Source organism: Paenibacillus taichungensis (genome assembly GCF_013359905.1).
Classification (GTDB): domain Bacteria; phylum Bacillota; class Bacilli; order Paenibacillales; family Paenibacillaceae; genus Paenibacillus; species Paenibacillus taichungensis.
The window spans coordinates 57,672-115,342 of record NZ_JABMCC010000098.1 but is presented as its reverse complement, the minus strand read 5'-3'; the positions used below and the strand labels follow the sequence as shown (position 1 = coordinate 115,342).

General features: G+C 44.7%; 42 protein-coding genes (2 of these 42 cut by a window edge). 8 read left to right on the top strand and 34 right to left on the bottom strand.

Features of this window, described 5'->3' with window-relative positions; genetic code table 11:
• The 11 genes from HP548_RS04825 to HP548_RS04775 all read right to left on the bottom strand — a co-directional run.
• Positions 1-1,162 carry the 5' portion of a response regulator gene (locus HP548_RS04825; RefSeq protein ID WP_175381066.1) on the bottom strand. It extends 500 nt beyond the left edge of the window, so only the first 1,162 of its 1,662 coding nucleotides appear in the window; its start codon is at positions 1,160-1,162; the stop codon falls past the left edge of the window.
• The gene (locus tag HP548_RS04820; RefSeq protein ID WP_246317936.1) at positions 1,159-2,838 is read right to left on the bottom strand and encodes a sensor histidine kinase; all 1,680 of its coding nucleotides are present in this window, start codon (positions 2,836-2,838) and stop codon (positions 1,159-1,161) included. Before HP548_RS04820 ends, HP548_RS04825 begins: the two co-directional genes overlap by 4 nt.
• A gap of 375 nt (positions 2,839-3,213) precedes the next feature.
• A complete protein-coding gene (locus HP548_RS04815; RefSeq protein WP_175381065.1) occupies positions 3,214-4,086 on the bottom strand; it encodes an AraC family transcriptional regulator in 873 nt (290 codons plus the stop codon).
• 492 nt (positions 4,087-4,578) lie between these two features.
• Entirely contained in the window at positions 4,579-9,609 is a 5,031-nt protein-coding gene (locus HP548_RS04810; protein WP_175381064.1) for a golvesin C-terminal-like domain-containing protein, read from the bottom strand.
• A 296-nt stretch (positions 9,610-9,905) separates the two neighbouring features.
• A complete protein-coding gene (locus HP548_RS04805; protein ID WP_175381063.1) occupies positions 9,906-11,114 on the bottom strand; it encodes an SGNH/GDSL hydrolase family protein in 1,209 nt (402 codons plus the stop codon).
• A 17-nt stretch (positions 11,115-11,131) separates the two neighbouring features.
• On the bottom strand, positions 11,132-13,363 hold the full coding sequence (locus tag HP548_RS04800; protein ID WP_175381062.1) for an FAD-dependent oxidoreductase: 2,232 nt from the start codon (positions 13,361-13,363) through the stop codon (positions 11,132-11,134).
• Positions 13,364-13,447: 84 nt separating this feature from the next.
• On the bottom strand, positions 13,448-15,070 hold the full coding sequence (locus HP548_RS04795; protein WP_175381061.1) for a response regulator: 1,623 nt from the start codon (positions 15,068-15,070) through the stop codon (positions 13,448-13,450).
• Entirely contained in the window at positions 15,070-16,737 is a 1,668-nt protein-coding gene (locus HP548_RS04790; RefSeq protein WP_246317935.1) for a sensor histidine kinase, read from the bottom strand. The genes HP548_RS04795 and HP548_RS04790 overlap by 1 nt, the downstream gene beginning before the upstream one ends.
• Before the next feature lie 166 nt (positions 16,738-16,903).
• Positions 16,904-18,490, bottom strand: a complete 1,587-nt coding sequence (locus HP548_RS04785; RefSeq protein ID WP_099858860.1) for an extracellular solute-binding protein — start codon at positions 18,488-18,490, stop codon at positions 16,904-16,906.
• 65 nt (positions 18,491-18,555) lie between these two features.
• Complete coding sequence (locus tag HP548_RS04780; RefSeq protein ID WP_076291360.1) at positions 18,556-19,425, bottom strand: carbohydrate ABC transporter permease; 870 nt, start codon at positions 19,423-19,425, stop codon at positions 18,556-18,558.
• Between the two features lie 13 nt (positions 19,426-19,438).
• Positions 19,439-20,386: an ABC transporter permease gene (locus tag HP548_RS04775; protein ID WP_053781115.1), complete on the bottom strand. Its 948-nt coding sequence runs from the start codon at positions 20,384-20,386 to the stop codon at positions 19,439-19,441.
• 352 nt (positions 20,387-20,738) lie between these two features.
• On the opposite strand from HP548_RS04775, the gene HP548_RS04770 reads away from it, so the two are divergent.
• Complete coding sequence (locus HP548_RS04770; RefSeq protein WP_175381059.1) at positions 20,739-21,215, top strand: MarR family winged helix-turn-helix transcriptional regulator; 477 nt, start codon at positions 20,739-20,741, stop codon at positions 21,213-21,215.
• A 100-nt stretch (positions 21,216-21,315) separates the two neighbouring features.
• Complete coding sequence (locus HP548_RS04765) at positions 21,316-22,587, top strand: alpha/beta hydrolase (protein ID WP_175381058.1); 1,272 nt, start codon at positions 21,316-21,318, stop codon at positions 22,585-22,587.
• Between the two features lie 107 nt (positions 22,588-22,694).
• On the opposite strand, the gene HP548_RS04760 is transcribed toward HP548_RS04765, so the two are convergent.
• Positions 22,695-23,525 (bottom strand): SDR family oxidoreductase, encoded by an 831-nt coding sequence (locus HP548_RS04760; RefSeq protein WP_175381057.1) that lies wholly within the window; start codon positions 23,523-23,525, stop codon positions 22,695-22,697.
• Positions 23,526-23,622: 97 nt separating this feature from the next.
• Here HP548_RS04760 and HP548_RS04755 point away from each other — a divergent pair, with 97 nt between their 5' ends.
• The gene (locus HP548_RS04755; RefSeq protein ID WP_175381056.1) at positions 23,623-24,036 is read left to right on the top strand and encodes a MerR family transcriptional regulator; all 414 of its coding nucleotides are present in this window, start codon (positions 23,623-23,625) and stop codon (positions 24,034-24,036) included.
• A gap of 98 nt (positions 24,037-24,134) precedes the next feature.
• Here HP548_RS04755 and HP548_RS04750 read toward each other — a convergent pair whose 3' ends face one another.
• From HP548_RS04750 to HP548_RS04715, 8 genes are all read right to left on the bottom strand, one after another.
• Complete coding sequence (locus HP548_RS04750; protein ID WP_175381055.1) at positions 24,135-24,890, bottom strand: class I SAM-dependent methyltransferase; 756 nt, start codon at positions 24,888-24,890, stop codon at positions 24,135-24,137.
• Between the two features lie 20 nt (positions 24,891-24,910).
• Positions 24,911-27,196: a preprotein translocase subunit SecA gene (locus HP548_RS04745; RefSeq protein ID WP_175381054.1), complete on the bottom strand. Its 2,286-nt coding sequence runs from the start codon at positions 27,194-27,196 to the stop codon at positions 24,911-24,913.
• Positions 27,197-27,382: 186 nt separating this feature from the next.
• Positions 27,383-29,686 (bottom strand): copper amine oxidase N-terminal domain-containing protein, encoded by a 2,304-nt coding sequence (locus HP548_RS04740; protein WP_175381053.1) that lies wholly within the window; start codon positions 29,684-29,686, stop codon positions 27,383-27,385.
• Positions 29,687-30,117: 431 nt separating this feature from the next.
• A complete protein-coding gene (locus HP548_RS04735) occupies positions 30,118-30,864 on the bottom strand; it encodes a GntR family transcriptional regulator (RefSeq protein WP_175381052.1) in 747 nt (248 codons plus the stop codon).
• Complete coding sequence (locus tag HP548_RS04730; RefSeq protein WP_076291367.1) at positions 30,851-31,864, bottom strand: sugar kinase; 1,014 nt, start codon at positions 31,862-31,864, stop codon at positions 30,851-30,853. The genes HP548_RS04735 and HP548_RS04730 overlap by 14 nt, the downstream gene beginning before the upstream one ends.
• Positions 31,857-32,612 carry a 2-dehydro-3-deoxy-phosphogluconate aldolase gene (gene dagF / locus HP548_RS04725; RefSeq protein ID WP_099858873.1) on the bottom strand — a complete coding sequence of 252 codons (756 nt, stop codon included), beginning with the start codon at positions 32,610-32,612 and terminating at the stop codon, positions 31,857-31,859. The genes HP548_RS04730 and dagF overlap by 8 nt, the downstream gene beginning before the upstream one ends.
• On the bottom strand, positions 32,605-33,717 hold the full coding sequence (locus HP548_RS04720; protein ID WP_076291369.1) for a DgaE family pyridoxal phosphate-dependent ammonia lyase: 1,113 nt from the start codon (positions 33,715-33,717) through the stop codon (positions 32,605-32,607). The genes dagF and HP548_RS04720 overlap by 8 nt, the downstream gene beginning before the upstream one ends.
• A complete protein-coding gene (locus HP548_RS04715) occupies positions 33,695-34,804 on the bottom strand; it encodes an amidohydrolase/deacetylase family metallohydrolase (protein WP_099858942.1) in 1,110 nt (369 codons plus the stop codon). The genes HP548_RS04720 and HP548_RS04715 overlap by 23 nt, the downstream gene beginning before the upstream one ends.
• A 218-nt stretch (positions 34,805-35,022) precedes the next feature.
• On the opposite strand from HP548_RS04715, the gene HP548_RS04710 reads away from it, so the two are divergent.
• Positions 35,023-37,392: a helix-turn-helix domain-containing protein gene (locus tag HP548_RS04710; RefSeq protein WP_099858875.1), complete on the top strand. Its 2,370-nt coding sequence runs from the start codon at positions 35,023-35,025 to the stop codon at positions 37,390-37,392.
• A gap of 24 nt (positions 37,393-37,416) precedes the next feature.
• On the opposite strand, the gene HP548_RS04705 is transcribed toward HP548_RS04710, so the two are convergent.
• The 4 genes from HP548_RS04705 to HP548_RS04690 all read right to left on the bottom strand — a co-directional run bounded on the left by HP548_RS04705 (position 37,417) and on the right by HP548_RS04690 (position 42,076).
• Entirely contained in the window at positions 37,417-38,433 is a 1,017-nt protein-coding gene (locus tag HP548_RS04705) for a glycoside hydrolase family 130 protein (protein ID WP_076291371.1), read from the bottom strand.
• Positions 38,434-38,549: 116 nt separating this feature from the next.
• Positions 38,550-40,160 (bottom strand): extracellular solute-binding protein, encoded by a 1,611-nt coding sequence (locus tag HP548_RS04700; RefSeq protein ID WP_175381051.1) that lies wholly within the window; start codon positions 40,158-40,160, stop codon positions 38,550-38,552.
• 37 nt (positions 40,161-40,197) lie between these two features.
• Positions 40,198-41,109 (bottom strand): carbohydrate ABC transporter permease, encoded by a 912-nt coding sequence (locus tag HP548_RS04695; RefSeq protein ID WP_099858877.1) that lies wholly within the window; start codon positions 41,107-41,109, stop codon positions 40,198-40,200.
• 16 nt (positions 41,110-41,125) lie between these two features.
• Positions 41,126-42,076, bottom strand: coding sequence for an ABC transporter permease (locus HP548_RS04690; protein ID WP_175381050.1), 951 nt, complete (start codon positions 42,074-42,076; stop codon positions 41,126-41,128).
• Between the two features lie 392 nt (positions 42,077-42,468).
• Here HP548_RS04690 and HP548_RS04685 point away from each other — a divergent pair, with 392 nt between their 5' ends.
• Positions 42,469-43,749 (top strand): glycoside hydrolase family 125 protein, encoded by a 1,281-nt coding sequence (locus HP548_RS04685; RefSeq protein ID WP_175381049.1) that lies wholly within the window; start codon positions 42,469-42,471, stop codon positions 43,747-43,749.
• Positions 43,750-43,909: 160 nt separating this feature from the next.
• Here HP548_RS04685 and HP548_RS04680 read toward each other — a convergent pair whose 3' ends face one another.
• The 6 genes from HP548_RS04680 to HP548_RS04655 form a co-directional block, all read right to left on the bottom strand.
• Positions 43,910-45,424, bottom strand: a complete 1,515-nt coding sequence (locus HP548_RS04680; RefSeq protein WP_175381048.1) for an ABC transporter substrate-binding protein — start codon at positions 45,422-45,424, stop codon at positions 43,910-43,912.
• Between the two features lie 7 nt (positions 45,425-45,431).
• Entirely contained in the window at positions 45,432-46,193 is a 762-nt protein-coding gene (locus HP548_RS04675) for a response regulator transcription factor (protein WP_076291376.1), read from the bottom strand.
• Positions 46,194-46,196: 3 nt separating this feature from the next.
• The gene (locus HP548_RS04670; RefSeq protein ID WP_175381047.1) at positions 46,197-47,924 is read right to left on the bottom strand and encodes a sensor histidine kinase; all 1,728 of its coding nucleotides are present in this window, start codon (positions 47,922-47,924) and stop codon (positions 46,197-46,199) included.
• 174 nt (positions 47,925-48,098) lie between these two features.
• A complete protein-coding gene (locus HP548_RS04665) occupies positions 48,099-49,604 on the bottom strand; it encodes an ABC transporter substrate-binding protein (protein WP_246317933.1) in 1,506 nt (501 codons plus the stop codon).
• Between the two features lie 83 nt (positions 49,605-49,687).
• On the bottom strand, positions 49,688-50,617 hold the full coding sequence (locus HP548_RS04660) for a carbohydrate ABC transporter permease (protein ID WP_175381046.1): 930 nt from the start codon (positions 50,615-50,617) through the stop codon (positions 49,688-49,690).
• Positions 50,618-50,632: 15 nt separating this feature from the next.
• Positions 50,633-51,577 (bottom strand): ABC transporter permease, encoded by a 945-nt coding sequence (locus HP548_RS04655; RefSeq protein ID WP_076291380.1) that lies wholly within the window; start codon positions 51,575-51,577, stop codon positions 50,633-50,635.
• Between the two features lie 356 nt (positions 51,578-51,933).
• Between HP548_RS04655 and HP548_RS04650 the strand changes: the two genes are divergently transcribed.
• Both HP548_RS04650 and HP548_RS04645 read left to right on the top strand, forming a co-directional pair.
• Positions 51,934-52,545 carry a CPBP family intramembrane glutamic endopeptidase gene (locus HP548_RS04650; RefSeq protein WP_175381045.1) on the top strand — a complete coding sequence of 204 codons (612 nt, stop codon included), beginning with the start codon at positions 51,934-51,936 and terminating at the stop codon, positions 52,543-52,545.
• 34 nt (positions 52,546-52,579) lie between these two features.
• Positions 52,580-53,320: a MerR family transcriptional regulator gene (locus tag HP548_RS04645; RefSeq protein ID WP_175381044.1), complete on the top strand. Its 741-nt coding sequence runs from the start codon at positions 52,580-52,582 to the stop codon at positions 53,318-53,320.
• Positions 53,321-53,391: 71 nt separating this feature from the next.
• Here the strand turns inward: HP548_RS04645 and HP548_RS04640 are convergent, their stop codons facing one another.
• Together HP548_RS04640 and HP548_RS04635 are read right to left on the bottom strand one after the other, a co-directional pair.
• Positions 53,392-54,690 carry an NCS2 family permease gene (locus tag HP548_RS04640; protein ID WP_063563691.1) on the bottom strand — a complete coding sequence of 433 codons (1,299 nt, stop codon included), beginning with the start codon at positions 54,688-54,690 and terminating at the stop codon, positions 53,392-53,394.
• Between the two features lie 352 nt (positions 54,691-55,042).
• Positions 55,043-55,843 carry a GNAT family N-acetyltransferase gene (locus HP548_RS04635; RefSeq protein WP_175381043.1) on the bottom strand — a complete coding sequence of 267 codons (801 nt, stop codon included), beginning with the start codon at positions 55,841-55,843 and terminating at the stop codon, positions 55,043-55,045.
• A 330-nt stretch (positions 55,844-56,173) separates the two neighbouring features.
• On the opposite strand from HP548_RS04635, the gene HP548_RS04630 reads away from it, so the two are divergent.
• Positions 56,174-56,575, top strand: coding sequence for a VOC family protein (locus tag HP548_RS04630; RefSeq protein WP_175381042.1), 402 nt, complete (start codon positions 56,174-56,176; stop codon positions 56,573-56,575).
• Positions 56,576-56,657: 82 nt separating this feature from the next.
• Here the strand turns inward: HP548_RS04630 and HP548_RS04625 are convergent, their stop codons facing one another.
• Together HP548_RS04625 and HP548_RS04620 are read right to left on the bottom strand one after the other, a co-directional pair.
• Entirely contained in the window at positions 56,658-57,086 is a 429-nt protein-coding gene (locus tag HP548_RS04625) for a nucleoside 2-deoxyribosyltransferase (protein ID WP_076291386.1), read from the bottom strand.
• A gap of 67 nt (positions 57,087-57,153) precedes the next feature.
• A protein-coding gene (locus HP548_RS04620) for a Cof-type HAD-IIB family hydrolase (RefSeq protein ID WP_175381041.1) crosses the window boundary here: on the bottom strand, positions 57,154-57,671 show its 3' portion. 283 nt of this gene lie beyond the right edge of the window; only the last 518 of its 801 coding nucleotides appear in the window; its start codon lies beyond the right edge, outside the window — the gene reads right to left on this strand; its stop codon occupies positions 57,154-57,156.

Sequence of the window (57,671 nt, the reverse complement as noted above, 5' to 3'; positions counted from 1 at the left end):
GCGGGAATTGTTCTAACATGACTCGACATATCTTGGATGACAATTCATAGCAAAGGTTTTCGACTTGTTGCGGTTTGGGAAGAGGATCACGCTGCAACAGATCATTGAAGATTTGCTCTAGGATAAGCCGACATTTTTCCCGATTGCCTGAGCGCAAAGCCATGAGAAACTCCTGCTCAGTTGACGCAGTATAATTAAGTAGTGTTTTCTCTTCATTGGCTATACCTGAATAACTGTTAACTCCATTTCCGTCTGAATAGAAATGGTAGGCCAGAGCACTTAAAGCTTGCTCATAGGAATCCGGTAATTCATCGATAGAAGTGACACAACTGCCAATACCGATAGAGATGGTAGAGTTCGTGAACTGATAAATATTCAACCTGCATGCCTCAGAAATTTGCTCTGCTATTCTCATATCTTCACAATTAATCAAGCAGATAAATCGATTTAATGCTTCGCTAAAAACAACACCACCACTTATGAAAGATGCAATGGTTTCCTCCAAAATATTTCGAAGGCTGAACCTGATCAATTCGACTTCCCGTGCGGGTTGTGCTTTATATTTGTCCATGAAACGGTCCAGCTCTACTATAAAGAGGTTGAAATTTTGAGGGGCAAGTTGAATACGGAGTGTTTGCCATTTCTGAAAAGCAGTGATAGCATTCGTCTTGTGATGAACTAGCAATGACAAATACTCCTGCTGCAATACCGGCAAACTTTTCCTTACCTGTTGCTCCATCTCAATCGCCTTACTCTGGCCCTGCCGTTCTTCTTCGAATGAAGCCTTTGCTTTCAACACAACCTGAACGATCTCATCTATAGAGAAAGGTTTCTTTACAAAATCAAATGCACCTAATCGAATCGCTTGTCTCGTAAATGAGAAATCGGTATACGCGCTGAGAATGACAATTTTCGTAGAGGGGGCGCTTACGAGAATTTCCTGCGTCATGGCTAGCCCATCCTTTTTAGGCATCCGAATGTCTGTAAGAACAATATCAGGTTTGGTTTCTTTCACCAATCGAATACCGTCCTCACCATCTAGGGCCGTACCAACCACTTCAATATGATGTTCTTCCCAAGGCGGCTTCTGAGAAATCATATCGACTACACTTCGAATATCATCAATAATACATAATTTAATCCGTTGGGGTTCATTTATCATGATTCAACTTCTCCTTCTCTAATCGGAATCCAAATGTCTGTTCTAGATCCTTTGCCAGGAATGCTGCAGAGCTCAATTCGCGCCTCTTCTCCATAAAACAGGTTGAGCCGATTCACGATATTGTTCAGAGCATAACCCTTCTTGGAGACGGGAGGCTGCAACATCGCTTGACTTACCATAGCCGCATCCATGCCCGAACCATTATCCTCAATAATCAGATGAACCAAATTGTTTTGCCTGTCCACCTGTATATGAATCTGACCTCCGAAAGTAATGTCCTTAAAGCCGTGTTGAATGCTATTTTCCACAATTGGCTGCAAGAGAATCTTTGGCAAAAGGCAGTTCAGCACAGATTCATCCAGTACAGTAACTTCAAAATCAAACAGCCCTTCATAGCATTTTTGTTGGATTAAACAATACTGCTCTGCGTGCAGCAGCTCATCCTCCAGAGTATTCCAATCTTTCCCTCCGCTCAGGCCAAGTTGGAACATCTGGGACAAGGATAGAATCATCTCATTGACTTCCTCATTTTCCCCCAGAACGGATTTGCAATAGATCGTATTAAGAGTGTTATACAAAAAGTGTGGCTCCATTTGCGCGGTTAAAGCTCGCATTTCTGCCTTACGTTTTCCGGATTCGCTCAACCTTACATCATCGATGAGTCGGTTGATTTCATCCAACATGCGGTTGAATTGAAACCCAACCTGAGCAACTTCGTCGGAGGAACGGCTCGCAAAGCGAACATTCAAGTGGTTATTTTCTACCTCATGCATTAGTCGTTGAAGTTTGTATAGAGGATTTAGCAACAGCGCCGTCAGTTTATTGGATAAAAGGCTAGTGAACAACAAGAAAAAAATCATAAAATAAAGGGTGGTACGCTTAACTCCGTTCATTTGTTCAAGTAGTACATCCTTCTGTTGAATACCAAACAGGCTCCAGTCTTTGACTACTGTTGATCTTGTGTAATTAACCAAGTAATCGGTTTCATCGAACTCATGAAAGAAAGAACCCTGATTACTCTCAGATACATTGTATAAGAACGGTTTATCTTTCATTAGATTATGGTTAGATGACCATGAAGTCCGGATGACTTCCTCACCTTTGGAATCGATTACAAAATAATCGCTATCATCATTTGAAGAATGTTTGTTAACCAGCCCAATTAATCCACTCTCATTTACATTCACGACAATAAATACATTTGTATTAGGGACATTTTCTTGAGTTCCCTTGGTAACAAATGAAATTGAACGCTTGTTCCCAGTAAAAAACTTATCCGTATGCCCTTTTATCCACTTTCCACCATAATTTTCAATCATATCGAAATACATACTGGATTCATAAAAGGACTGTATCTGAGAGCGTCTTTGTGAAATGGGATAAAAATCTCCAATAGGTGTAGCAATTAGTATACTTTCGATTAGAGGTTCGTTGAAATAGACCTGTGAAAACACATATTGGAGTTCGGACAAATGCACATAGTAATTAGAGATATCGTTACTCTGTACATCCAGCATCATATCCTTGAAGGCATAGCTGAAGGTCAATGAACGTATGGAGTTGGAGATCCCCGTTAGTTTATCGTCCAAGATCTGGGCCGTTTTATTTATGGTTTCTTGACTAGTCTCAAATGCGTTCTTTTGGAGCTCCTTGGATGCAATCCAATAAGTTGTCATGCCCACTGCTCCGATTGCAAGCGTTATCATGGTAATGATGGATAAGCGAATTCTCTGTTTGAAAGAGCTGTTGTAAATCAAATGATTAAATTTGTCAGTAAAAAGATATGTCCACAGTCGTCTCATAAATTCCATATCAACCTCTCTTGAAAATAAAAGAAGTCTTACCGAGATTAAACGAATCTATTTCCGAATCATTTTAGTCATTTTACATTAAAATATCAATTTAGCAATAGATTGTTCATATATTTGTACAACGGAAAAGGGACAATACCAAGTATTGTCCCTTTTCCAATCATATTTCAGGGTGGTGACTTTTCTTTGTCTGCGAAATAAATCTATTGCTCCCACCCTCACATATAAAGTCGTGCGGCTTTATCGCTTCTGTATTGGTATCCATATCTCGCTTCTGTACTGCAAAGAAGTGGTATCCTTGTGCTCATTCCACAGGATTTCCGGTCCCTCGCTCAGCTCATAATCCGAAGAAGGAAACCATTCGGAATAGATTCTTCCCCATACATCCTGAAGCGTACCCGGAAAAGGACCAATGGAAGTGAACACTGCCCACATCGAGGCAGGCACTTCCAGCTTTGACAAACCCTCAGGAGCCTCTTGGGTCGTGGCTGCACCAATATAATGGTCTAGATCCCCCTTTTCCTCCATCCGTTCCTCACTAAAATGAGCCGAAGCACTGATTATCCCAAGTGGCTGAACATTGGATAAGCCCTTAATCGTCTCAATTAATTCCGGCGTAAGACGTTGATACATCGCAGCAATGTCCGGGTTCACCCCGTTGAACACGATGGACACCCTTTTACTGATGCCCACAATCCGAAAGGCTTCTTTGTCTTCAATACGGTAGTTCATTTCGCTTCCTCCTTGAATGGTCAATTGAAATGTCATTCGAGGGAAGGCTTTGAGTGATGGACCATGATTTTTCGCTTCGGAGGGTGTAACCCCATGCATGCTTTGAAAAGCCCTAGCAAAAGAATCCGGAGAAGTATACCCAAATTTGAGCGCAACATCAATGACTTTAGTGTCATTCCGGCTTAGTTCCAAAGCTGCCAGCGTCAAGCGCCGACGTCGGATATACTCTGACAAGGTAATGCCGCTAAGAAAGGAAAACATACGTGTAAAATGGTATTCCGAGCAGCAGGCGATTCGTGCTACCTCTTTCATATCCACGGAATCCATTAGATTCTCCTCAATGTAGCTCAAGCCCTCATTCAGTCGTGCTAGTGTATTCATGATCTTTCCCTCCCTCGTTGATCCAAGCATATCAAATCCTTTCTTCTCACATCCGACATTCCCTGCACCATTCTGTAGGCATCGCTATTTCATAGGGGTTCGAGTCCTACCGCTTTTTTTAAAAAAAATAGTAATATAGCAAGAAGTAAACCTATGCATACAGCGGCAAAACCCAGCCAATGCCTCACAAGTTAAGAAATTACCGATTTCAAACTCAAACTCCTCCTCTTTTCCATCAATTTCTTTCCACAAAACAACCTGCGGACCTTGGGACGATTGGCGAATTTTTTTGTTACTAACTGATTAAATTGATGAAAGAGAATCCTCAATCTGTACTTTAATGCCAGAGAGGATGCCACTTATCGTGGCACCCTCTCGGTATTCATTAATATGTCCCACCCGTAAGGTTAACGAAATAGCGGGCGAAATCCATTAGATACATGACTGATCGATAAACGGAAACTGGCATCATGTAAGCCTGTCACAACACCACTATTCTTCAGAAGTTGTCGGTTCACCTGGCGCCTCATTTGCAAGCAACTCCGCACCATCGGAGTGCCGTTCGAACATAACTGCGTCAACTCTCGTATAGATCATATCCGCAGGAAGCGTTGGCGGGTCTACCGTTGTAGGCGTAACCCTGGTTAACCGAACATACTCGCTACCGTCACCCGTAAAGTCGAACGTTCCGAGATTAACCCAACCCGATGAGCCGACCGTTGCATCGATATAGGTGATCTCGGTGCCCGTCTTATGCTTCACTTCCACTTTGACATTATTATCATTTCCCGTCGTATGGACGAGCTTGTAGATCGAGACCGTATATTTCCCCTCTGGAAACTGGCCTTTCCACGTTGCGGATGATCCTTGAACTGTTGAGTAACGGGATTTAACCCCAATTTTGTATCCGGCTAAATTACTTTGGCTCCAAGACCCTTCTGTCGTGTATAACCCAGTTGTATTTGTACTGTCGACGATAACCGTTAGGTCCTTGATCGTGATGTTCAAAGGCGGTGTGGTTAAGGTCACTCCGTCAATCGTGACAGTAGCCCATACCTCTATGTGATCCGTGTTCCCATCGAGATTAAGAAGGGTCAACAAGCCACTGCTATCCACTTCGGCCAGATCCGTACGATCAACGAAATACTGCACATTGGCCTGTGTTAGATCACCGATCAAACCGTTATCCAAATAGCCGGTTACGCTCAGCTGTGCGGTTTGAGTCATCTGCAACTCGTTCCGATCAGACAGGATTACAGCAGACTCCAATTGCGGTATCTGGTTCGCGTCCACCCACATGATCGCATCGGCAACGACCCTGGACTTGTTGGCCTTATTGGTTAGTTCCACGTACCCGCTATCGCCTGCAGCAAAAGGATAATCCCCTAGGTGCACCCAAGTACCATTCGCTGCTGTCTCATCAACAGTAACGGTCTCGGAGCCTCCGCTGTAATACACGGTAAATGAGGCATTCGTTGTCCAATTTTCACTTGCAGCGGTGATTTGCGGAATCTTGTAATATACACTGTAAGTGACACTTTCCGGCAGTTCAGGCCGCCATCTCATTTTGCTTGTCGCTGTGCCAGCCGTAGATTTGGCATACACATAGTTATCATAGTAATAGTTGTCAGCCGTCGTATCCCTTATCCAGACACCCTCTGTCTCCGCCTCCGTATTATCCACAATGATGGATGAACTCTCCTGCCCATCGGGTTGGACTGGAGTTTCCGTAACCTGATCAGGCAGATAGAGTGTCCGCTTGCGGGTCTGTTTCCCCTCCGATTCCACATAATACGTGAAGGTTTCGGATAAATCATTCACCCGTATCGACCATTCCATGGGGTATATCGTATCTGGGACGGTCGTATACGTAGCCCCGCCATCCAAGGAATAATGGATTGTCGCTGGTTTTGTCGTTTTTGCCTGCACATAAGCATCGTAGACCGTTTCGTCGGGCTTAACCATCAGCATGCCTTTAACCGCATCAATTGGACTGTGGGTATCAAAGAAATAGCTTGCATCCGATGTATCAGCCGTTCTAACCTGATGCAGTGGCACGTCAATGTTAAGTCCTTCTACAATGATAGCGGTGATGCCCTTGCCTGAAACCGTGGCTTGAATGATTCCGCCACTCATAACTGCTTGCTCTGGTGTACCATTGTCGCGGATGATCGTTACGGTATAATCCTGTGTTGGGTTGAATCCAATGATTTGTTCATTCAATTCGATCGGAGTCTGAACTTCTTCTGACGATGCATTGCTTAGCCCGATGTAGAATTTATCACCGCTCTCACCCGTTATCCAATTCAATTGAGGGTGGTTGGTCTTAATAATCCCCTTTGGCATCCAAAGCCAAACGTCGGAATTACCATAAAATTGACCAGGTTTATTCCCATAGAGGTGATATTTGAACCATAAAAAATTCGTTTCAAATACGGAAGGAAATGTAATACTTCCATTCGATTTTAATGATTGTTCGCTGATCAAATAATCCATCGTTTGCCCAAGCTGCCCCGGAATATGGTGGTAATAGATGGATGTAGCCCCACTGGGGCCTTCCAGAGGAAAATCCGATTCAAGTTGACTAACGGCGAAACCCTTATAGTAATAACCTGGATAACTGGAATATCGACCAATAACCGCATTATGAGCAATATCCTGCAGCAGTTTATCCCCTGTATAGAGCGACAATCTCAGCATGAATGGAGCTTCCTGAGCATTCATTCGATAATAGCCGGTTGTACTTCCTGCTTCAAAAGTCAATCCGCTCGGAGAAACAAGCCAAGTATCCGCTTGAACACCTCCAGCTATATCTTCTGGAAGCTTGAGCCTAGGATATTGAAATTTACCACTTTCCGGCCAATGGAACGACTCCGCGTAATTATACGTCTCAGGCTGAGGAATCGTAACGTTACCTTCAGGAACTGGACGAGCAACGAACATCGTTGCATACCGTTTGGCTTCCTTATAAGCGGCATTCAAGTATTTGGGATCCTGAGTTTCCTCATATAGCTCCAAGATCTCCATCCACAGCTTACTATAATAATAAATGAACTCATTTTTACTCACATCCACGGATGCAGGCGTATCGATATATTGCAAGATATAACTATCGGCTGCATCCTTGGCACCCTGCAAATACTGTGCCTCTCCTGTCATACGATACATCATCAGGGGTTGAATGACAGGCCCCCGGTCTTTCTGGTCAGGATCACGCATGAGGTACTCTTCCTGTGCCAGCGCCCCAATTCCTGCCGAAGTACCCATCATCTGATTGACAGCGGCTACACTTGAAACATCGAACGGCAGAGTAGCCATTTTCCATAAGGAAGGCACACCGTATACTTTCTTCTGCGTCGGCGACCAACCGATACCATTTCGCGATACGCCATACTGGACGGACGGCAATGCTCTCGTATCATAAAGTTGGTCATCCCCAGTCAGATAGTAAGCCCCCAAAAGAACTGCATTCGAGCTTGTTCGGACGCTATCCTCGTTTTCGATATCAATAAATCCCTTGGCACGGCTCCACCATCCGCTGGGTGACGGGACATAATTAACAGAGTCATCCCCTTGCGGCTCGATCTTAAGCAAATCGATCATATTGAACATCGCGTCAGTAAGCGACTGATCTGACACATTTTCGCGGTATGCTGAATAATCATATTCATTGCGAAGAATATCCGAGTAGGACTCATACAGATTGCTTTTTTGAGCGACTAGCCCCATATGAAATTGATATGTGCTTTCTGCGGTCATTTGCGAATAAGTCCCTAATTGAGGCGCATACAGGATTGGCTGCACGCTGCCTTCGTTGTTGACCAGGCTCATGCCAAGCCGTTGTTTCGTAACGCCTCCCGTCGGTTCAAATTCAACCGGAAGTTCTGCCGAAGGTACAAATACACCATACGTCAATGGATTTCCCGAACCATCATTTTTCTCAACTAGGCTCATCGGAGCGCTCAGCTCTCTCAAGCTTGTTGATTCCACCGTACCTACCATTTTGGCATGAGCCCTGAATCCATTTAACACTTCATTGATGCCCGAGACTGCCTCTGTTGTGAAGGACTGATATCCAATCACATAATTGCCGTCGCGGCGAGGCGTAAAGGCGAAAGAAACATCTGGTTTATCCCCTGCCATGGACCAGTTCACTTCAAAATCGTAATCACTGCCATGCGTAGAATCGGTTAATACCGCCGTCTGGCCGTCGGGAAAATGGACCCCGTCGAATGTAATCCAGCGTTTGTTCATCGTATCGTAGTAATTGGTTCGGCTGCCGGCATTCCCATCCAATAAAACCCACTGCTCCTCAAGTCTTTCCGATACATTATTGATTGGCGTCCAGTTTCCCGTGTCCGTGTTCTTGTAGAACATGTCACGAACGATGGATTTACCTCCATCCCATTCGGCCTCATAGAAGGTCGCCTTATAGTTAGCATTTTCGATGCTGCCTTTCTCCGTGTAACTGAGATTCGCTAAGGTGCGGCTCCGCAGCGGGGGCAACGGTGGTGCTTGCTGCCGGATATTCCCTTCGAACTTGACTGCATCGGCCCTAGTAATAATTGTACCCGTCGTAGGTTGCGTTCGAGTCAGCCTGACAAATTCGCTATCATTACCACTAAACTCATACTCCCCCAGATCCACCCATCCAACCGATGGACCTGACGAAGGTCTTAGATCCATAAACTTGACATCCGTTATCCCGTTATGAACAATCTCAATCTTCACATTACTATCTGCTTTATCCGCCCAATCCAGCTTATAGAACGATATTCGCGCCGTCCCTGCTTCCAAGCGCGGATTCCATGTGATAGTTCTATTTACGGCATCCGTATATTTGGAACTGGAATTATTGTATCCCTTTACTCCTGCGCTCGTGGTCCAATAAGGAGCTGAGAACCCGTTATTGACGTTGCCCGAATCAACAGTGACGACATTATCAATCGTAAGGCTTCCATCATCTATGATGATCGTCTTATGTGGCTCTTTCTGCCTTATATTTCCTTCGAACTTGACCGCATCAGCGCGCGTAAGGATCGTGTTCGTGGTGCCGGTAGACCGGGTCAATTTAACGAATTCTTCACCAACCCCGGAAAAATAGTATTCTCCCAAATCAACCCAACCAGCTGGAGCGCCAGATGAGGGTCTTAGATCCATAAAGACTACATCCGTCGTTCCATTATGAACAATTTCAATTTTTACATTGCTATCAGCCTTATCCGCCCAATCCAGCTTATAGAACGATATTTTCGCCGTTCCTGCTTCCAAGCGTGGATTCCATGTTATCGTTCTGCCTGCTGTACTCGTATATTGGGTGCTGGAAAGATCATACCCCTTCACCCCTGTGCTTGTGGTCCAATTTGGAGCCGAATATCCATTGTTCTCGTTACCCGCATCAGGTGTCACAACATCATTAATCTTAATGCTCCCGTCATCGATGATAATGGTCTGATAAGGTAAGGTCTCCGCATAAGCGGCCCTTATTCCGATCAGGCTGGAAGGAACTACTATCGTCAACATGAAAACGATGAAGAAAAAAAGCTTCCTTTTGACCATACAACTCACAGCCTCTCCTATTAATGATAACGCTTCCAAAAAAAAGATTACCCTTGCTTAAATGATCGTAAAAAAGCAATTAACCTAGTCTTTTGGCTAATCCCGCTCTGTCGTTTCTATCTTAGCATGTCACATCACCGTGAAATTTCTTTCATTTTAAGAATTTCTTATAAGATTTTAAGTAAAAAAAGAAACCTACATCCTAATTGAGCGCTCATTGCAGTCAGATAGAATATAGGTCTTCCAAGTAGACTAATCAATTATAATGGCGGCTGCACCAATAGCAACTTCCCAAGCTGAATGACCGTTTGATCATACCAAGCCGGATGCTGCCGAACATGTTCCATACTTCGTTCATTGCCGACCGCCTCAAACATGGCCGCTTTGTCTGTCTTCTCGTGATCAATTTCGAAGCGAACCGTATGTTTCCCATTTGGTAGCTCCGGTAAGAAAACATATTGATTTCGATTATGATCGTTATATGATGTGAATCGATCGATAAGAAAGGGTTCCCCCCCATCCACCGTTACCTTCAATCTGCCGGAATCCGGCCCCCCAATATCGAATAATCCGATGTGGGTTCCCTCAAACTCCACTGTGATCGTCTCTCCGGGATCGACTGCTCGCCATAGACCGGGGAACAACCAATCATACTCGCGCACTAAAGCAAAATCATCAGGGGTCATGTAAGACCACCCCGCGGAAAAATGAGTAAGACGATCCAGTGGCAGCATGGTTGCATACTCCCAAGGGTTGTCCGGGACCAATGGGTCCTGCGGCAAGTGATGTTCGACTTTTCCTACGTGATCTCGAAGCTCTCTGATTTTCTCAAACGACCGGGTGATTGTATCTGTGTAAATCTGATGTCCTTCGGGAATCGTTGGGTGAATCGAATCATGTGTAAAAATAACAGCTCCGGGAATAGACACGTCTGCTCTTAAGGTGAAAATGAGCTTTCCATCCAAAACCAATTGACTGACTGCTACGCCCAGATGAATCGAAGGAATGCCGTAATAGTCGGCGACTTCCTCTTGCATACGAGCGCCCTTCTGGTATTGGCCGGATTGAAATGAGGTCAAATCCCGTTCCTTAACCGTATACACAAACAGAATATCGGTAAACCGGTTCCGCTTGCGAATCTGTCGGACGATGCCTTCGATCCGTGCTTTGGATTCGGGAACTCCCCCATCGTTTCCAACAAATTCAACAAATACGAGATCAGGCTGATGACGCAGTACATCTGTCTCCAAACGGGCGCAGCCGAGGTCCGATCCTGTCCCATCAATGCCTGCGTTCACAGAACGGATATCTGCATGGGGATATTGCCCTCGCAGCCAATCCGCGGTCATGACCCTGTATCCTTTAGAACGTGTATTACTGCCGCCAAAATAGACAATTGTTACTGTTTCCCCATTTTCCAACTTTTGAATGACATTAGGCAGCCCTCTTCGAGGGAAAAATTCCTTCATCGTGACTTCACCCGCCCTCACTTAGCGTTTTTAGGAGCAAAAAATTTGACAGCAAACACTTCATAATAAGGCGAACCATACGTTGCACAGAAATCAAACCGGATTCGGGTTACACCTTGTGCATTCACCTGATGTTTGTTCAACGAAAGATAATTCCCACGGATATTCATTTCACTCTCGGTTCCGTCTTCTAAGGTTAAGATCACATCATAATCTTGAATCAACGGCTCGATCGGATCGTCGAAATGCTCCAAATTCAGCTGCGAATTGAAAACAAGATGGATTTCATCCAGATTCTTGGGGCTTGCAAAACCAAATTCCAACCACTCCTGTCCTTCCGAACGTTCAGAAATCCAGCCGTTCGGCAGACCATAAGGTCTGGAGAAGCCGTTGATGACATTCGCGGGATTATACATATCCTGGGATGGCATCAGATCCTTGAAGCAAATGCTTCTGTTGAATTTCTTCAGTCTGGATGGCTCTTCCGGTCTATAATAGAAGCTCACCGCTCCTGTCATTTTTTCTTCATTACCATATACGCCAAGGCTCGCCGTACCTTCCAATACGATGTAGATTTTGTCGTCAGCTGGCTTCTTACAGCTGAGGTCCAGTGTAATCCAGTCATCGTGCCCCGCTGAAATCACCAAGTTGTATCCTTTCAGCTCGCTGGCAGGAATATAGTTTTCCTTCCGTTCCCCGCCAAATAGCTTCACTTGCAACGTTTCCGAATGCTCGGATCTATTTTTAATTTTGATCCGCACACTTTCAGCCACGGATGTCTGAATCGGCAAGACCAAACATAACGTTTTCTCCAAGGAGATCTCTTCGGTTGGATGAAGATGTTCATAGCTTCGCTGAGACGAGGCACGAATCGTTAATCCATCAGCAAAATAAGGATCCAACTGCTCTTGAAGCCCTACAATCGTTTGCCCGTCTCGTAGCAGCTGCGTCTGAAGCTCATCCATATGGGCTTTGACGATGTCCGCGGGGTCTGTGTCATATTTTACGCATAACGCAGCAGCTGTTCCTACCGCCTGCCCCATACAACCACAGGTCGCCATCACCCTTGTAGATCCAAAAGCTACATGGGTAGCGCTTATATTGCGACCAGCGAACATGAGATTGGGAATATTGCGTGAAAATAAGCTGCGGAAAGGGATATTATACAATCCCGGCACGAAATTCCACGCTGTAGCCGGCCCCTCATCGTAGATGCCTTTATTCGCATGCAGATCCATATACCAGCCTCCGACGGATACAGCATCTTCGAAATGAGTCTTCTCTGTAAGATCGTTCTGAGACAGCATGTGTTCCCCGATAAAACGTCTTGACTCCCGCTTTCCCGGAATCGGGCATACATAATCCAAGATGAGATTGTCTACATCATCAAACTCACCGCTATTTTTGATATAATCCCAGATCCCGTACACCAATTTCCGCAGTTCCAATGCGATGTCTTCATTATTCTTGATAATATCCATATGTCCGCCGTATTCCAGCCACCACAATCCACCAAGTCCATTGATTTTCCTTGGAAAAGACCGATGGTTTAACCCTTTTCGGATACTATCGAAAAACTCCAGCTTCGTGATATCATACGCAAAGCCAGGCCTTTTGTAAGGAACGGAATAGTTTACGTCACGGGCTTGAAACAGAATCGTATCGCCCATCGTGTAATGATCCGCCACTTCTGGAGCAAGCTCCTCCTTGTATTCATGCTTCGCCTCTCTTCCCCATCGGAAGTCAGCACCTGCTTGGTATCCAACAATTCCATCACCGGAGCAATCGATATAGGTTGGGCTTTCAAAACGAAATTTTCTTTCGGAAGCTAATTGAAGGCCCTCCACCCATTGAATTCTGCCGTTCTCGATGCCCGTTTCATGTACACATGTATTCAGAAACAGAGAAATGTTAGGCTCATCATAAACCATGTCGAGCAAGACCGTATCCGAAAGCGAAAGCATAAGCTTCTTGTTGTATAACGGATTATAATGAAAGATCTTCAGCTTGAGTTCTTCTACCAACCCGCCCTCACGGGCATAATAGGATGGACTATTTCCGAGATATGCCGACCCGTTGATATGAACTCTGACCTCGCTGCTCGCATTTCCCCCAAGCACCGGCCGATCATTAATAAGTGAAACCTGCTGACCTTGGCGTGCAGCTGCAATGGCAGCACATATCCCTGCAATACCTCCACCTACGACGGTTACATCTGCTTTCATAAGCTCCATTTTGATAACCTCCATGATTAGATGCTCCTATCATGGTAATGGTTTTGGCCTCTTTTTTTTTACAGGATTTCACGAAAAAATCATACATTTTTTGTATCCTTATTTGGATTCGTACCGTGTCATTTTTATCCGATATTGCTTAGGTGTATCACCCGTATATTCTTTAAACAGTTTGCAAAAGTAACCTTCATTGACGATGCCTACTTCCTCACACAATTCCAATAAAGAATAATCCCGGACGTTTAACAACTCGAGAGCGAGATGGATTTTTTTACGGTTGATGTAGCTGATCACGCCTTCGCTCATTGTTTTTTTGAATAAGCTGCTAAAATACGATGGCGCTAGATTCACTTCCTCCGCAATTGCCTCCAACGTTAAGCGTTGTTTCAGGTTTTTCTCGATAAAATGCATAGCACTCATGATTTCTGCACGATGTAATAGTTGGCCCGCGTGTACGTATTCGAATGTAAAGTCACCAATATAAGCGAGCTGCTCCTGAAAAGCCATAAATTCCATGGGGAAGTCTGGGACTTCCGTGGCCATCTTGTTCCCTGATTTAAACTTTACGGTAATGTCTCTGTACAAGTCTCTAATCATTGGCGCCATGATGGACTTGTGGATTTTATGGTCCGAAGCAAATTGCGACAGATCGGCAAGTGCATTCTCCAGCTCTTCCTTGGAAATCTTCCTTTTCAGCCGTATAAGAAAATCAGCCAGTTTCTGCTGAAAATCTGCTTTTTTGTCATTATGGTATTGGAACCGATGCATCGGTGTTTTTACCACTTTCTCGGTATGATAATAGAAATCCTCACTCACATTTTTAGCTTCCGTGTACGCCTGTTTGATCGACTCCCAGCCTCGGTGTGGACCTCCAAAAGCGACAGATACCCTTTGATTCAAATATTGATGCAAATGAGAGACGATCTGTCCACCCAAGGATAGGCAAGCATATTCCGTTTCCATATCACTGCGGTTATTTTCCCAGGATAGAAAGCCAATAAAACGATTATCGGACAGATCCGCAGCTACCCCACTACCACCATTCATTACCGTTTCTTCGATGATATTTGTAATCGCATATTTCAAGATGTTTTGATCTGCGGCAGCGTATTCGTTTCGGAAACTTTCATACGTATTCATCTCAACGATGAAGCAGCAATAGTTCGCTTGAAAGAAATGAAACTGCATGCGATTAGCAAAATCCGATGCCCGATGAGAAGGAATTTCGCCTCTAATAAGTTCGTTGAAAAATTGCTTGCGCACTCTATATTTATTTTCAAGCACGGATACATTTAACGATTGAAATTCCGCTTCTTTTTTCTTAAACTCATTTAAAATTCCGGCTGCTTTATCCAAAGCTCGATTCAAATCGGCTTCCCTCAATGGAACCTTTACAATGTACTCCAATACGTTGGCTTGAATAGCTCGCTGGGCGTATTCAAAGGATGAATAGGCGGTCAAAAGTATGTATTGGGTATGGGGGAGCTCCGCCTTGAGCTGCTCAATCATGGAGATTCCGTCCATTCGCGGCATAACGATATCGGATATGACGATGTCCGGCTTAAGTTTTATGATCTCCTCGATCCCATTCTGCCCATTATTCGCTTTGCCCACTAGAACAAATCGCTTATCCCTATGAGAGAGTTCATTAAAAAACAATTCCAATCTTTGAATGATCAGGTCTTCATCGTCAACAATGAAGCAGGTATAGTCTCTCACCATTATGCATCTCCTTTTTGCAATTCTGCCGGGAATACAGCGCGTACACGGGTTATTTCCTTAGGTATGCTAATGATTTGCAGTCCGAATTGATCTCCGTAGTGAAGTCTTATTCGGCCATGAATATTATTTAGCCCGATTCTTTTCCTTTTTAGTTCCATTTCACTCGGTTCTGAGGTTAAAATATGCTTTATTTTATCAGCTGGAATTCCCTCGCCTTGATCAACAACTTCTATAATGACGATACCGTCCTCCCTGTACGCATGAATCGTAATAGGCCCCTCAATTCCCCCTCCGTTATAACCATGGAAGATGCTATTCTCCACAAGAGGCTGCAGCAGCATTCGAAAAACAGGAAAATCCATTAACCCTGCTTCGATATTTTCAATCAAGTGGAAGTTTCGGTTATACCGAATGTTCTGGATCTCAATATAGTCCGCTACATTACGTAGTTCCTGACTTAAGGAAACCTTCTCTGAAGCATCGTCTATCCCGTATTCCAATAATGAAATAAGCGATCCGATGACTACATCTACTTTCTCTATTTGTCCGAGACGTATAACGTTGCTGATCGAACCAAGTGTGTTATACAGAAAATGAGGGTTAATTTGAGACTGTAGCACCTGGATTTCCAACTTCCGCTCAAGTTCATTATGAAGTTCCGCTCGCCGAATCAGTTCCACAATTTGCTGCAGCATACGATCGAATGCTCGTGAAAGATCTCCAAACTCATCGTTTCGATTAACCGTAATTGTCGTTGTGAGTAAGCCTTGCTCCACTTGCTTCATTTTTGTTTTGAGTGTATAGAGTGGTTTCCTTATATATTTGGCAACCAAGAAAGAAATGATCAAACTTAAGAGAAGACCTGCAGCTAGAAGCTCAATATAATAGGTTTCCAATCTGGACAAAGCTGCTTTCAAGCGTGATTCATCATTGATTGAGATGATAGTCCAGTTGAATTTCTCCGTCGGTTTTTTTAGAAGGGAGACCGGAATGCCATCCATGGTATGCAGTTGAAGATTTGTTTCTGTCGTATCCAGAATTTGTTCCGCTGACGTTTCCCCGATTGAAAACGTATGATCTTGAATATTCAGTAGTCCTTTATTTTCAGAAAATCCGGCAATGATTTTACCTGACGCTGTGATCAGAGCCAGATTCATTTGTTCTTGTTTATTAATCTTGAACAAGGTTTCTTCAATGGCATTTAGATCCAAGTCAACCGCAATGGCCATTGGAAACGGAGCACCGTTCAGATATCGAACCATCGTAACGGTCCAGCCAGAATACTTCGATTTGTATGGTTCACTAACAAAGGTAGTCCTTCTGTTCTTATCAGCCGCATCAAACAAAGGTTCTCTTTCAGATAGAGGTTCATCGAATATTCGAGTAGCTGTACTTCCGCCTAGAATGGATAAATCGCTTTTGATCAAATAAATATTACTGACGTAACTACTATTGAGTTCATACAGTTCTCTTAATTGCTTTTTAATCACTTCCGCATTGTCAATATTGGCTTTCACTGATGTTTCGACTGAGAAGAGAATCGTCTGGAAGGAAGAAAAATTAACAGTGAAGTACTGGTCTACCTTGTCAAGGATTTGGTTGGTGTAAAAAATGTCATTGGTTCTTATTTCCTTTTGGACATAGCGATAAGACAATTGGCTTATCAAGATGATGCACCCTAACACAAACGCAAACACGAGAAAAAATAATTTTAAAGGCAAGCTGATTCTTCTTCGCATCCATCATCTTCCTTTTAATTCTATAGTAAACTAAGAATAGCATATGCTAATAAAGAGAGGGGCTACGAATAGCCACTCTCTTCGTTTATTCATTTTACTTGATAAGGCCAGCCTCTTTAAATTGTTTGATTGCTGTTTCCTTATATTTCTGCATGTCAAACTTGGTATCCAACGTTTGGAGGAAATTGTCCCAGTTGGAAAGAGGCTCTTTGCCTGTCATAAATTTAACTAAACTTTCATTAATGAAACGTGTGCGGTCAGCATCCAAGGTATCGCTTGGGTCTGGGGTCAATAAATTCCCGGGCAACGTTGGCCCCACATATTGCTGATTGTCCTTGAAAGCCTCCGCCGTCTTCGGATTCTGGAAGCTGAAGTACTCCGCATCATCACCACGACGTGGCATTCTATAATGATCGACCCACAGGTACTTCTCTTTCATTTCCTTCGATAACTCGGAGGTTTTATTTTTGATCTTGCCGTCCACCACATCCCAATGAATACCTTTAATTCCGTATGCAAAGTTCGGATAAGCTTCTTCGTCTGTAAAGAGATAATTCAGCATGGACAAGATCCGAATGATTTTGTCCTTATCCGCTTTCGCGGAAATGGCCCATGAATTGCCTTGAAATGATTTTCTCTCTACAATTTGATCCCCGTAAGGACCTTTCATCGGAGGAATGACAATCCATTCCGGCACCTCGCCACTAATTTCTTTCATTTTCTGTTGATAATCCGGCTCCAGTCTGCGAGCATCTCTAATCATGAAGCCAACTTTACCCTTAAACATCTTTTGGTCCAACAAATCAGGCGAATTCATCGTCACCCAGTCTGGGTCAACCACCTTGGCGGCCATCATTTTATTAATATAAGCAAGCGCTTCTTTCATTTTAGGATCGATAAACAGAAATACCGGTTCATTATCTTTTATCTCAACGGCCGAAGGAGGATTGACACCAAACATCCACATCAAGCTATCGAAGCCGTAGGTTTGCAGATTACCTTCTTTATTCATACCGCCGATGAATCCGTACGTATCATTTTTACCATTCCCGTCCGGATCTTTTTCTGTAAAGGCTTTCATAACTTCGAACAACTCATCCGGTGTCGTTGGTACCTCCATATTCAGCTTTTTCAGCCAATCATTGCGGATGAAGAAGCTTCGACTGATACCGTTAACATTATCATAGCCTGGAACTCCAATCGTTTTTCCTTGATAGGACATTGCATCCCATGAGTCGTTGCCAAACCGTTTCTTTAATTCAGGGAATTGATCCAGATACGGTGTCAAATCTGCAAGAACGCCTTGGTCGTAATATTGCGCGAGATCTGCCCGACTCTTCAAGAAGATCAAATCTGGAATATCTCCGCCTGCAATGAGTGTATTCAGTTTGGTTGTTGCTTGCCCAGCTTGAGGAATCATCATATCCAAGTCGATGTTCATCTCTTTTTCCAACATTTGACGTTGAACATCTTCATCGCGTGGAGGTACTGGAGCAGCAGCGTTGAAAGTGCCTTGGTTAAACATTGAGATTTTCATTTTGGTTGCAAACTGGCCAGACTGCCCTTGCGAATTACTCGAAGCTGTCGATGTAACTTCTTCATTTCCCCCACATCCTGACAGTAGCGTACCCAATCCTAAGATTGCCGACAGAATAGCAAATGAAATCTTCTTACGCTGCATATTGACCTCTCCTTTGATTGTATATTATCACGGTTTCACCGTAATAAGTTAGGTTGGAACACCTTTTAACCTTTAACGGATCCCAAGAGCACACCTTTGGTAAAATGTTTTTGTAAAAATGGGTAAACGATTAAAATCGGAACCGTAGTCACAACAACGGTAGCCATCTGCACAGCGAACGTACTTACAGCTCCGGAATTGGCGAGCGACTCAGCGCTTTGTGTTGCAACGTTGAGCAGGATGTTGCGCAAGACTACTTGAAGCGGCATGAAGTTGGAATCATTGATATAAACAATAGCATCAAAATAACTGTTCCAATGCCCCACTGCGTAAAATAAAGAAATGGTGGAAATGACGGGCAAAGACAGTGGTAAAATGATCCGCCATAACGATTGAAGTTCACTTGCACCGTCAACCCTCGCTGATTCCTCGATTTCACCAGGCAATTGCTCGAAAAAGCCTTTAATGATAACCAGGTTAAATGCACTAATGAGATTTGGAATAATCAATACCCACGGACTGTTTAGCAACCCCAGAGAGCGAATTAGTAGATAAGTCGGAATTAACCCTCCACTAAACATCATGGTAAACACAATGAATAGTAAAAACGGACTGCGTCCCGGCAAATATTTTTTGGATAACGGATAAGCTGCTAAGACCGTAAAAAGCACATTCAGCATCGTACCTACAATCGTTCGAAACAACGTAATTTTATACGCCTGCCAGATCCCATGAGAGATAAATACTTCTTTATAGGCCAGAAAGGTAAAAGATTCTGGTATAATCACAATCCCTCTTCTTAACACTTCCGATTCTGGCGTCACGGAGACAGCAATTACATACAGAAAGGGTAGTAAGCAAAGTAGCGATAAAAAAATAAGAATCACATAAACGACGGATTGCCAAACTTTTTCCCCGATTGTCAAATTGATCATATTAAAAACCACCTCACCAAATTTGCCCATCGAATTTTTTGGCGAGCTTATTTGCTGCCAAAACTAAACCAAATCCAATGACAGCTTTAAACAATCCTACAGCAGTAGCCAAGCCGATTTTAAGACGCTCCAACCCTTCACGGTATACCCATGTGTCGATAATGTCGATCTTCTCCTGGTTAAAGGTGTTGGCAAACATGAATATCTGGTCAAAGCCAGCATCCAGAATATGGCTTAATTTAAGGATCAGCATCAGAATAATGACTCCTCGAATGCCAGGTAACGTGATATGCCAGAGCTGTCTCCATTTGGAAGCGCCATCCATTCGAGCCGCTTCATATAAGCTTGGATCAATACCTGCTAATGCGGCGAGGTACAAAATAGCTCCCCATCCAATGTCCTTCCATATTTCAGATGCGATGACCAACAGTCTTCCCCAAGCAGGCTCCGTTAGAAATGAAATGGGCTGAAAACCACTTTCCTTCAAAATCATATTAAAAAGGCCATCGCCTGGGGCTAATAATGCTACCATCAATCCATACACAATGACCCAAGACAGAAAGTGGGGTAAATAAGTAATGGTTTGTACGATTTTCTTAAACCATTGGGTATGAACTTCATTGAGCAGTAAAGCAAGTAAGATGGGAGCGGAGAAACCGAACAATAGCTTATACAACGATATAACAATCGTATTTTTCATGATGTCCCAGAAATAAACGCCGTTCATAAAATCCGTAAAATTTTTGAATCCAACCCATGGGCTATCCCATACTCCCAAAGCCAGGTTGTAGTTTTTAAAAGCAATCAATATTCCCGCCATAGGAATGTATTTGAATACGGCAAAGTAAATTAAGGCTGGTAATAAGAGAGCATACATCACTTTATATTTTTGGATCGTCCTTATCCATGACTTCCGCTTTTTGGAGAGGGGAATGGCGTCCGCTGCCAATTTCACTTGCATATCATCACCTCGTCTTTGTTTGTATTTGTATATTAGCACCCCCCTATCGGATAAATTTCTGAAATTTCAAGAATTTCTTATAAGATATTAAGGAAGTGTATCTTGGATCGTTCCAACAGCTCATCCCGGAAAGTGGGACAAGAACTTGTATCGCTAAAAAAAAAGCCGCTAAATAGCGACTTTCAAGGGGACTATGTTCTGGTCTCTCAACAAGTGTTTGGAACACAGCGAATCTTAACCAACAATAACATTGTTTTTTCAACTGTTGACTTAAAAAAAACATGCTGTTAATATTAGTTTCACAGTCTAACAGTTAGACAATGAAACTAATATGATAAAGGAGCAATTAACTATGGATATGGATAGAAAGCAATTAGAGCAACATATTGATCTGTACACTCAGAGAGCAATATCAATTTCTATTAGTATGCAATCTATTCAAAAGAATATTTCAAAAGATAGCAGTGTTACTCCAGACCAGTTTAATTTATTGAATGTCATTAATACGACTGATCATTGCACAGCCAGTTTTTTAGCTAAAGCACTTAATGTCAAAAAAAGTTCTATTACTGCTATCGTGAATCGATTAACGGATAAAGAATTAATTAAACGTGAGTACAATGAAAAAGATAAACGAGTGGTCTGGCTTGAATTAACAGAAAAAGGAGAGCACATTGTGTTGGAGGAGAGACAGAAAATTCTGGCTGTATTGATGCCTTTAGGAAACAAACTCACTGTTAAAGAGCTGGAGGAATTAAACCAATATTTATCAGTGATTGATACACAATTAAATAACATAAAGAAGGATATGGTTAAAAATGAAATCTAGTATGAGGTTATACGGAGTTATTGTAGGGTTAATTACGATCTTATTGTCTTGGTCACAGTCATTTTTTATCAATTATCTTATCCCATTAGGAATCGTAGCCATGGCTGTGTCTGTAGTTAATATTCTAGTCGTTAAGAAGCAGTTAAATGAAAAGGTCTATCGTGCCTGGTTAGGTATCTCGGCTTTGTTTATAGCTACTGAAATCCTCTGGATGATATTTGATAAAATCGGATTATTTGTAGTTGCACAAGTTTCATTTGCAGTAACCGGGTTTGCATTAATTATTTTTGCATTAGGCATGCATAAGAAAATGAATCGAAGTTTCAAATCATTAACGTTGAGAATTAGCAAATGGGTTCTCGTCCTTGCTTTAATGGTGGGGACATCCATATTAATATTATTTACAGCTACGCCAAAGCCAGTTGCTTTATATTTGCAAAGCAGTTCTGGAGCAGAAAATACTTACACAGCAGAACCATCTACCACCACAACTATGGATGGTAAATATCAGTTAACAACGAATATTCAATATGGAGAAAAGTATCCAAGAAGTTTTTTAAATATCATTACACCCGATGGTCAATTGGATGAAGAACGTCCAACATACTTTTATGTGCACGGCGGTGGCTTTATAGCGGGAGATTCAATTGGAGGTGATCCTAACGCAGGAGCGGCTTCAAATACAATGTTATATCATTATGAATTAATGGTTGATCATGGTTATAATGTGGTGACCATAAATTATGCTTTAGCTCCTGAATATATACACCCTACACCCATAAAACAATTATCAGAAGCCGTGCAATATATGCAGCAAAATGGAAAACAGTACGGAATTAATATGAACAACGTAATCTTTGGCGGGGGAAGCGCAGGTGGATTTATCGCTGCAGACTTTGTGACAATTCAAGTTAACCCTGAGTATGCGAAAGAAATCGATATTAATCCTGTCATAGAGCTTTCGGATATCAAAGCTTTAGTATTAGAAGTACCCATTCTTGACTTTAGTCGGGGACATAGAACCGTAACCGAAGACAGCGTGACTGACTATATTTTCGCTCAATCAGGGAGTGCATACATTGGTCAGCCGGTGGTTAGCGCTGATAAAGATATCTTACAATCCTTAAATGTAATTCCAAGAGCGACGAGTAATTTCCCTCCAACTTTTATAACGGATGGCAACACAGGAACATTCCCAGATCAGGCTGAAGATTATTATAACCGCTTAAAAGAATTAGGAGTCAAGACAGATTTATATATTCCTGATATCCATGAGAGCAAAGAAGTTCATGGATATATGAACACGATTGATACTAAAGCAACTCGAACTTATATTCAGAGAAAACTAGCCTTCTTAGATAGTTTAGATTAATCATGATAGAAATATAAAAACAAAAAATCGTTGCCTACTTCGTACTTAGGCAACGATTTTTTGTTGTGTATAAATTGATAGCAAACGTTTGATTCATTCCAGTTCGACTATTTCGTGAAATAATGCCCTTGTTCCAGATCTGCGAGAAGTCCATGCTGGACAGGCTTCCAGCCGAGAAGCTCCTTCGTCCCTTCACTAGATCTGGCTAAGTCAAGCGACGCGACCATGCCTAGAAAACCGAAGATGGCTTGCGCTTCTTCAGGCGGGATGCTGACTACCGGCACACCCACATGACGACCAATGGCTTCGGCAATGTCTCTAAATGCAATGCCTTCATCCTGCACGCCATCCAGTCGCGAGCCTGCAGGCGCAGATTCTACAGCGAGGCGGAACAAAACTGCTGCGTCCAAGCGATGAATCGCTGGCCAACGATTAGAGCCGTCTCCAATGTAAGCAGAAGAGCCTCTTTCCTCAGCGATCCGGATTAATTGCGGCACGAAGCCTTTATCTCCTTCTCCATGAACGGAAGGTGCAAGCGAGACGATCGATGCTCTCACGCCTTGTTCTATAAACGCAAGTGCCGCATCCTCCGATGGTTTGCCATTCGCATGGGCTGTAATAACAAGTGGTTTACCGGAGCCGCCAAGCGCCTCTCCCATTGCTTCGATGGCGCTAAGATCAGCTGCCAGTGATGCGGCAAAATTAGAGAAATCATGATTGAATGCCAGATGAATAACACCGTCTGAAGTGGCAGCACAGCTGCGCAGTATATCCAGATCCTCTAACACACCACGAGCCACCTCAGCTCCCAAGCTTTCTAATACGTGAGCACCACTCTCCGAACGGGTCAGCCCAACGACCTGATGGCCCGCACCGATGAGTTCGCGAACAACGGCTGTACCAATATAACCTGCTGCACCAGTAACAAATATACGCATAATATTTTAGCGCCTCCTTAAGCATTTGACGAAGATATAACTTCAGTCTAAACTATGAAGTGAACTCTAAGGCAAGCGTTTGGAGGTATGGTCTCATATGAAAATTCAAGAATTAGCAGACTTGATGGGTTTAACCCCCCACACCATTCGATTTTATGAGAAGGAAGGCTTGCTTGATGGCAGGCATATTCAGCGAGAGAAGAATAATTACCGCAACTACTCAGACGAAGCAATTGAGCGGTTAAGGCTGATTAAGAAGTTTCAAGGCATTGGCTGCTCGTTGGCTGAACTAAAGACGATTTTGCAGGATCACGATACGAACGAACGCACCAACCAAGAAGTAATCGAATGGATTCTTCAAAAGATCAATGAGATCGAGCGCAAGAAGGAAGAGTACGATCATATGCTTCTAACGCTGAATTGGATGCTGACATACAGGAAGCTGCTGAATGAAGATCCACAACAAGCTGAGGCTATGATGGCCGAATTACGACTTAAAATCAACATCTAGGTTTACAGTCTGCAGTCGTGACAAGGCTCTATGGACGTAAATTTCACAAAAATACCCAGCTATAGCTTGAGGATATAGCTGGGTATCATTTTGGTGATCTATACTTCTCCCCAAAAAATCTCAGTTTCATAATCGAATTCAACAAAACCATCTTGATTATTTTTATCAAATAAATTCTGCAGTTCTGTCATCATTGGATCGTAATTTGCATGCCCGGGTACAGGGCTGTAGGAAGATGATAGCAACCGGCCTTTCAAACCCTCGAAATCGAACTCCTGACTCATTCTGAATTGCATTTCATGCATTGAACCTTCCTTGAAAAAAGAGAGCAGCATCTTCTGAGAAATATTTTTATGATTAACTTTTTCGTAGTCGGTTCCGTATGTATGAAGCAGTTGATTGTAATCTTCACGAAACGGAGTCCCGTAAGTAAGACGAGAATTCCAGATGAGTATTACTCTCCCACCTGGCCGCAAAATTCTGCGAAACTCGATATGGGCTGCGGAGCGATCGAACCAGTGAAATGCCTGAGCGCAGACAATAAAATCAACCGACTGATCAGGTAATCCAGTAGATTCTGCAGAACCTGATGTACTCTGAAATTTCGGATTACTTTCTAACATTTGCTCGGCGGCTTCCCGCATTGCCTGATTTGGCTCGACTGCGATTACATCGCTTCCGCGTTCCAGTAGTAGCCTTGAGATGATCCCAGTACCTGAACCGATATCTGCTATGTTACTATTCGCACGTAAACCGACAACGTCGTACAAATGGTCAATAGCCTCTTTTGGATAGCTCGGGCGGTATTTTAAATACGAATCGACCCGGCTCGTAAACCGTTCTCTATTGTTCATCGATCGTCACGCTCCCATCACTATTTTGACATCCTATATACCGGCCTCAGTAACAGCTTCAAAATCTTACTGCCCCAAAAAGCAAATACCGTCGTTCCGGTCCATGAGCTGCGCTTATCTTGGCTATATTGATCGTTGATCATATAAGTCCGAGTCGAAATAGGACTCTTCAGACCGAACTGTTCCCATTTCTCCGGATCATTCGAACCTCCAAGTTTTCTAAGCATATTCGCCGACTCATGATCTATTTTAGCCGGAATTTGCTCGAATGCTTGGGTGATTTGCGTATGAAACTCGTTGATCGGGTTGCGACTGGTAATGCTCTGGAGATGGATGCTTTCGCGAATGTAAGAAACGTATGCCAGATGGTCAGCCCAGAACTCGTCGATATAAAAAAGCCGTACCCGCTGCTCCGATGGACTCATCGGTCTCTCGCCTTTCAATATTCCGAGCCGTTCTTCGTATAGGATTCGCCTCTGATCCTCCACCATATCCGAATAACAGTTCAATTCCCGCTGAATATCGAAGTTTTGACCGATGATAACGCGCTGAATATGCTCGATTTTGCTGCGGAGCGCCGGATCGTCAAGAACTTCTTCCTGCCTGGGAGCGCGAAAAAGTCTATGAATGCCGAAGCGAAGCATCAACTCGTCTTCCAAACTTATATAAAATACGGAAGCTCCCGGGTCGCCTTGGCGGCCGGAACGCCCGCGCAGCTGGTTATCAATCCGCATGCTTTCGTTTACATGTGTACCGATTACGTATAATCCGCCCAGCTTGGCAACCAGCTCTGCCTGAGCAGGATTGCCGCCGCCGAGACGAATGTCGACACCCCGCCCTGCCATATTCGTAGATACCGTTACGGCTCCGATTTCTCCCGCTTTGGCGATGATTTCGGCTTCTTTTGCATCGTTTTTCGCATTGAGAACCTGGCAAGGTACGCCGGCAAGCGCAAGCGCCTCTGCCAACATGTCAGACTCCTCGACGCTTGACGTACCAATAAGAATGGGGCGTCCAACCCTATGGACAGAAGTGATTTCTTGTATAAGCGCCTTATATTTGGCTTCATTATGAGTGTAAATCCGATGCTGGTGGTCGATCCGTATGTTTGGGTGGTTCGGAGGAATTTGCACGACCTGCAGCGCATAGATATCCTCGAATTCCATTGCTGAAGCGTGCGCCGTAGCCGTCATTCCGCAAATTCCCGAATACAGGCTAATGAAATGTTGAATCGTGATCGTACCGAGAATTCTCCCGCCGGCCTTCCACTGCAACCCTTCTTTTGCCACCAGCGCAGCCTGAAGCCCATCCGGCAAATACCTGTTCTCAGCCACACGGCCGGTATGTTCTTCGATTAGCTCGATTTCACCGTCCCGGATGATGTAATCGACGTCTTTTTTTAATAACGATTCCACATGCAGCGCACAATTCAATGACGTTAACATATGACTATTATGGCTATCGTACAAATTGCCACATCCCAGCAGCAACTCCGCTTTCGCAGCACCCGCATCATTCAAGTAAACGTTCCGTTGGAACTCGTCAAAATCGTAATGCTCTGCTGGCTGCAGCTGCCGGGCCACTTCTGCGAAAAGAACGCCATCACTCTTAGAAGCACTCGAATCGCCACTAATGACTAGCGGCACCCGCGCTTCATCAAGAAGCAATGAATCTGCTTCGTCGACGATGACGTAGTGGAAAGGACGGTGTACGGTATCAGCTTCATTTAATGCGATTGTGTCACGCAAATAATCGAATCCTGCTTCTTTAGCCGTAACATAGGTTATATCCTTGGCGTAAGCTTCCCGTTTTTCGAGCAAACTCATGCCCGCTTGAACCGAGCTTACCGTTAACCCGAGGAAATGGTAGATCGGACCCATCCACTCTGCATCTCGATTTGCCAAGTAGTCGTTAAATGTGAGTACATGAACGCCTTCGCCGGTCAACGCGTTGAGATAAGCAGGCATAACAGCAGAGAGTGTTTTTCCTTCACCGGTATGCTGTTCGATCAAAAATCTCTCGTGCAAAGCGATAGCAGCCATAATCTGGACATCGTAAGGCTGTAATCCGAGTGTCCTCTTCGCAGCCTCGCAGACTAATGCATAAGCATCAACAAGCAGTTCATTCAAAGGCGTGCCTGATCTTGCTTCTTCTCGCAGCCGAAGGGATTCAGCTAGTAGCCGCTGATCGTCCCAAGCTTCCAAATTCCGTTTCCTGATAAGTTCCACTTTGTCTCGATAATCTTTCAACAAACGCCGGGTATCACGCTCTTTGAATTCACGTATCAACTTGACGACTACATTCATCGGAATTTGATTCCTCCTCAGTAGAAATAAGCGGTTTTAAATATGGCTTTTTAAGCAGCATCTATTCCTTATATCCTCATATTCCCAGTGAAAAGAAAAGACTCCTTATGGAGTCTTCTTTCGATAGTTAATTTAATACGCCAACCCAATCATTCATTCCCGCTCTAGCTTTGAGAGAGAACTATATCACTTCTCCGATGGGAGCGGTGTAAAGAGCAGATTGACCGGCAGGTTGCTTCCTGGCGCGGCAGAGAAAAGAATTGTAACGCTCTCTCCATATGCCCCTGTACGGTAAAGAACGCTTTGTTCACCTGAATTGGCAACCGCAACGTTACCTTCGGCAATCGATACCAACTGATTGTTCACCAGAGCTACTCCGGAATACTTCCCTCCACGAGGGTTAAAGGAGATAAGCGTACGCGGTGCAACATTGGTCAGCGTGATTTTGTATAATACGCCGAAATTACCCGCATTGGATGCGTCTGTGTAAGCCATCGGATCTGTTCCTACCAGATTGGGATCGCTTGAATTGTCACCAAGTGGCAGACGGGCTGGTTTGATTCCCACGTGCTCATCGTACTTTATAATGCGAGTCGCATTCGGGTACGTACCACGGTTGTGCACTCCGTCACGATCAAGCACAGGTAGTAATGGCAGAGCCTCGAACGGATCTTTATTTTCTTCCACCAGAATAACGTTATAGTCTAAGGAATAATCACTATAAGCGTCCGAATAGAGAGAGATGACTTGTCCTTCTTTCATCGGAGTTTTATTAAGTTCTGTCAAAATCAATTTGCTTTCTCCAGGTTGAATAACCTCTTTCTTCTGATCGGCTCCGGTCTGAATCGATTTGAACCATTTATCAATCGACAATTTCCCAGCTACGGTAGCATACGGTGTAGGCCCAGCAAAGCCCATATTTTGTTGTTCGAATACTGCCGGATTGGGGTTGTTATTGGTTGCAATAACATACATTTTCACTCTTTTACCTGTATTGTTTACGTGGTGAATCATGAAACGCGTCTGCCCCGAAGATGATTCTTTATACACGATGCCTTCCGTATTAACCGTTTCAGGACTGTTGCTGCGGATCAACAGACTTGGCTCATCCGTGTAAGTATAAGGCACTTTTTCCATGGAAGTTACTTCGCCACCGTTAAAGGTAAATTTCTGTCCTACCGGCGTGAAGAGCAAATTGAAATCGGAAAATGAATATAATGTCTCATTGGTTATGGTTATAACTTTGGAGTAAGTGTCCGTTGCGCCGTGATTGTCAGTAACGGTGAGTGTCACCGTTTTGGGACCGGGTTCAAAAAAGGCCAACGAATTGTTCTCCCATACCGTTTTTTCAATCCTGTTTTCATCATCTGTACTTTGATCGATGTATGTTATTTTTTCACCCATTTTATATTGTTCCTTGTCTGTGGTGAACATGGCTACAGGAGGAAGATTAGGACTCAAAACTTGAATCGTCATCGAATAGGGATCGCTCCATTGGCCGTTGGAATCCTGTACTTGATATGAAATCGTATATGTACCCGCTTGATCAAACGATTCCTGACGACCTGTCCAGCGTTCGTCTAGGATATCCAATCCATTTGGAGAACTGGAAGAAGTCACATAGTCCACCTTATCGCCCGCAAAAATTTCCTTTTGGGAAATCACAAAGCTTGCAATGGGTTTAGTATTCAGATTCAGCACAACCGTTTTAGCCGACTGATTCACTTTATAGGTGATGTTCAGAGCTTGAGTGATAGAAGTTAAAGGCACCATGAACGTATTTTTTTGCTGATAAGCAGGGCCTTTCATCGTTCTGGACTCACCATTTACGGTATAGACCGTGCTGTTGGTTTTGAATCGGAGCTCATTATCACCACTGATGATGATGGTTTCCTTGGTTTTGTTATCGTATTTGACCCCGTACCCTACACGGTCGACCAGTGCACGGATCGCAACATAAGATACGCCGTTCTTTACAGTCATTGGCTGGCCAGCAAGATACGTTTTCCCATCCTGCTCCATTTTGTTGCTATTCATGTACAACGTCAGATCGCCGCCTGCTGCTACGGTAGAATTTCCATCAACGGATGGTTGCTCTATTTGAGCAGGGGTAGATGGCGTTTCAACATCCTCAGTGGATCCTTCCTGAATTGTAGTAGACCCTGTACTCGGTTCGTTTGTAGTCGTCTCTCCCCCATCTATGGCGGGTTTCTCGATATCTGTTTTAGGCGTTACCTCAGTGCCTGTCAAAGTTCCGGTTTCTTTTCCTTTTGTGGACGGAGTACTGCTGGATGCGTTGCTGCTACCCGTTTTCACTTCACTCTCTGCAATCGGCTGCTCTTGCTGTAACACCTCAACTGATTCTACATTGGCTGTGTTTACTGACGCGGTGTCACCTTGCGGTGCTGATTGCGCACTCACAGAACCGACTGCAAATGCTTGTAAAACGGCTAAAGCGGTAAAAATGGACAATTTCTTCTTCAGATTCATGCTTTGTCTTTGGCTCCTTCTGCTCCCAAGTAATGTTTACACTCTCAAAAAGTCATAGTATTAGACGCTAGTTTCAGGGAAAAGTTTCTAGTAAATTTGTAAATTGTGGATTCAGTGCATCAATTTTTCAAAGAAAATGTTATTCATTCACATATGTATGCTGTCACAGGAATAGTTCTATTGTTTTGTTGATGATTTTTTTTAATCTAAAGAGCACCAAGCATGTCATATCAAAACGTATTACAGAACAAAAGCTTTTACCGATAAAACAAAAAAACCACGGTATTCCGTGGTTTAACTTCTGGTATGAGCTTCAATTCAGACTACCCTTCATTTCCCTAAGTTCTCAGCCGTTTGCAACGCCTCGCCTACAAGCCGTTCCTCAAACTACACCGCTGCTTCCGAACTTTCCGGTTACTGTTTAAGAGACTTCAAGTGTCGTAATTGACCAGATAATGATGAAGCTCTGTGTTATAGCAGCCAATACTGTGCTCAATAAGTCTTCCTTCTCCGTCGAAGGAGTTACGCAGGCGCTTGAGTACATGCGTCCCTGGTGGAATCTCCAGCAACTGACACACCTCAGGGGGGGCCGTCTCTACATAGAAACGGTCTCTGAAGTTTTCCAGCGCAATGTCGTTCTCCTCCAGTGAGTCATACAGCGACTGAATGTTTGTGACCATTTCTGCCGTACCTCCACCGGGCAATGCAACTGCAGCCAAGAAGTGTATCAGATGAATATAAGGCTGTCCATTCAAAATATAGAGCCGTTCAATTCGCTGACAATACGGCCCATAGCGGTCATAGTCTTCCGTTCCGGCTTCATTCGCAATTAACCGGGATTCCAGCTGTTTCTTTTCCAGCTTGTGGCCCTCTTCTACGAGCAGCTCCGTAAACCGTTTGCCCTTAGAGAGCTTCTGATGGGAGGTATTGCGCATGACAATCGTTCCGATACCGCTTTTCTTCTGCACATAACCTTCTTGGGACAGCTCTTGAACAGCGCCGCGGACCGTCATTTTACTGACACCGAATTCCTTCTCCAGCTGCGGTTCGGAGGGGATGATGCTCCCTAAAGGATACACGCCATGCAAAATCCGGTCTTTGAGAATTTTCTGGATTTGCTGATATAAAGGACCTTGCTTTCGTTTCAAAGACACTCGTTGTTCACTACCTTTCAACATCTAAGGTATGGTCCGACAGCGCCCGGAGCACCTCGCTCTCGGTAAAAAGCGCTGTATCACCCTGAGTGGTATGGGCGAGCATCGCTGCTGCCGCTGCCATATTAACCGTCTGCTGCTGCGGATATTGTTGCAATTCCCCATGAATGACGGCGCTGGCAAAGGCATCGCCGGCACCGATCCGGTCATACACCGGGAAAGTCAGCTTGCGAGAAAATAGAAACGTACCATGCTGATAAATATATCCTGTCAGGGAATGCGTATGGTCAGCGTTAATTTCACGGTGGGTTCCCGCTGCCGTTCCGATTTCGAAGCGCTCAACCACTTCGGGAATCGCTTGCTTCAACTGTGTCATTCTATCATATTCTCCGGTTCCAAATCCAAGGATAAACTGTGCGTCCTTCTCATTCATTAGCACCAGGTCCGTCAGCTCCAGCAGTTGCTCATAATGTGGGCGGGCCTTGGCATAGCCATCCGCTCCCCATAACGCAGGACGGTAATTGCAGTCAAAAACAACTTTTCCCCCGGCACTCTTCACTTCCGCAGCAAGCCGTTTCATTTGCTTGCGAACGCCTTCATTCATAGCCAGCGTAATACCGCATAAATGAAGAACGTCGATCCGGGAGGCAAGAGCAACCATATCGTAATTACCTGCTTCCGCGGTATTGAAACTGCTGCCGAGTCGATCTGTGTAAGTGACTCTGCCGGGGCGGGCTCCAAAGCCATTCTCCAGAAAGTACATCCCCAGCTGCTTACCTCCCCGGCAAATTAGTGAAGTATCCACCCCAAGTTTGCGCAGATAAGCAATTGCCGCTTCGCCTACTGGTGTTTCCGGCAAAGTGGTAATAAGAGCACCGTTATGACCGTACCCAGCCAGCGCTGCCGTTACATTAACCCCGCTGCCGGAAAAAGAATAATCCAGCGTATTGCTCTGGACAAGCGTTCCATGGCCCGGGACCTGCAACCGCATCATCACTTCACCAAAAGCCGCAATCCTAGGCATACCGATCCACCAGCGATTTCATCGTTTCAAGCAGTTTGACGACATCCTGGACATTCGTACTTCCCGTCTGCGGATCAATAATAGATGAATACACATGCGGGATAACCTGGGGCACCCCAGCTTGAAGTGCAATCTCCAAAATGGGTCCAAAGTTTTCCAGGTCGATTCCACCCGTAGGCTCCAGAGCAAACCCGGATTCCCCGCAGGCCTTGGCAACTGCACGGTACTCCTCTTCCAATTTCAACCCCTGCATTGGATAATATTTCAACGCATTGCCGCCCATGTCACGAACCAGCGCGATGGCAGCATGTACCGGAATAATAGCATGCGGAGTCGTACCTGAACTGACGGGGCCGGTTGAAATATTTACGTAGCCTGGCTGTCCGCAAGGGGAGACCAAACTGTTAATCCAGCTATCCTTGGCGCCCAGATTAGCGCGGGTTGTCCCGACTGCTGGAAACACCTGATTGATATGGCTTCCAGGATAGCTTGAGGCAATCTCCGCAACCACTGCAGCTTGTCGATTATCTCCGGCACCCAATCCGATAGATACAGCGTCCTCAATCGTCTGACCGTACTGGATCATCGCGGCTGCCGCTTCCGATGCCGTCGCGTAATTCTTCGAGAGCACGCCTACCAAAACATATCCTTCCGCTGCCTCGTACACTTCCTTCGCGTTCTCAATACTGCTGGCCAGTACATTAAGAGCGGCTCTGTTTTTATATAAACGCTGCTGAATATTACTCATTCTTGTTTCCCCCCACGATTTCATGTATTCTGCTGACGATGACTTGAAGATCATCACCTTGAAGCGATCTTGGATCAATATCGAAATACCCCTGCTTAACCCCATAGTCCCTTGTATATATCGCAATTACGCCTTTACGTAGCAGATCATTGACATGCCTCGCATCCACTCCTGCAACAGATGAATCAATCTGGATGCGCCCACGGAAAATCGCTCTTCCCGCTTCATCCTGCACGATGTGGATCGAAACTCCAGGAAGCCCGGCAAGCGGCTGAAGAGCCTCCAGCGCCTGCCTCTCCCGTTCGCTGTTGTCGGCTTTGTCCTGATATTCCTCCAAAGCCTGAAGCAGCCCGAAGGTGGTCTCTTTGCCGACCTTCATGCTGCGGCCGATCCCGTGCAGCTGTACCTTTAGCCACTCGACATATTTCATTTTGCCGGCGACAATGCCGGAGGTAGGGCCTTCAATAGCTTTTGACCCGCTGTAGATCGCCAGATCCGAGTACTGGACATATTTGCGCAGATCCTCTTCCGCTGCCGCATCGACGATCAGTGGCACCCCTCTGCGCACAGCAACATCCCACGCCTCCTCTACAGAAATCATGTTCTTCTGGACGGCGTGATGGGATTTGACATAAAGGATGGCTGCGGTGCGTTCACCAATTGCCTGTTCAATATGCTCTTTGCGACCTTCATTTGCATATCCAACTTCTACCACCCTGCCTCCGCCAAGGAATACCATGGTTTCAACGGGCGCTCCATACTGCACGTTATGGCCCTTCAGCATAATAATCTCATTCTTCAGTACCGGCTCCTGATGCAGCCGAAGGCTGAGTCGCGGATCTCCAGAAGTCACAAACGCTGCCACCGACAGTGCAATGCCGCTGGATGCTGAGTTCACGACAACCGCCCCTTCCGAACCAAGCTGCCGTGCAATATATTCTCCAGATTTGTCCACAAGATCCGCAATTTCCACGTAACTCTGTCCGCCCTGCTTCATTGCCTCCATGACCGAATCTGTTGGTGCGGAAACACCAAGGATGCTCATTCTTCCACTGGCATTAATAACACGTTTCAATCCATATCTAGCCTGTAATGAATGATCCATTAGTAAAAACTCCTTTAGCCTCAATATAATACTGCGCGACCCGAACATCACCTTCCGAGTCCTTAAGCAGCTTCTCACCTGCTTCCAGTGCAAACAAAGTCAAGTTGGCTTGCTGTCCCACCTTTATCTGTCCGAGCTCCGGTTTGCCGAGCCACTCCGCTGCGCTGACTGTAACAGCTTGGATGACCTCTTCCAGGCTATAGCCGAGAATCAAAAATTTCGTCAGCACATTTGACATACTGTACACCGGTCCGTTCAGACGGTTGCCCCGGTAGATATCCGTGCTGATGGTATTCAGCGCAATGCCTGCCGCCTTGGCCTGTTCTGCAATCTGGAAGGAGAAGCTCGCCGTGCCATGCCCCACATCCAGATGAACTCCTTGGGCAACTGCATCCAGCAACCCTTGCAGGGGTGTTCCGTCCGCTTGGAACAGATTGTTGGACTTGCCGTTAAGGTAATGGGTAATTACATCGCCCGGTTGCAGCAGCTCCAGAACCTCGGATATCGCGGGTGGAGCGGAGCCGATATGCACCATAAGCGGAAGCTTCGTTTCTTCCGACAGTGTGCGTGCCAGCTTGAGCGGCTGTATACCGCTATCTTTGACAACACTCTGGCTGATACGGGCTTTCAGACCGACGATGAATTCCGGATAGGTCGCTACCGCCTCCAGAACCTTGTCTTGATCAATCCATTCCAGCTGAGACAGTTCATCTGTCCGTTCGAGCCCTATTCTTGAAATATTCAATAGAGCAAACACCTCGGTATCAGCCTTCAGACTCGCGGTATACAAAGCTCCGATTCGGTCTGCACCACAGCTTCCGGCATCCACCAGTGTTGTTACGCCCTGCTTTACACCAATTTCGTCGATATCATCGCCATAGGGATCAAGCTCCGGTACAGCATGCACATGCAGATCAATCCATCCGCTGGACACATATAACCCGGAACAGTCTAGCCCGCTCTCTCCTTCCGCCTGAGATGCAGGTGTAATGGCGGTGATAATCCCATCCTGAATGGCTATATCCATGATTCGCCCATCCACAAGCTGCAAATTGCGCAGCACATGCTCTGTGCCCACTCTTCCCATCTCCTTCATCAACCCCGGTATAAAGAAAAATTCAAAAAATGATTAATCTCCTGAAAGCAATACATCCCTAAATTTAATAATAATCTTGGATAGCTGCTCCACTTTAAAGATTATAATGTTATAATGTTTATATTAGCACAGGTGTAATCTAGAAGAGAACAGTGATTTATAATCCCAAGATTTATCATCCGAATATCTAACTCTGGAGGGACTGCTTTATGGCAAATCCGGCACCCAAGCCATCCTTGCTCAATAGGTTCAAGCTCAGCTGGAATCATTTCAAATCAAAGCTTCTGCTGAAATATGCATTTTCCTACATCCTAATATTTCTTATCCCTCTAACTGGTGTAACCATTTTCGTTTATGAGAACGCTGTCAAGGGCCTGCGTGTCGAAATTGAACAATCCAATGTCAATCAGCTCAATCAAGTGAAGAGCACCATAGATAGTCGTATGAAAGAGCTCCAGGAACTAGCGGGCAGAATCGCCTATGACAGGCATTTGACCCCCTATATGGTTCGGCATCCTTACTACGGTCTGGAGGCGATTCAGACGCTGGCGAATTACAAGGCCAGCAGTAACATAGCAGAGGATCTGCTTCTCTATTTTCATGGCGATTCCAACATCTATTCATACCGCGGTCTGGCTAATCTTCATGTCACCTTTGATTCCTTCTATCAATTCGAGCGCTGGACCTCAGAAGAATTGCGACGGGATTTGAATGAAACTCGGCAGCCTTTGGTACGTCCCGCCGAGAATGTGACGGTCAATTCCCGAATGGATCCGATGCTCGTCATGCTCGTACCCATCAAACCGAATGACCCGTTTCCGTACGGGACTGTTCTCTATTTAATGAAAGAATCCAATCTTACCGGGGTCATGGATTCGATTTTGAGTGATTTCTCCGGTAGCAGCTATATTTTTGGTCCCTCCGGAGAGGTGTTAACAGCGAACAATAATGGCGTCAGCCTTCCCCAGGAGGAACTTAAAAATTTATCCGCACTTGAGCCAGGTACTCATAATCTGGAGCTGGACGGGGAACCATACTCCGTCGTTTCCGTAAAATCTGAAGAAAATGGCTGGACCTATGTGACAACGATGCCAAGCTTCCAGTTCTTCAGTCGTGTCGCCCATGTCCAGACCCTGATTCTGATCGTCTTCTGTATAACAGTCATTACCGGCATAGCTGCCGCACTGCTGCTGGCCAAACGGCAGTACCATCCAATTAGGGATCTAATGGAATTTGCGAAGCTGAGAGGAAGTGGCAATGACGCTCCCAAGCTCCGCAATGAATGGGAATGGATTCGGCAGACTCTCCACGATTACAGTGCCAGAATTGATCTTCAGGAACCCTTCGTCCGTAATCAGTGCATGCTGCTGCTGCTCAAGCATGGCAAACCGGATGATCCTGAAATTGAGCAGATGATTCTCAGCGCAGGTTTCAAACATCCTCAGGGAAAAGGCCTCTATTTCTCGGCGATCCTGTCCTGGGATGAAACTGTGCCAGGTGACAAGTCCTGGCAGGAACGCCATCTGTTGCAGGAAATACTGAGCAATGTATGTCTGTCTGGTCCCGATGCACAGATCTTCGGTGTGGAATTCGCGGTCAAGGACCAGTTTGCTCTGATTATTTCACTTCCTGACGATACGGACTTACCGGTTCAAAGCCGTATGGAGCAGGTTATTGAAGCCATTCTAGAGGTAATCCGCAAACACTCGCAGCTGTCTCTAAGTATCGGTGTTGGCATGGCCTACCGGGACCTGGCTCTCCTTAATCAATCTTTCATCGAAGCCGCTGCAGCTTTGGAGCACCGAATGATCCGGCGTAGCGGACAGGTATCCTACTTCGAGCAGCTCGTAGAGCTAGTCCCTTCCGCTGCCCAGAGCTTCTGGATTCCACGTAAATCCATGCTGAAGCTGGAGCAGAGCCTGAAGCAAGGCAATGAATCGGTTGCTGCCCAGATGATTACTGATACCATTGATAAAATCAAAGACGAGCCGCTGCAGGTTCATCTGCTGCGCTGCATCTGCTTCGATTTGCTGAACGCTTTTCTGCGCACAGCCTCCGAGTTTGGCATGCATGAAGTGTTCGCCAATATGCCGGAATTGACCTCCTTTGAGACCCTCGAAGAGCTTGAGAACCGTCTGCTCTCTCTAGCCTCTGCTATTTGCGCGCAGGTCGAACAAAATACGGAGACAAGCGAGCCTTCATTAATGGATGACATTCTGGCTTATGTGGACAAGCAGTTCGCAGACTACACCCTCAGCCTGGAGCATGTGGCGCTTAAGTTTGCCATTTCAACCTCTTATCTAAGCCGTAGCTTCAAAGATAAGACCGGCAGCAATTTCTCACAATATATCTGGCAGCGGCGTATGGATGAGGTCATCCGGCTACTACAAAGCACTAATGCACCGCTCAAAGAAATTATTGAGCAGGTCGGTTATTTGGATGCGCCTAATTTCATTCGCAAGTTCAAAAAAGAAACCGGTCTGACGCCGGGGCAGTACCGCAAGGAACATGCCTTGAAGGGGGCTGCTGCGAAAAGACCGGTTAACTTGGCGGACCTTCCGCCCTTTCAGAAAAGCTAAACTTTCACTTTATAGGTTGTTCTGCTACTGCGCTTCCTGGAGAATATGCTCCACCAGCTCATTCAAAGGAACCGTTGCGAGCGCAATCGCTGTATCCGTTACCCCGTAATAGATATAGAGCAGTCCGTCTTTGACCACATTTCCGGTAGGGAAGATGACATTCGGAATCTGGAACCCGAACTTCTCATAGTACGTCTCCGGCTCCATAATAAAATTAGCTGTCCGGGCAATGATTTTCTCTGGCTGCTCCAAATCCAGCAGCATCGCTCCCACACGGTAGACAATATCCTCATCAACACCGTGATAGAGCACCAGCCAGCCCTTGTCCGTGCGTACCGGTGGCGTAGAACCTCCGATCTTCCGCGATTCCCAGGACAGGCTTCCGGCGGTGGCGAGCAGTTTGGGCTCTTCCCAGTTCACAAGATCCTCGGAGTAGGTAATCCACATGGCCGCATTATCCGTTCCATAGTCTTCTCCCACGTATTCCTCGGGGCGGCGCAGCAGCACGAATTTGCCGCCTATTTTCTCGGGGAACAGAATGTTGTCCCTGTCATTGATATCAAGTGGTGTCGTGTCCGCCACAAACTCCCAATCCAATAGATTATCCGACTTCAGAATAGAGGACCGGGTCAGCCAATGCCCTTCTTCTTCCCCCCACCCATCCGGATATTCGGGAATAGAGCGCAAGGGGACACCTGCCCCTGTAGGATAATAGCTCATTGCACAGGGGCGCAGGGCGTAGTTCAGATAGAAAGTCCCGTCAATTTTGACAATCCGCGGGTCCTGCACACTGCCATAAGGGAACCCCAGCATATCTGGCGTCACAATCGGCTCATCCCTCACATGGGTAAAGTTTACGCCATCTTCGCTCTCAAGCAGACCAAGATAATTCTTACATGGCGTCAGGGAACCTGCGGTGCGCTCAATCATATAAAATTTGCCGTTATCAATGATGACTGCAGGGTTGAAAACTGTAACCTTGCGCCATTCATATCCTCCCGGGACAACAATAGGATTATCCGGATGTCTCGTGATTTGCATATTTATTCCTCCTGCAATTCATGTTCATGGTATAGTTTGCTCGTCTGGACTTCATAGGGTTTAAAAGAAAAACTGATCACTCCGCCGAAAATCTTCACGGAACCGCATTAGCATGATTAGTTGGATTTCCACCGGTCATAGGCAGCCTGGTTGATTTCAGCTACACGCTCTCCACCCATTTTCTTGACGGTCGCCACATAATTATCCCAACCCGTAAGCGGCTCGGCACCCGTGATGAACTTCGCTTCCATCTGATTCACATATGTTCTCAAATCAGAATTGAGGCTGCTGATTTCGGTCTGCTCTTCCACGGTGAAGAACAAGGTCGGGTATGGAATTCGTGCGCCTTTATCAAGAAGCTTCTGCTGGGTTTCCTGCTCTACCCAGAGGTCAAAGTCTGTCTTCAGCCCCTTACTAATATCATCCATGGACAGGGTTGGAGCTGGAATGCCGTAGTTGGGCGTCAGAGTTGCCCGGTAATCTTCCATCTCCTTCCCGTCCGGTACAGGCAAGTACTTCTTGACCCGATTCTCTTTGTCAGTATATTCCCAGAGAATTCCCTCAGGCCCTTTATTGAAGAACATCGCCCCTTCATAAGAATAGAGATAATCCACCCAGCGCATAGACGCTTCCGGAGTGGGATTACTTTCCGTGATGGCAAATGCACCAGTTGTGATTCCTCTGTTCTTTGCAATCGCAGGAGCAGCAATGGATTCGCTGCGTACAGGCGCAAACATCGGATCTGCCGTCGAAGGCTCTCCGCCCTTGGACATGTAGGCATGCCAGTCTGAGAAGAGGGCAACTTGATTATTCTGCGTTTTGGCCTTCTTCTGCTCTGCCGTCTGCGAAAAGCTCTCGTGATCCAACAGGTCTTCGGACCACAGGCGGTTCATATAGGTCAAATATTCCTTATAACCTTCTTCAAGCGGTGTATAATGCACCTTGTCCGCATCGTCCACGTAAATTTCTTCTTCATAAATACCGAAGGCGCCAAGCAGCCAGGTACGGATATCGCGGAGGTTCGCAGCGGGTGTTGTCACTGAGGAAATCGGAATTTCATCGGCTTTGCCATTGCCGTTTGGATCTTCCTCCTTCACACGTTTCAGGTAGGTATACAGCTCTTCCGTCGTTTCGGGAAGCTTGTCGATATTCAACGCCTTCAGGAAATCCCCGTTATACCACATCGGATTGCGGTACCAGTGCTGGCTAAGTTCTACTACCGGCAAGGAATAGATATGCCCGTCCGGTGCTGTAATTGATTTGCGGACATCCGGATTCTCCTCCAGCAGTGCCTTGAAATTGGGAGCGTATTCTTCAATCAGATCCTCCAGGGGTATGATGATACCCTGCTCTCCATAATTCATCTGCTCTGCGGTCGTCAGACCGGCAGCATAAAGAATATCCGGGTAATCCCCGCTGGCGAGCACCAAATTCTTCTTGGTCTCGAAGCTGTCCTTCGGTGCATTCTTGTATTCCAACTTAATGCCGGTCTTCTCCTGCATCTGCTGGAGCACCGCCATCTTCTCCCAGTTCTGAATTCCTACATCCGGCGCCATAAGCGTCAAAGTAACGGATTCATTGACTATTGGGAAACCTTCTTTATTAACAGCGACCTCCCCGGTACTGTTATTCGCTGCACCTTCATTTGAATTGCTGCAGCCTGCCAGCAGTGTAAGAACTAGAGCCGAAGAAAGCAGAAGCTTCCATGGTTTGCGTGTAATCTGCATGAATAATTCCTCCCTTGTTATACAAACATTCTATTGTTTAGCCTTTAACAGAGCCGATCATGACCCCCTGGACAAAGTAACGCTGCAGGAACGGATAAACTGCAACGATGGGCAGTGTGGAGACAACTATAACTCCGTATTTGATCAACGATGCCGTTTCCGCCTTATTATTCATAGCGCTCGCCACCTCGCCATTAATCGAAGCGCCCGTGGTTTCGGCCGACATTTCCTGAAGGACAAGAATCTGGCGCAGAACCATCTGCAGCGGATACTTGGCTTCATCATTTAAATAGATCAGGGACGGGAAGTAGCTGTTCCAATGGCTTACTCCATAGAACAGGGCCATAACGGCCACAATCGGTGCCGACAGCGGCAAAATAATGCGTATAAACAGCTTTAAATTCGTACAACCGTCAATATGCGCCGCTTCCTGCAGTTCTTTTGGGATGGTCGTCTGAAAAAAGGTGCGGGCTACGACAATATTCCAAACCGAAGCGGCCACTGGCAGGATCAATGCCCACATACTATTAATGAGACCAAGATTCTTGACCAACAGATACGTCGGCACAATTCCGCCGCTGAAGAACATCGTGAACAGAATGAGGCCCATAAACAACTGGCGCCCGACAAAATCAGATCTGCTTAGGGCATACGAGGCCGGCAGAGTAACGGCCAGATTGACCAGAGTTCCCACTACAGTGTAAATAATCGTGTTCCAGTAACCATTCCATATCTTCGGGTTCTCAAATACAAGCTTGTAGCCGTCCAGTGTCACATTCTTCGGAAACAACCACATTGCTCCCGAATTGACGTCCTGCGGAGAACTGATTGAAGCGCTGAGAATATAGATTAGCGGATAGAGAACTACAAGCAGTGCAAGGCCCAAATAGATATAGGTGCTAATCAGAAACAGCTTGTCCCCCCTGGATTCTTTCATGGCAGTAACCACTGACTTCAACTCCTTTCTACCAGAGGCTATTCTCACTGGTTCGTTTGGCGATCTGGTTGACAGTAACAAGCAAAATAACGTTGACTACCGAGTTAAACAATCCTACAGCCGTTGAGAAGCTGTACTGGGCGTTCACTAGGCCCGCGCGGTATACATAGGTGGAAATTACATCGGAAGCCTCCATATTGAGCGAATTCTGCAGCAGCAGAATCTTCTCGAAGCCAAGGCCCAGTATATTACCCATATTCAAGATCAGCATGATCGTTATCGTGGGCACGATCGTCGGCAGATTGATATGCAGCATCCGTTTAAACCGGCTTGCTCCATCCATAATGGCCGCTTCATGCAGCTGGGGATCTACGCCTGACAGAGCCGCGAGATAAATAATAGTTCCCCACCCGGTGCTCTGCCAGACGCCCGAGAAGACATACACTGTCTTAAACCAGGCCGGATCAGTCAGAAACGCCGCTGGTTGTAGGTCCAGGAACTCGATGAACCGGACAATCATTCCACTCGAGGGTGATAAAAAAGTAATGATCATGCCTGCCATAACAACTACAGAAATGAAATGCGGCGCATAAGTTACTGTCTGAACCGACTTCTTGAACGGGCCGTTGCGGACTTCATTGAAAGCCAGCGCCAGAATGATCGGAAGCGGAAAACCGATAGCAAGTTCATAGAAACTGATGCTGAACGTGTTCCATAGCAGATCCCAGAAAAAATAGGAATTGAAAAACCGTTCAAAGTGGTCAAAACCGACCCATTCGCTGCCCGTAATTCCTTTCGAAGGTACGAAATTCTTAAAAGCGATCTGAATACCGTACATCGGACCGTAATGAAAAACGAGGAAATACAATAACACGGGAAGCATGAACAGATAGAGCTCCCAATTTTTCCAGATTCTTTTGCCAAGGGATTTGTTCTTTACTGAAGGATTCACGGATACTGGTGCATAACTCCCCTTCATTCTCCCACTCCTCTCTAAGTTGTTTTTCGTTACATGAAATCATATAGCTGATTCGCATTCTTGCTCATCCAATCTTGCGAACGCTTACAATTCGAAGTGTAGTGAAACAAAGTTGACACCGTAAATATGTAGGTTCTGCATTGTCATGTTAAGAGAGTGTAAAACCGCGTTGCTGTGGTATTTTCCGGCCTGCCTTGAAGTGAATATTTTCAGACGAAGCATCGCTGCAAATATGTGAATTATGAACCTCTTATCACACTTCATATGTGACATATTGTGTTCATTGGGAAGGTATGCAAACATTTGCTACGAATGCCAACCCAATTAAGATTTTGTTCTGCGGTAGTACAATCCTACAATCTTAATCTTAACTTTACAGGAGGAGTTAGACTATGAACATGCCAGCTTCCATAACTACGTATCTTACTGAAGCCAATGAACGGCTCGCGCATCATCCGAAATTGCAGCAACTATTCCGCAACTGCTTTCCGAATACGCTGGAAACAACAACCAAGCTGCTTGAAGACGGTACCACCTTTGTATTTACCGGGGATATCCCGGCCATGTGGCTGCGTGATTCTACGGAGCAAGTGCGCCATTATATCCCTTTTGCTAAACATGACCCTGCGCTGCAGCGGATTCTCCGCGGCCTGATCGCCCGCCAGATGTTCTATGTCAATATTGATCCGTACACCAATGCCTTCAACGAAACGGCAAGTGACAAACATTACCGAGCTACGGATGACTGCAATCTAAACCCTTGGATGTGGGAGCGCAAATACGAGTTGGACTCCCTCTGCTTCGTTGTACAGCTGGCTTATATGTACTGGAAGGAAGCGGAGCAGACTGATATCTTTGATACTGCCTGCTACCAAGCGCTGACTTCTATCGTGAACGTTATCGAAACAGAGCAGTACCACGGGGAGAAATCTCCGTACCATTTCATCCGGGAGACACTTCAGGATACGGAAACTTTGCACAATAACGGACGCGGCATGCCTGTCAATTACACCGGCATGAGCTGGTCAGGCTTCCGTCCGAGCGATGACAGCTGTGAGTTCGGCTACAATATTCCGTCCAATATGTTCGCTGTAGTGATTATGGACTATATTCGCGAGATCGCAAGCGTAATCTATAAGGACGAAAGACTGGCGGCCCGGGCAGCAAAGCTGCGCAAGGAAATCAACTTCGGAATCCAGAAGTATGGAATTGTGAATCATCCAAAATACGGCCGAATTTACGCCTACGAAACGGATGGATACGGTAATTATTCTTTGATGGACGATGCAGGTACACCAGGACTGATATCTATTCCTTATATTGGTTATGTGGGTGTGGAGGATGAAATTTATCAGAACACCCGCCGCTTTGCCCTAAGCTTCGACAACCCCTTCTATTTCGAGGGTAAACATGCCAGAGGCATCGGTAGTCCACATACCCCGGGAGGTTATGTGTGGCATATGGCATTGTCCATGCAGGCGCTGACAGCAGATAACGATGAGGAGATCAAAGAATTAATTGATATGCTAGTTCAGACCGATGCGGACACCGGATATATGCATGAAGGCTTTCACCCGGATGATCCCGCCGACTTTTCACGTGAATGGTTCGCCTGGTCCAACAGTTTGTTTGCTACACTGATCGGCAAAGCCATGGACAAAGGAATTGTCTAAGCTTATCTAAACCTTACACTTTTAAATGACAGTATAGGAAAACCCTATCGTTTCCACCTATTGACGAACCGGCTGTGCCATCCAGTTTAGAAGGAAGGCACAGCCGGTTATTAGGGATTAGTGAAATTAGGAAAACTTTCGGGTATTCGGTAACTCCCCTTTATGGATGGTCAACACGCCAAGCGTCGAGCTGCCGTTGTATTTCTACCCGCACCTCGTCCAGACCCGCCTGCTTCAGCTCCTCGTTGAATTTGGGCAGTACCCTCTCCACATTCACACTGCCAGTCATCAAGCTCGGATAGTACTTTTCCCAAACCATTTTTATAAGGTTGACCTGAATGGACATACGGGTCAAATTCGGCGTGAATCCGAGTAAGTTCGATTTGACGTATTCTGCGTTTGCTGCTCGGAACTGATCCCACTTATCCAACGGATCGGGAAATTTTCCGCCGATCGTTTTGAGAATGAACCAGTTTCCTTGCGTATACTGCACACCTTCATAGCCAACTGCTGAGACTGGATCGTCGTCGCTGTCTCCGGAAGATTTCAGCAGCACCTGTCCGTTCTTGTCCAACGTATAATGAACACCTTCAATACCGTAATTAAACAGATTGCGGATTTCCGGGTCCGTGTTGAGCAAATTTAAAAACTTTACACTTTCAACGGGGTGCGCTGACTTTGCGTTTATTGCCATAATTCCGCCGCGAACGGATTCCGTCGTGATCAAAGGCGGGGTCACGGGATGAGCAACAACCTTGTAGCCGCGATCTTTGCTCCAACTATTTTCCGAAAGGGGTCCTCCTCCCGCAGCTTTCCAGAAAACCCGTTCTTCGCGTTTGAGATTTTGGCTCTCCCGCAGGGCGGCGTCTTCATTGATGTAACCCTTGACGTAATAGCTGCGGAGTGTATCCAGCACCTGCCTTGCTTCCTCGGTCTCAAATATATTGAAAACTTGCGCATCTGGATTCAGAGAACGCACCATCAGTGGTAGCGGTTTATCCAGCACATATTCGTAACCGTACATGGCGAAGAAGTTCTGGGAATCCTTGTCCAGCTCCATCAACTGATAGGAGGGTTCCTTTTCCTTGATCATTTGTAACAGCGGATCCAAAGACTCCAGGGAATTGTATTTTGTAATGTCGATGTCATACTTTTGGACAAGAGACTCCGGATACATCCATTGCATACGGACGGCAAGCTCCTTATTCGTAGGCACACCGTAGATGCCGCCGTCTTCCATGCGAACGCCCTGCCATAGAACGGGGTCGATCGTGTCGTACATATCCTTGCCGAAGCTGGATAAGTAGCTGTCCAGTCTCAGCCATGCTCCTCGCTGAACATAGCTTGAGTAATCTGTGGTAAAAGCAATATCAAAAGGAGTTCCCGTCGAAATTAGCGTATTGATCCGGTCATTGTACTCCTGCCACCCAATCTTGATATATGTAATAGTGATTCCGATTTTTTGGGCCAACACTTCATTGATTTTAGCGTTTACCATCTTCAGATCCTGGTCAGGATTGCCAAGCGTATAATAAATCAGATTCACTGTGTTGATACTTCTGTCGAATTCCTCGTTCTTCCCGGATATTGATATACACCCCGACAGAGGCAGCGTCATCATCGCTGTAATCAGGACAGACTTGATCAATGTGTTCCAGATAGATGAATGTATCATTTCTGGACTACTCCTTTCTCCGCATATCTGAAGGCGATTTGCTGAAGTAGGCTTGGAAATGCGTGTAAAAATAGTTTAGATTAGCGTAACCGACGGAGAGTGCAATTGTCGATATCTTCTCGTCTGTAGCCTGAATACGCTCTCGTGCACATAACATTCGGTAAACCATAAGATACTCCGAAAATTTCATCTTTGTTTCCTTAAGAAACATCTGTCCAAGATAGGTTCCGTTCATCCGAAAACGACTGGCCAACACTTTGAGATTGATATTTTGATCGTATTCAGCCTTAACCATCAGCAGAATGCGGTTGGTTAGCTTGGATAAGCTGTCGTAGCGCACTTCCAATATGGGGTCTATGTCACGGCAGTTCGGATTTCTTCCCTCCAGCGTACCGTTCAAATTTTCGACAATAACTCGTTCAATCAGAGCTTGAAGCTTTGCTCGCTCAACGGGCTTGAGTAGATAATCCTTAACCCCACAATGAATAGCCTCCAGGGCGTACTCGAACTCACCATAACCGCTCATCATAATATAGGTCGTCGGGAGCCCTAGCTCATTAAGCTTGTGAATGGCGTTATAGCCACGCTCCTTGCCGATGCAAACGTCAAAAATTGCGAGGTCCGGCCAAAACTCCACAGCCTTTGTTAGCGCATCCCCATAGGTTTCGCTGGTCTCAATCTGTCTGAAGCCAAGCATTTCCCAGTCCAGCGTTCGCTTGATTCCCTCCAGGATTAGTGGCTCGTCATCAACGATCAGAAGTTTGTACATACATTACGCCTCCTTCGCTATGGTTAAGGTAACTTTGACACCAGCTTCCACATTATTTTCAATTTGCATGGTAAAGCCTTTCCCATAGAAAAAATGAAGCCGTGTATACACGTTGCGCAGGCCAATGCTCTCCGATACCGTGTCTCCGATAAAAGACAGATTGCGGCGGATATCAGCCAATCGATCTTCCGAGATCGAGTTCCCGTTGTCTACAATCTCCAATACGTATGAGTGGTTATTTTCAATGCCATTCACAACAAGCAGATTAAATTCATGGTCCGAATGGAAGCCGTGAACAAAAAAATTCTCGGCGAGCGGCTGCATCCAGAATTTAACGGTAGGCAGAGACAGTAGTCCCTGGTCCACATTGATTTGATAATAGAATCTGTCCGGATATTTAAATTCCATGATCTTTAAGTATTTTTCAAGCAAAGCCAGCTCACTGCCCAACAGAATAATATCTTCGTTCTTCACGATTGCACGATATAACGAGCCTAGGGTAGCTACCGCTTCAGCCGTATCAACTGCGCGGCCGGCCAGCGCAAACGATCGGATAATTTCAAGTGTATTGTACAAAAAATGAGGGTTAATTTGATTTTGAAGCGCTTTCATTTCTGTTTCCTTCTGTTTCAGTTTCAGCAAATATTCGGTTCGAATGTGTTGGTTAAGCTGACGCGTCATATCGTCGAGTTCCCTCGCGATCATTCCGTACTCATTCTTCCGATATCGGGTCGGACTGATTGGCGTAAAATTGGCGGATTTTACACGTTGGATGGAATATATAATCCGTTGCAGAAAACCTGCATCTTCACGAAGATTGTATCCGATTAATAGGAGAAAACTGACCATAGCTGCCAAAAAGATTAAGAACACGGTAATTAGCATGCTGGCTTTTTGCCGGAAAAGCACTGCCATGTCTACAACACTTATAAATTGGTAGTCGTAAGCATTGGACGAATGAATCACATAAAACACGCGGTCCAGCCTGCCTAACTGCATAAAGCCCTTGCTACGTTCGTGCAATGCAACCTGTCTGAATAATTCCTGGTTGACTCTGCCTCCAGCGTCCATGAGATAGACATCCCCAGCCGTGCTGACGACTCCGTTTTCAATCCACCGATTGTTCTGCACGCCTTTGAATAATACATCACTGCTGACCAAAAAACGAAACTCACCGAGCTGGCGTGAGATTTGATTTTCGTCCAGCAGCTGCTTGCGGATGACGAATCCTCTTTGGATTGTCTCTCGAAATATATCATCCGTGTTCGGCAGATTAAACAAAAAGCTCATCGCGCCGTTACTGGCAAAACGCACTACGTTGCCTCGTTCCTCAGTATGTAGACTTACCTGGATGATATCTTCCTGCCCGCTGCCGAGAAAAGCTTTCACGTCTTCTGGAAACGAAGCGAGAGGCTGATCATAGCGGCTGTTCTGGAGTCTTCCCGTCAGATAGCCTTCCGCACTATTGGCGAGAAAAAAACGAACGTCTGCCACCAGACCGTTATTAGAGTAAACTCGCTGTAAATAGGCTTCAATCCGCTCAGCATCGTTTTGAAGAATGCTTTCAACCCGGGAGAATGCATCTGCCGCTTGATTCTGAGCATTCTCTAACCACTGCTGCAGCAAGACAAGCGTGGTCAACACGCTTAAAATCAGACCCATGAATAACGTGAAAATCGCGTAAGCAATAAATTTGCGGCGGTAGATTTTGATTTGAAAGAAGGAAAACATGCAGCTCTCCTTAGCAGTTGGATTATATTGAGACTTATAGTTTTAACATATAGCTATTTGTCGGACAAATCAATCCGTTATAAGCTTAAATTAAACACAAATGTCTCCAATAAGATTGGAAAACCCGAACGGCCACAACGGCTCCATTCGGGTTATTGTCGCAAGTCTCAAGGATTATGATTTGAAATATGCGTTGATCTGTTCTTGGGCGGCTTCCATAATCTTATCCAAGCCAGCTTTCTTCAACTCTTCTACAATTTGCGGTATCTTCTGCTCTGGATCGGATGCGCCAGTGATCAACTCATAATTGTATTTGTTCCATACAGCCTTCACATTGGCTACTTCAGTGCCGAGTTCGCTAATATCCAGTGCAAAGCCAAGGATCGAAGATGAAGTGGCTGCTTCATTCAGTTTGCGGACCTGATCCCACTGATCTTCAGGTGCGCCTTTTGTGACAGCCATGTTGAAAAACGTTCCTTGCGTATAGGCCGCCAATGGCCACGAATCCGTTTTCCGTTCAACTGTATTGTCGTTTACATAATCGAAATCGACACCCTCTTCGCCATAGGCGAGCATATTGCGCAGCTTGGAGTCGGTGTTTACCAGTTCCAGATATTTAAGCGCTTCTTCCTTGTACTTGGAGTTGGCAGAGATTGCGTTCATGGATCCCTGGATTGTGCTGGTTGTATAGATCGGACCCAGAATTTGAACCATGTCGTATTTATCAATACCCGCGGAGATCTGCCAATTCACTTCTGCACCAGGGAACGCCTGCGCACTGAAGAACGGGCGATAAGGGTCAGCCTCGATCTTGGTCGGCGCATCCGGATTGATAATACCGTCCTTATACCATTGATGCATGAGCTTCAGCTTTTCCTGTATATCCGGTTGTTCCAGAACAGAAACGACTGTACGGGATTCATCTTCGGCCTTGACGCCGATCGGCTGAAAGCCGAGAGTCATATCGTCATAGTCATTAAAGAAACCGTTAATGCCCTCTCCCTGAGTCAAGGACAGTGGATAGAACCCTTTGCCTTCCCCAGCCTTGATGTCACGGAATGGCTTGTCCAGATCCTGTAGTGTCTTGATGCTGCCGAGGTCGATATTGTACTTTTGAACGAGCGCATCGTCAAACACCCAGTACTGGGTTAATGAAGAATCCTTATACGTTGGAACAGCGTAAATCTTGCCACCAACTTTTGTACCATCCCACACCAATTCTGGGATGTAGCTGTGCAATTCCGGCACCGTGTTTGGCACAAGGTCGGTAATATCCGTGAAAGCACCCATGTTGACCTGTTGACTGTATTTTCCGTTATTCGTAAACATAATGTCGAAAGCTTCACCGGAGTTTACAATCGTATTGATCTTAGTGTCCCAATCGCCCCAACTGGCAACGCGGAGATCGATTTTTACACCAATCTTCTCTGCCGTATATTCGTTTATCTTCTCAATTGCCTTATCAAAATTGGCTGGCACTTGTCCGCCGATCGTCCACCACACCAGCGTAGGTACCTCGCCGGAACCTTCGCCTGCATTCGATCCTGAGTTTTCCGATGGCGTGTTGTTTGACGCGTTATTGTTGTCTGAACCGGAACAGCCTGTTAAACCAAAGATAGCCAGCGTTACCACTCCAATCAAAAGCGGAGCTTTCATCCATGCTTTAAACCTTTTCCTCATTCCTCTATTCCCTCCCTTAAGTTAACACGCACCGATCCTGTACAAAATTATGATAAACCTGAAATTTCCAGATTTATTTCGATTTATCCCTTAACTGCACCGACCGTCAAACCGGAGATAAAGTATTTCTGGAAGAACGGGTAAGCCAGAGCAACGGGCAGTACAATAATGATCGCAACAGCCATACGTGCCGATTCTTTGGGCATCGTGGCGACAAGCTCAGCATAGCTTATGCCCATCGTCGAAGCGTTTTTAGCCAGCGCATCAACGTTGCTCATCAGGCTGTTCAGTAGTGCTTGCAGCGAATACAAGCTTTGGTCGTCAATATACAACATCGATTGAAACCAGTCATTCCAGTACGAGAAGCAGAGAAACAGTCCAATCGTCGCTAGAACAGGCAGTGAGATCGGAAGCACGATTGTGAAGAAGATGCGGAATTGACCTGCTCCGTCGATTTCAGCCGATTCGATCAGCCCGTCCGGAATGGTCGTCTTGAAAAAAGTTTTGCAGATGATGACATTAAAGGAGGACACGGCTAAGGGTAGAATCAGCGCCCAGATTGTGTTGCTTAATCCCAACATCGTCGAATTGATGTAATAGCTGGAGACAAGACCGCCGTTAAAAACCATTGGGATGAATACAATCCATGTCAGCAGTCCTTTTAGTTTGAATTGGGGACGGGACAATGCATAACCCATCGAAGTGGTGAGCAGTACGCCGATCAGCGTGCCTACTACCGTAACGAATACGGAGACTCCGAGTGCACGTATAATCATCGAGCCCTGCTTAACGATATAGTTGTAGGACTCAGCCGAGAATGCCGACGGTAGGAGTTGGTAACCGGTCTCTCGAATCGAAGCCTCACTTGACATTGAAATGGACAGTACCACGACGATAGGGACTACGCACAGCAAGGCTAAAATGATAAAGATCAAGTGAAACAAAATGTTCGTTCCTTTGCCAACGCGGTTAAACTTTTCAAGACCGGAATCGTAGCTTGATTGTGTTGACATCTTCCTGCCTCCTCTCTAAATCAGTGCGCTTTCTGGATCAACTTTGCGAACGATCCAGTTCGCGAATAGGATCATTCCGCAGCCCAGTACAGATTGCATGAAGGCAGAGGCGGACGCCATCCCGACCGTCGCGGTTTTGAGTTGTTTGTACACAAGCACATCGACCGTCGTGGTTACGTTGTAGAGAGAATTGGAGTCCCGTGGCACTTGGAAGAACAAGCCAAAATCCGTGGAAAAGATGCCTCCGACTGACAGGATAAACATCAGCACAATAACAAATTTCATTAAGGGCAGCGTAATATAGCGTGTCTGCTGCCATTTGTTAGCGCCATCAATGACGGCCGCTTCGTAATAGGTCGAATCCATGCTTGTGATTGTCGCCAAGTAAACAACCATCCCATAGCCGAGACCCTTCCACATGTTCATAAATACAAGGAGATAAGGCCAATAGGATGGTTCCATGTACCAATTTTTTGGATCCTGGTTGAAATGGGTCAGAACTTGATTGGCTATCCCCTTGTCATAGCTCAGGAATGCCCAAAGCACCGCGGAAACGACAACCCAAGATAGGAAATACGGGAGAAACATCATCGTTTGATAAACCTTGGCTGCCTTGCGGCTGTGCAGCTGTCCAACCATCAATGCAAGTGACACAGGCACGATGATACCCAGAATAATAAAGATCATGTTGTAACCGATTGTATTGCGAATTACGATCCAGACGTCATTCGAACTGAACAGGAATTCAAAGTTTTTGAACCCGATCCAGTCGCTGTTTATAACATTACTAAGAAAATTCCCGTGAATCTTGAAATTCTTGAAAGCGATAATGACACCGAACATTGGCAAGAAGCTGAACAAAATGTACCAGATTGTGGTCGGAAGCACGAGCAACGTGAGCTCGGTATCATGCTTGCGCCAGCGTGTTCTTACTCTTTTGCGGGTGACTTTTGCTCCCATATCATTCTTCCCTTCTTGTAGAACCTACCCTCGATTAGTTGTAATTCTATGAAAATCGCCAGATGATTCCTAGATCAAAAACGTAAGACAATAGTCAAAAAACAATAGGTTTCCGTATATTTCACATCGATTTTTCATTGTGATTTTCTAATCGACTTATTTCGATAAACAAAGGAAGCCGCTAATAGAAAGACCTTGCGAGTTGTCACCCTCAAGGTCCGGAAATCAGATATGGCACATATCTTCCTACCCTCCATTTGGGACAAGAACTTAGTTTCTTAAAAATAAAGCAAATGTTGCGGGGGACGTTACGTCACAATCTACAATCAAAAAAATGAGATAAAAGGAGTTTTATGATGACTAACCCCAATACAAAGGAACAGTATAAAATCCTGTTGAAAGCATCACTAACGCTCACATCATTTCTTTTTGTCGGATTGGTTTTTATTGGGATATTTAAGTGGGGAGAAATGTTACCATTTATAGCCTCCTTATTTATACCAAACGAAATTAGTATTTTAACCGCTGTACTCATTGGTCTTATTTCTAGTTTGTTTATTACAACTATTGTTCTAATTACTTTCATCAAAACAAGAACAGAACTACCCAAAACTGAAGGATCAGATATGATCAAAAAAATAATGATCCGACCAAGTGGTATAGCTGTATCTGCAATAGGTGGTGGTGTGTTTGAAGAATTCTTTTTTAGAGGTGTCCTGATCGGATTATTTATTGGATACTCAATAACAGTGGATTGGCTCGTTATTCTAATAAGCACATTTCTATTTTGGGTAATACATGTTCCCCAATATAAAGGAGCCACTCGTATCCTTACTGGCGTGTTTGTAAATGGTTTGATTTTAGCACTACTCTTTTATTTTACCGGGTCGTTAATCCCGCCGATGCTTGCCCATGGGATTTATAATACTTCTATTGGAATTATTCTGGCGAAAAAATATAAGAAATGATTTTTGAAAAGAGGAATTTTAGATGAGATTAACGGTGAGTAAATTTGCAAAACTGGCAAACACAACGGTTCGTACATTAAGACATTATCGACAACTTGGCATATTAGTACCCTCACAAAAAAATGAAAATGAACATTATATATATGTAAATGAGGATTTTAAAAGGCTTTATGAAATCCAATTATTGCAAAGTCTAGGTCTTTCATTAAACGAGATTAAAGTCTGTTTGGATAATCCAAATTATTCTTTCAATGAAATCATTAGAGTTCAAGAACAATCACTACGGCAGCGCAGAGAAGCAATTGATTATTCTTTAGCATCAATTGAACGAATTAAATTGGTAACCGAGCAAGATCAACTCAATGAATCAAACTCTGAAATACTTATGCTCCTTATGAATTCCATGCGTGTTGAGCAGGCTCAAAAAAAGCTGCTTCAAAAGTATATCTCTGTAGATATTATCGATCAGGTGTTTCCAGAGGATATCACTAAGCAAACGTACTTGGATGGACAACTTTACAATTTGTTATTGCTGGTCCATCGAGCTATCGTAAAGGATCTTAAACCAGACCATCCTTTCATACAGCAGCAGTTGCACGATATATTTGCAGATACTCCATTAAGTAATCTGTTTTTTAATGACGAGGTAAATAATGAAGAACTGTATAAAAACGTAATACCCTATGAATCGTTGGTGCCTAAGCATACTATGGATTTTTTAAAAGAAGCATTTGAAGTATTAAATACGAAGAAGAATTCTTCTCTAAAGGATTAAACCGAGGGCTACATATCAAAAAGGAGAGCCGCCTTTAAATAAGCAGTTCTCCTTTTTGATGAAACCGTTTCTTAGTGGTCCAGGAATACAAGCTGAATGAAGAACAATACGGCAAAAATGTAGAATATCGGATGAACGTCCTTACCCTTTCCGCGAAGCAGCTTGAGTACCGGATAGAAAATAAAGCCAACACCGATCCCTGTCGCAATACTGTGCGTCAACGGAGTAAGTATGATAATCAAGAAGGCAGGAAATGTTTCTTCGAGATCCTTCCAGTTGATTTTGCTGATTACGCTAATCATAAAGTAACCCACAATAATCAGTGCCGGAGAAGTAATCGCCGGGATACCTGATATGACACTTACGATAGGTGTAAAGAACAACGTAAGAGCAAGCAGTACACTTACCGTTACCGCCGTCAGCCCTGTTCTTCCTCCTGCAGCCACCCCTGTGCTGGACTCGATATAAGCCGATGTTGGGCTCGTTCCGAGCAAAGCGCCGGTGGTAGTTCCTACGGCATCAGCCAATAGGGCGCCGCGTGAGCGCGGAAACTTACCTTCCTTCAGCAGTCCTGCTTGCTCAGCAACGCCGAGCATGGTCCCCGTCGTATCAAACAGCGTGATCAACAGGAATGTAAATATGATGGTATACAAACCATTAGAGAATACACCTGCCAAATCCAATTGGAAAGCCGTTGACGTGAGGCCTTGCGGCAAGGATACAATCGACTCAGGCATTTGAAATAGTCCCATGATCCAGGCAAGAACCGCTGTGACCACCATTCCGATGAACAGATAACCTTTTACATTGTAAGCCATTAGCACAACAGTGATAATTAATCCGATAATGGTCAAGTAAGTCATAGGTTCTGCCAAGTTCCCGATCGTAATCAAATTCGATTCTGAATCGGCAATAATCCCGGAATTTTGCAGACCTACCGTTGTGATAAACAATCCGATACCTGCTGTTATCGCGTGCTTAAGGCTCGCAGGAATGGCATCAAGCAGCATGTAACGAAATGAAGTAAGTGATAAAATAATAAACAAAAGCCCTGCTATAAATACCGCTCCTAGTGCAACCTGCCAAGACACACCATATCCAGCAACTACACTATAGGCAAAGAATGCATTCAGACCCATACCAGGCGCTATGACAATCGGATAATTGGACCCGATTCCCATAATCAGTGTCGCGACAATACTTGCCAGCACCGTAGCAATGAATACGCCGTTAAAGTCCATGCCCGTACTGCTGAGTATTCCTGGGTTTACGATCACTATGTATACCATCGTGAAAAATGTCGTAATCCCTGCGATGATCTCCGTTGATACGGTCGTGCCTCTTTCTTTTAGTTTGAACCAATTGTCCATGATTAAAGCCAGCCTCCAACTTTCAAATTATTCACCAAAGCTAAAAACAAAAAAATCCTAATCATCGTCATAGGATTGTAATATTACCGCTCCTATATTCGTCATTAGGATTAAAAAGCTAAGATTCTAAACCAATGATAAGGATACTCATATCTGCTTTACCCTGATGCCCTTTCGAATTTTAATAAATATTACACTCATTGTCAATGAATTAACGTATTGTTCACAGTTATTTACGAACTATATAGAGATGATATGGAGTGTTCATTCGTTTTTTAGAGTAAGCTACACTGTTTAGTTTTTGTACCAATCAAACAAAAAAAGCCGCAAAAGTAGCGACTATAGATTTGGACTATATTTTTGTCGTGGATAAAGTAAAATTGACAATATAAAGTTCCATTGTTGTTTGATACCCCAAGCCTTCATATAAGCGAACAGCAGGCACGTTATTTGCTAAAACGCCCAGATAAACATCTGGTGACCGTTTTTTACCGAGGTGTGTCAATTCACTGGTTAGGCGTTTAGCTAATCCTCTGCCTCTGTAATCTAACCTGGTAACAATATTCCCAAGCTCTACTAGCTGAGAGTCATAAAAATGGTAGCCACCAACAGCTATGAAATCTTCCCCTTCCTTAATTCCAAGAAAAGGGTAATTCTCTAACTCACTTCTTGTGAAAAACCTCATTTCCCCACTATGTAAAAAATCAATTACCTTAGAATATTCATTTTCATTTATCCTTTTTGCAATGTGAGTTTCAAGGAGTTTCGATTCATCCTGATGTTTCATCGTTAGAAAACGCTGAGGAATTCCTTTGATGAGAGCGAAGGATTGAAAAAGTTCAAGGTCCCGTTGACAGAGTATCGTACCACATACAGCACTTTCATCAAGTTGGATCGTTTCTCTTGTAAAAGCAACGAGTTCTGGCAAAAAGATGTCCCGACCTTCAACTCGGAAGAAAGAAAATGCTGGAAAGGATAGTTCGCTATAATAAGCTAATACGGCTGTAAGTTGACTATTCATAAATTGACCAACATATTGAGCCTTATCCATACGTTGCGTTAAATAACTATAAAAAAGCAAATTCTGTTCTGTATTAATGTTGGGCAATAATTCAATAATTGTATCGTGAGTAAGCAAGCGATGCGAAATCATTTTAACACCTCTCAACCTATAATTTCTTATTCTCTTTTTTATCTTGTTTTCTTTCAACAAATACCCAGATATAGTATGCCAACCAAAATACAATAGGAACTAAGAATACATAAGCTCTCTGATTAGCTGGAAGAATGTAAATGATAAACAGTCCAATGATTAACATCGGTGGCATCAGGATAAAGTACTTCTTCTTATCTATGTCCATCCCTCCATTTGTTCAATATTCATAATAATAACATTCATTTATTTCTTTGATAAGATTCGCATCTGCTGCCAGAAGTAGAGTATATTAAGCTTAGTTAAAATTTTATTTAGGAGGCGACAGCCATGCCACAAGAAATCTGGATTAACCTGCCTGTCAAAGATGTTGAGAAGTCAACTGCCTTTTTCAATGAGATTGGATTCCAAGCGGTGAGCGTTGGGAACGAAAGAGCCAAGCTTTCCATAGGTCAAACAGCTATTCTATTGTTCCCGGAGTCAGCGTTTGAGAAATTTACAGGTTCAAAAACAGCAGATACTTCCCATAGCGCAGAAGTAATATTCTCTATTGGCGCTGAAAGCAGAGAAGAAATAGATACCTTTATTCAAAAAGTGGAGTTTGCTGGAGGAAGCATCTTTGCCAAACCGAGTGAAAGCGACGGCTGGATGTACGGCGCAGGATTTGCCGACCTGGACGGTCACCGCTGGAACCTGTTATACATGGATGAGAGTAAAATGCCGAAAAAATAAGCGAAATGCCGGTCACCTGTTAAGGTCGCCGGCGTTTGTTTCATATGGTACTTCGTACCGTTTTATTTGTATTTCTGATCAATTATGAGGATGCACTTATTTTTTGTAATGTAAGATCTAATTGTTCTTTAAGTTCTTCCACATTATGACAAACAACGGAAGAATTCATCAACATGAGTTGTCCCCATTGATTGATATCGAATTCACCTTCATGTAGACAAAAGATGGGTTTCTTATGCGCATAAGCATAACCAAGCTCCCAGCAGGTATTACTTAAATTCAAGCCATTGTTGTTTATAACAGCGACAAACATATCACATTCTTCTATCGCCTTAACAGTGAATTTGAACATTTCATCTCTACTTTTTGAGTCCAGAAATTGAGTTTCTATGTCTCTATGTGGTAGATGTGTGGTTAAGAAATGTGCTTCCATAATCGTATTTAATCGTTCCAATTTCCTTCGTTCCCCAGAAGTAAGTATAGAGCCTGACAAATATACATTTTTATGCAAATATCACACGCTCCTTTTCACAGCCTTTGTCATATAGTAATTTCTATTTGAATGTTTAGAGCCAGTCCTACTGTAAATCCATCATTTTTTGAATGGTTATTAGAACGCCGTTTTCTTCATTAGATTTTGTGATGAAACTTGCTGCTTTTTTGGTGTTCTCGCAAGCATTGCTAACAGCAAAGCTGTACTTAGCAATTGTCATCAGTTCAACATCGTTTTCTCCATCACCGAACGACATCGTTTCCTCCGCAGTTACCCCCAGCATATCCTGTAATTTTTTTACCGTTTCGCCTTTATGAGTATGAAGAGCAGTAATATCGAGCCACCTGGCTTCAGAGTCGACAATATAGATTTGCCCATTTAACGTTTGTTCTACATGTTTTCTAAGCATTGTGCTTCTGCCTTCTGTATCAAATACGGTTATTTTGATAAAATCACTCTCGATTTCAGAGAAGGAATCCACTTTTATGACTTGTTCATAAGAGCCTTTAACTACGTTGTACATATCATCAGAGATCGAGGAATGTACGTATGCTGCATCGCTTGCACATACAATGATTGTCATTTGGGGATCAAAACCTTGAA

What these genes read in the sequence shown, in the direction of transcription:
- HP548_RS04630 (WP_175381042.1), top strand. Translation starts at nt 56,174, where the DNA reads ATGCCACAAGAAATCTGGATTAACCTGCCTGTCAAAGATGTTGAGAAG.
- HP548_RS04680 (WP_175381048.1), bottom strand. Translation starts at nt 45,424, where the DNA reads ATGATACATTCATCTATCTGGAACACATTGATCAAGTCTGTCCTGATT.
- HP548_RS04710 (WP_099858875.1), top strand. Translation starts at nt 35,023, where the DNA reads ATGGCAAATCCGGCACCCAAGCCATCCTTGCTCAATAGGTTCAAGCTC.
- HP548_RS04765 (WP_175381058.1), top strand. Translation starts at nt 21,316, where the DNA reads ATGGCTGTGTCTGTAGTTAATATTCTAGTCGTTAAGAAGCAGTTAAAT.
- HP548_RS04665 (WP_246317933.1), bottom strand. Translation starts at nt 49,604, where the DNA reads ATGAGGAAAAGGTTTAAAGCATGGATGAAAGCTCCGCTTTTGATTGGA.
- HP548_RS04640 (WP_063563691.1), bottom strand. Translation starts at nt 54,690, where the DNA reads ATGGACAATTGGTTCAAACTAAAAGAAAGAGGCACGACCGTATCAACG.
- HP548_RS04670 (WP_175381047.1), bottom strand. Translation starts at nt 47,924, where the DNA reads ATGTTTTCCTTCTTTCAAATCAAAATCTACCGCCGCAAATTTATTGCT.
- HP548_RS04730 (WP_076291367.1), bottom strand. Translation starts at nt 31,864, where the DNA reads ATGCCTAGGATTGCGGCTTTTGGTGAAGTGATGATGCGGTTGCAGGTC.
- HP548_RS04805 (WP_175381063.1), bottom strand. Translation starts at nt 11,114, where the DNA reads ATGAAGGAATTTTTCCCTCGAAGAGGGCTGCCTAATGTCATTCAAAAG.
- HP548_RS04775 (WP_053781115.1), bottom strand. Translation starts at nt 20,386, where the DNA reads ATGCAAGTGAAATTGGCAGCGGACGCCATTCCCCTCTCCAAAAAGCGG.
- HP548_RS04770 (WP_175381059.1), top strand. Translation starts at nt 20,739, where the DNA reads ATGGATATGGATAGAAAGCAATTAGAGCAACATATTGATCTGTACACT.
- HP548_RS04755 (WP_175381056.1), top strand. Translation starts at nt 23,623, where the DNA reads ATGAAAATTCAAGAATTAGCAGACTTGATGGGTTTAACCCCCCACACC.
- HP548_RS04675 (WP_076291376.1), bottom strand. Translation starts at nt 46,193, where the DNA reads ATGTACAAACTTCTGATCGTTGATGACGAGCCACTAATCCTGGAGGGA.
- HP548_RS04760 (WP_175381057.1), bottom strand. Translation starts at nt 23,525, where the DNA reads ATGCGTATATTTGTTACTGGTGCAGCAGGTTATATTGGTACAGCCGTT.
- HP548_RS04650 (WP_175381045.1), top strand. Translation starts at nt 51,934, where the DNA reads ATGACTAACCCCAATACAAAGGAACAGTATAAAATCCTGTTGAAAGCA.
- HP548_RS04740 (WP_175381053.1), bottom strand. Translation starts at nt 29,686, where the DNA reads ATGAATCTGAAGAAGAAATTGTCCATTTTTACCGCTTTAGCCGTTTTA.
- HP548_RS04635 (WP_175381043.1), bottom strand. Translation starts at nt 55,843, where the DNA reads ATGATTTCGCATCGCTTGCTTACTCACGATACAATTATTGAATTATTG.
- HP548_RS04735 (WP_175381052.1), bottom strand. Translation starts at nt 30,864, where the DNA reads ATGTTGAAAGGTAGTGAACAACGAGTGTCTTTGAAACGAAAGCAAGGT.
- HP548_RS04800 (WP_175381062.1), bottom strand. Translation starts at nt 13,363, where the DNA reads ATGGAGGTTATCAAAATGGAGCTTATGAAAGCAGATGTAACCGTCGTA.
- HP548_RS04685 (WP_175381049.1), top strand. Translation starts at nt 42,469, where the DNA reads ATGAACATGCCAGCTTCCATAACTACGTATCTTACTGAAGCCAATGAA.
- HP548_RS04820 (WP_246317936.1), bottom strand. Translation starts at nt 2,838, where the DNA reads ATGACAACTTATTGGATTGCATCCAAGGAGCTCCAAAAGAACGCATTT.
- HP548_RS04750 (WP_175381055.1), bottom strand. Translation starts at nt 24,890, where the DNA reads ATGAACAATAGAGAACGGTTTACGAGCCGGGTCGATTCGTATTTAAAA.
- HP548_RS04690 (WP_175381050.1), bottom strand. Translation starts at nt 42,076, where the DNA reads ATGAAGGGGAGTTATGCACCAGTATCCGTGAATCCTTCAGTAAAGAAC.
- HP548_RS04815 (WP_175381065.1), bottom strand. Translation starts at nt 4,086, where the DNA reads ATGAATACACTAGCACGACTGAATGAGGGCTTGAGCTACATTGAGGAG.
- HP548_RS04705 (WP_076291371.1), bottom strand. Translation starts at nt 38,433, where the DNA reads ATGCAAATCACGAGACATCCGGATAATCCTATTGTTGTCCCGGGAGGA.
- HP548_RS04780 (WP_076291360.1), bottom strand. Translation starts at nt 19,425, where the DNA reads ATGATCAATTTGACAATCGGGGAAAAAGTTTGGCAATCCGTCGTTTAT.
- HP548_RS04655 (WP_076291380.1), bottom strand. Translation starts at nt 51,577, where the DNA reads ATGGGAGCAAAAGTCACCCGCAAAAGAGTAAGAACACGCTGGCGCAAG.
- dagF (WP_099858873.1), bottom strand. Translation starts at nt 32,612, where the DNA reads ATGAGTAATATTCAGCAGCGTTTATATAAAAACAGAGCCGCTCTTAAT.
- HP548_RS04715 (WP_099858942.1), bottom strand. Translation starts at nt 34,804, where the DNA reads ATGGGAAGAGTGGGCACAGAGCATGTGCTGCGCAATTTGCAGCTTGTG.
- HP548_RS04795 (WP_175381061.1), bottom strand. Translation starts at nt 15,070, where the DNA reads ATGGTGAGAGACTATACCTGCTTCATTGTTGACGATGAAGACCTGATC.
- HP548_RS04785 (WP_099858860.1), bottom strand. Translation starts at nt 18,490, where the DNA reads ATGCAGCGTAAGAAGATTTCATTTGCTATTCTGTCGGCAATCTTAGGA.
- HP548_RS04700 (WP_175381051.1), bottom strand. Translation starts at nt 40,160, where the DNA reads ATGCAGATTACACGCAAACCATGGAAGCTTCTGCTTTCTTCGGCTCTA.
- HP548_RS04720 (WP_076291369.1), bottom strand. Translation starts at nt 33,717, where the DNA reads ATGGATCATTCATTACAGGCTAGATATGGATTGAAACGTGTTATTAAT.
- HP548_RS04810 (WP_175381064.1), bottom strand. Translation starts at nt 9,609, where the DNA reads ATGTTGACGATAGTAGTTCCTTCCAGCCTGATCGGAATAAGGGCCGCT.
- HP548_RS04745 (WP_175381054.1), bottom strand. Translation starts at nt 27,196, where the DNA reads ATGAATGTAGTCGTCAAGTTGATACGTGAATTCAAAGAGCGTGATACC.
- HP548_RS04660 (WP_175381046.1), bottom strand. Translation starts at nt 50,617, where the DNA reads ATGTCAACACAATCAAGCTACGATTCCGGTCTTGAAAAGTTTAACCGC.